Consider the following 57671-nt stretch of genomic DNA (forward strand, 5'->3'; position numbering starts at 1 on the left):
TGCAGGGTGTTGGATTAAATCCGGAACGGTAATAATGGATCCATAGGAGAAATACTTCACGCCGGAAGCGTTCGGAGTAACGCTGTTAAATGCAGCCAACCCGTCGGTCGTCAGAAGTTTCAACCCTGCGATCGCATTCTCGTTCGATTCGCCGTAAACCACTCCTACAATCGCGTTGAGCACGGTTGCCACATAAGGCAATGCCCAACTCGGAATCACTGCCGCTACTACGTTTGCCACCGGGCTACCATAGTGAGGAGTATTCAAAGTGGTAAGACTCGCAACTCTACCGGACATTCCAAGATTGGATACCATATAACGTGAATCCAACCCACCTTGGGAATGGCCGATGATATTGATCTTGCCGTTATAATTGTTTGCCGCCAATGCGGTTAAGATTGCGGTCTTCAAAAGGCCCGCTCTATTTGCGGAAGAATCCATCGCGGTAACGGTAGGAGTGATTACCGTAGCTCCTTGCGACTGGAGGTAAGCTGCGTTTCCGCCCCAATAGTCAATGATCCCGGAGTTGCTTCCCCATCCGAAAATTCCATGAGCCAATACAATGGGATACGAACCGGAAAGTGGTTTAGCCGAAGAACCGCCACCGGAAGCCATTAACGAACCTGACACTAGAAAAACTAGTAACGAAACGATCCAAATCCTCGCTACACGAAACATCTTAAACCTCTTCTCTTGCACTATTCTCTTGAGGAAGCTTTCCCTCCGGCCCTTTCTGTGTTATGGGTCCTTCTTCAGGAACGAGCGCCTCATTTGTTTCTCTTCGTTTTCCGCATTCATCCGTTTTTATTTATTCAAAACGTTTGATATAAATTATACCAAACTTTTTATTTCGAACAACCCGGATCACCACACCAAAGTGGCGAGAGAGATAGAAACAGCAATGTTAAGAGAAGTCAATCAATTAAAAAGTTTTGTCTCCAAAATTTAGGGTGTTTGAATTTATTTATATCAATCAATCGGTTTAAATTAAGGCAGCTCGGGAGGGTTTTGAGATCGATTCGGATGGAATTTCTTCTCCAGGAACCTTCCGATTCCGGTGCAGATGGAGTCCTAAAACTGAAAACGGGAACTCAGGACTTCCGGTTCAAGCTGGAATACGGGGTCGCACGGTTTCTACCGTTGGCTTTGGATTGATACAATGCTTCATCCGCCATACGAACCATATCTTCACGGTTCATTTCGTTTTTGTTTCCTTGGCCGGTAGCTACACCGATACTCACGGAAACGATTTCCAACGTTTCGGACATTTTGTGCGGGATCTGCAATTCCAGGATCTTCGTCCGAACCTTCTCCGCAACGACCATGGCCCGCTCTTCGTCTGTTTCGGGCAAAATGATCGCAAATTCTTCCCCGCCGTATCTTGCCGCAAAGTCGCCGGCTCTTTTCGCGGTTTCCTTTAAAACGGATGCGACTTTTCGGATGCAATCATCCCCTGCTTGGTGGCCGTACGTATCATTGAACCTCTTAAAGAAATCTATATCGATCAATAGGAGAGAGATCGGTTTTTCGGAGCGACTGGCCCTCTTCCATTCCACGTCCAGAATCTCGTCGAAAAATCTTCGGTTCCAAACTCCGGAAAGCCCGTCCGTTCTAGAGACTCGAAGAAGGGTCTGGTACGCTTCGGAGAGTTTGTCCGTGATTTCTTCCAGATCCTTTTCCCTTTGCCGCCTCTGCACCATCTCGTGCCTCAGTCTAAGAGCGGAACGCACTCTCGCCCTAAGTTCCGTGGCGTCGAAAGGCTTCGTAACATAATCCACCGCTCCCGCTTCGAAAGCGGATTCCAAAGTGTGGGTATCGTGTATGGCGGTGATGATGATCACGGGAAGATCTGCGAGTTCCTCCCGATCCCCGAATTGGCGGAGAAGGTCCAGCCCATTTTGGCCTCCCGGTAGGAGTATATCCAGCAGTAACAGGGATACGGGTCGCCTTTTCTTCGGATCCCCGCTCAAACCCAACCACTCCAAAGCGGTCTCCGGATTCTGCGTGGAAATCACTTCCCCATAGCCCGCCTTTTTTAGGATCCTTTCCACCAAAAGGCAGTTTTCGGGGGCATCGTCTAAAATCAAAATTCGGTCTTTCCGTAGGTCCGGAGAAGTCATCGTCTTTTTTCCGAGCTCTGGCAGCGAATTTTGCATCTACTCGGCTTATTTGACGACCAATTCTTTTGTTACACTCCAGTTTCTGGAGAAATTTGTGGAGCTTTTCGAAAAGTTCTAGAAAGTCGAAAAGGAGGCGTTTCGCCTCTTTCATTCCAGCGAAAATTCCAGAGCGAACCTGGTTCCCCAATCCCCCGTATTCAGATCCAAACCCGCTTTGAGTTGTTTAGCTAGGATTTTCACGAGTTGCAATCCGAGGGTTTCTTTTTGTTCCACCTCGCTTAAATTCCGAATCCCCTGTCCGTTATCCCCGATTTCCAGTTTTACGGTATTTCCCTCCCGGCCCGCGCTCACGAAAAAGGTTCCGGAATTTTTCCGTTGGTAAGCGTATTTCAGCGAATTCGTCGCGATCTCGTTCAGAATCATTCCGAGGGGAATCGCCTTTTCCACCTCTAAACTCAATTCTCCTACGTCTACCTTGCGTTGGATTTTTTCTCCTGTTCCGTAAACGTTCCACAGATTGTCCAAAAGCTTGTCCACGTACGAACGCAGATTGACTTCCGCTAGATTCTTGGAATTGTACAATTCGTTATGCACTAAGGACATGGAGTAGATCCTACTCTCGGTGTCCTTCAACTCCCGAATAACCACCTTGTTCTTCGCGTAATTCGTCTGCAAATTCAGAAGGCTGGCCATGATCTGCAAATTGTTCTTCACCCTATGGTGGATCTCCTGCAAAAGGATTTCCTTATCCCGAATGGATTCGCGCAAGGATTCTTCGGCCTGTTTCCATTTGGTGATATCCACCACGATGGCTAAAACGATTTCTCGATTCCGCAATCTGAATTTATAGGAAGTCACCTCTACTAGGATCAGCTCCCCGTTCTTTTTTCTGTGAACGGAGGCGATCGGATGATTCTTTCCGCTTTTGAGGTGCACATGATCTTCCATCGCCTTTTTGGCCTCGGAAGAGATGCGTATGTCCGAAATAGCAAGCCTTCGAACCTCCTCCCAGCTGTACTCGTACAATTTTTCCACTTCTTGGTTCGCATCTATGACTTCCAGTGTTTCGTAATCATAGACCCATACTGCGTGCGGATTATTCTCGAACAAAAGCCGATATCTTTCCTCGCTGTCTCGGATCGTCGCGGCTTGTTCGTTCAGACGGAAAAGGAATTCATTCCGTTCTATAGCGTATAGAATCGATCTATGCAAGAGATACGGATCGAACCTTCCTTTGATCAGATAATCCTGAGCGCCTGCCTTCAAAGCTTCCGTTGCAAGGCCGGAATCCTCGGACCCGGAACAAATCACGATCGGTATCCTCGGAAATTCCAAACGGATTGCATCGAACCCGTCTAACCCGAAGCTGTCCGGCAAGGAAAGATCCAATACGATACAATCCAACCCTCCGAAGGAAGTTCTAAGTTGCTCCAGTCCGGAACCGACGGTCTGCGCAAAAGAAGTCTCCAACTCGTTCCCTGCGGCATCCTGTAGATAAAGATCGATGAGTCTCGAATCGGCAGGATTATCTTCGATGATGAGAATCCGCTTTGCTTTTACCAACGGGGGGAACGTCTGCATAATCATTTGGGCGGCAAGCTGGAAGTTTCGAACCAATACACTCTAAGAGAGCGCATCGCATCCACGAAGTTTCCGAACTCTACCGGTTTTTGGATGTACGAATTCGCGTGCAGACTGAAGGTGGCAAGAATATCCCTTTCCGAATTGGAAGTGGTAAGCACGACCACAGGTATCCTGCGAAGAACCGGATCCGTCTTCAGTTCCCGAAGCACTTCGAATCCGTTCTTTTTCGGGAGATTCAAATCGAGTAAAATCAAATCGGGTTTGGAACTCCCCGAAAAAATCCCCGTTCCTTTGACGTATTCGATCGCTTCTTCCCCGTCCTTGGCTACGATCAGATTCTTTTCCCTAGGCATCTCCCCTAAGGCCTCCAACGTAAGTCGAACGTCGGCGGGGTTGTCCTCCACGAGAAGGATATCGAACGTTTTCTTTGCGATCGCGGTCATTCGCTTCTCCGTTTAGGAATCGTGAAGAAAAACTCGGAGCCCCGCCCCGTATCGGAGACCACCCAGATCCTTCCGGCATGGTTCTCTACGATCCTTTTGCAGACGGAAAGGCCGATTCCGGTTCCGGGATATTCCCCCAAAGAATGCAATTTTTGAAATATAATAAATATTTTATCGAAGTACTTCGGATCCATTCCGATACCGTTATCGGCCACCTTAAATTCCCATTCCTCTCCGCTTTCCCGAGCCGAAACTGAAATGACGGGCCTTCGTTCCTTGCTTCTGAATTTTACTGCATTGGTAATCAGATTCAGGAAGAGCTGGCGAATCTGTTCCGGTCCTCCTTGGATGATCGGCATTTCGCTTTCCAGACGAAAATCCACGTCCGCAGCGTTCAGACCCGTGAATAGATCGTCCACCACGCCTTTTAGGAGATTCTCTATTTGAATTTTTTCCCAGACTTCGATTTTCGCTCCGAACCGGGAATACTTTAGAAGAGACTCTATCAGATTTTGCTGGCGTTTTACCGCATCAACCGTGATCTGGATGAATTCCTTGCCCTCTTCCGGCAAATGGGAAGAACATCTCCGTTCCAAAAGTCGCAAATAACTAGCGATCGTGCGTAAGGGTTCCTGAAGATCGTGGGAAGCTACGTATGCGAATTGCTCCAATTCCTGGTTCGTGGTCTCCAGATCGTTGATCGCCTTTTCTAGGGATTCGCGAGCCCGCACTTTGTCCGTAATATCCCGGATCACCATGACGGATCCGATATCATTTCCGTTCTCATCCTTGGTTTTTTTAAGATTGCAGTCGATTCGGACCCTTTTTCCGGAACGAAGGATATGAATGACCTCTGCGCTTGCCTGTCCGTACCTTTCGTATTCCTCCATAACGGCTTTTTGATTCTCTTCCGACATCCAATCCCGCTGAAACAATTCGGAATAATGCTTTCCGATCGGATTTTCCCCCCACTCGATCTCGTACATCTCTTCCGCAGGCTTGTTGTAGTAGATGATCCTGCGCTCCGAATCCAACGCGATCACTGCGTCGCTGATTTGGGATAAGATGGCAAGGTTGAATCTTTTTTCCTTCTCCGTCCGAACTCTCTGCGTCACCTCGGCACCCGCGACCAAAACGCAATCCTTACCGTTAAATTCGAAACGAGTCGCCGTAATATCCATATAAAACGCTTCCCCGTTCTTTTTCAGGTGACGGACTTCGGGAATGAAATTCGGTCCCGATCCGGTTCCACGAATCCTGTCTCCGAGCTGTAGGGAGTGTTCCGGAGGCATCAGATCCAAGAGAGACTTCTCCAAAAACTCCTCTCCGTCGTACCCGTACGCGGATTTTGCGACTCCGTTCGCCTTTAGAATGGCGAAGGAATTGTACTCGAATAGGAACATGATCTGCGAATTATGTTCGAATAAATTACGATAATTTGATTCGCTTTCCGCGATCCTTTTTTCGAAAGCTTCTCGGATCGTGATTTCGTTCGATACACCCAAGACTTGTGTAATTCTCCCCTTTTCATCGAACCTGGGATAAAGCCTCGTCTCGAACGAACGGCCTTTGATCCGGAGAGTGTACCGAGATTCTTCTCCCTTTAAAGAGGCTCGAATCGCCTCCATACTCTCCGGGTCTCCCTCGCTTCTTTCGAAGATATTCTTTCCGACCAAATCCTCCGTTAGGAGTCCGAGACGCTTTAAACCTCCTCCTTCCGCAAATGTGACCACGGCAACCGGATTGAAGGAGAAAACGACGATGGGCAGGCCTTCGATAGCGGTTCGAAAATCCCGGGAGGATTGTGCAAAGGCCAGTTCGGATTTTTTTGCTTCCGTAATGTCCAGACTGAGTCCGATCATCCCTTGGATTTCTCCGTCCTCGTAACGAAGGGGAGAAAATCTGCTCCGAAAAATTCTACCGGAAAATTTTGCCTCCGCTTCTACTTCTTCTCCGAGCAGAACGGACTTTAAAATTTGAGTCGGACTGAAGATTCTCAAGCCCCCGTTTCCGGAACGAACGGTTGCGGTCCAATCCAATTCTTGGATAGAAATTCCGACCAGGTCCTCGCTTTGGAATCCGGTCTGGGCCAATCCCTCTCCTTCTAAAAAATCGATCCGACCATACCGATCTGTGGAAAAAAGAATCAAAGCCTCGGAATTTAAAATATATTCTAATCTGGATTTATAGCATTCCCCACCAGGAACCGGAATCACGGGAAGAGGTGAAAATGTTTCGTGTAAAATTCCCATAATTTGACCCTGTGCTTCTCGAAGTTCGGAAGTGTGGGTTCAAATTATGGCAAAAATGAGGATTTTACAAGTCTTTTTCGATCAATTTTATTGCAACTGAATCTTTTTGGAAAACTTCAGACGAATTTTCCCTCAAACGATTTCCAAAGAGGTAATCACCACTGGTTGCACAGGACGATCTCCCGGACCGGTTTCCGTTTCCGAAATTTGCAGCACCACATCTTCCCCTTCCGAAACTTGGCCAAAGACCGCATGCCGATTGTCCAGATACAGATTGTCTCGAACATTGATGAAAAACTGAGATCCTCCCGTGTTCGGTCCTGCATTTGCCATGGAAATTGTGAACTTTTTGTTTTTCAGGTCCGGATGGAATTCGTCTTTGATTTTATAACCTGGTCCACCGGTTCCCGTTCCATTTGGACAACCACCTTGGATCATAAAATTCTGGATCACCCGGTGAAAGACCAAGCCGTTATAAAATCCTTTTTGAGCAAGTTCTATAAAGTTTCCGGCCGTAACAGGTGCCTTTTCGGTATCTAACATAACGGAAAAAGTTCCGCGATTTGTGATAAACTTTGCAAGAGCCATTGGATTCCTCCCTTGGGCAGGATTTTGCTTCTTCTTTGAGAATCAACCGTTTCCCCTTTTCGCTTTCCGGAAGATTTGCTCACTTTTTTAATATCCGATCTCTTCAGACCGATAATTTAACAGAGGAGGCTCGGAAATTTCTTTCCGCTACAGGGCGCATGATTTTCCTTAATACCTGAGGCGTTCGGAAACGAATTTCTTGCATTTCCGGTACACAAATGATGGGATCTTCGATCAAATACATTCCATTTGGAGCCGGGGGTTCGGTGGCCTTTTGGGAACAATCCCCTTCCGAATCTTCCCTATCGGAAGAGACCCTTTTCTCTTGGGCGGAACGCGGCATCCGATCCGTGGTCTGTGTCTTTTCGGAAAACGGTTCTCCCCTGATCACTGCGCTGGAAGAAACCTTGCACAGGGAAGACTGGAAACTCTTTGCCTTAGAAATCCCCCCCGGACCGGAAACGAACGAATCCGTTTTCTTCTCGACCTGGAAACTCCTCCATTCCTCCGGAAGAGACAACCTTCTCTTTTTGGTTCCGGAAGAATGGAACGAAAGATGGGAAGTGCTTCTTTCGAAAATGGTTCTCTCCACCCACCCGAATCTGCAGGACGGGGAATTGGGTTCCTGGTTTCCGTCTCTGTCAGGAGATTCAGAATTCAGATTCCTGAACGATTATAGAAATTTTCTCTCCCGGAAAAAACCTCCCCGCGACATTCCCGAAATCCGCCGAGGAGAATTCTCCCTTTTTTTACGGGAACTTCCTCTGTCCGTAAAGGAGATCAATCTGGGAAAAGTGATTCAGGACCAAGTTCCGGAAAAGCGGATTCCGCAGATCCTATCCAACGGCAAACAGAACGAAAATCGCAAGGAGGAAAAAGGGGAAGTAGAAAAACCGAAACAAGAAACTCCGACGCCGTCCCTCCCGAAAACGGACTCCTCCGAACCGAAAGACGAAAAGAGCTCGGAAGAAACACTTCCCCCGCCGACTCAGACGGTTCCCGCAAAAACTCCGGAATCCGTCGCTCCGAAAGAACCTCCCGCTCCATCCACGGAACAGACTCGAGCAAGGTTCCCTCTGCAATTGAAATTGATGGGAGTGATTTCCCTACTATTAACGCTCACCGTTTCTACGGTCATCCTTTATGCATCGAGCGAATTCAAAAAGAATTATGAGATCCGGGTATTGGAGACGAATTTTTCCCTCGTAAATATTTTAGGCATCAAAGTGAAGTCCGATCTCAAGGACATACGGGACAAAGGAAAATCCCTGACGGAAAAATTGTTGGACCCTCGCGGCCCTGGCGCGTACGCGGACCTATTCTTCCGGAACGAACCCGACTTTTTACTCGTGGGAATCTATAAAGTCCAGGGCGCAAACCTGAAAAAGGAAATCGTTCTGTACAACGATTCCTATCTGGAGGGAATCTCCGCTACCCGGGAAGAGTTGGACTCCGCAATCCGTGAAAAAGAAAACACCCTCTTAAAGGCGCTCAACTCCGAGGGACGCATCGATAATCTTACGGCGGATTTTAAAGAACCGGCTTTCTCCATAGCGGTAGCGGACTCCTCCAAGAGCCGCATCCTGGTATACGTTCTGCGGTCGGAAAGATTATTAAGCGCATTCCAAAAACAAGATATTAATGTCCCCTTCTTGGTCAACGGGAACGGGGATCTGATAGCCCATTACGACCCGCAACTCCTGGCCTCCCAGACGAATCTGGCGGACCTTCCCATATTCGAAACCATGCTTTCCGCGGTTCGGGAAGACAGTCAGCAGACCAGATACCAGGACGGTCTCGGCACGAAATATTACGGGTCCTTCCAGAAAGTAGGTTTCGGAGGCGCTGGAGTGATCGTCACCGTTCCAGAGGAGAAAGTCTTCGAAATGGTGTATAGGATCCAGACCAAGAACCTTCTCATCATGGCGATCGCTCTCTGTGCGGCTCTGATCGTAGTCTTTTTTCTGGCCAGGAACATTACGATTCCTTTATTATCCCTTCTCAAAGCGACGGTGGAAATCGCCAAAGGGAACTTCAAGATCGATATCAAGTCCACTACCAGGGACGAAGTCGGACTTTTGACCGACTACTTCGTGAACATGGGTAAGGGTTTGGAGGAAAGGGAGAAGGTCAAGGACGCTCTAGGTCGTTTCGTCAACAAGGAGATCGCCGAAATGGTCCTGAACCAGGAGTTGACCCTGGGCGGGGAGCGGAAGATGTGCGCGATCTTTTTTTCCGATATCCGCTCCTTTACTGCGATTTCCGAAAAACTCCAACCGGAAGAGGTGGTGGAATTCCTGAACGAATACATGACCGAAATGGTTCGTTGCGTCAACGAAACCCACGGAATCGTGGATAAGTTCATCGGAGACGCCATCATGGCCACTTGGGGAGCTCTGAAATCCTCGGGAGAAAAGGACGCCGAAAACGGAGTGAACGGAGCCTTGTTGATGCGGAAGGCGCTGCAAAGGTTCAACCAGGGGAGAGGTGGGGACAAGAAGCCGGTGATTCGGATCGGTTGCGGCCTGAATTACGGTCCCGTCATCGCGGGACAGATCGGTTCGGAAGAAAGATTGGAATACACTGTCATCGGAGACGCAGTGAACCTGGCTTCCCGAGTGGAAGCGTTGAACAAACCCTTCGGAACAGACATACTCATTACGCAGGACCTTTATAATTTCGTAAAAGACGTATTCTCCGTCGAAAAGATGCAGTCCATCAAAGTGAAGGGAAAAACGGAGCCCCAGGTGATCTACGCCGTTCTGGGAAGAAAGGACGATCCGGAGGCCCCGGCTTCCGTGGCGGATTTGCGCAAACTCCTCGGGATAGAGTTCGACGCCAAAAAAGCGGGCAAGAGCGGGGATCCGGAAGAGGAAGTGAAGTATGAGATACTTGACTGACGGACGATACGTAGTCACCGGCTTACTCCTCCTGCTGCTGTTCTTTTCCTCCTTATTGTATCTTTATGCAAACGCGGGACAAAAACGGGGAAACAATAAGATCGTCGGCGAATTGAAATCCAAGGAGCTGAAGATCCTCCGAAAACTGGATTCCGAAGTGGTTTGGGAAGAGCTAGACCAAAACGACCCAGTAAGATACAGGGACACCATTCGTACGGAAGAAGGATCCCAGGCCATCCTATTGTTTAAGGATGGAAACAACTCTACGGAAATAAGAATGGACGAACGAAGCATGATCCTGATCGAGGATGTCGACAAAATCAGCTTCGTGGCAGGTTCCTTGTCGGCAACGAACAGCGGAGGCGGAAGTAACCTACAGATCAGCTCCGGAGACACCAAGATCTCCCTTGGGAACTCGAACGTAAGTCTTTCCAAAAACGAGGACCAGGCCCTGAACTTGGAAGTCAAAAACGGGGAGGCGAAAGTCGTCTCCTCGAACGGAGAAAACATCCTAAAAGGAAACCAAGCCGCGGAATTAAAGGGGAACAAGGTGGAAGTTCGAAACTTGACTTTAGAACAGTTAAGTCCGAGCGACGGAAAGAATCTTCCTCTGAAAGGAGAGTCCCTTTCCGTACTCTTTACTTGGAAGCAGGAAAAAGGAGTCAAGAACTACAGATTGGAATTGGCCAAGGATGCCTCCTTCCGATCCGGTTTACGGAAATATTCCTCCAATCTTCCGGAAGTAACCGCAAGTCTTCCGGCAGGACTCTATTTTTGGAGGGTCTCTGGCGTGAACCCGAGTACGGAGAAAGAGGAATCCAGCCCTGTCCGCTCCGTTCGAATTCTCCCCTGGGTCAGTCCCAAATTGATCTCTCCTTCTTCCAAAGAAGTGTTTTCCTATACCTCCGACATTCCCGGAATCCGGTTCCAATGGACCGTCTCCGATCCCACTTCCAAATTCACGTTAGAAGTCGCGGAAGATCCTAGATTCCAACAGATCGCTTTCAAATCAGAATCGAAATCAGGTTTTTTAAAGTGGGACCCTAAGTCGGACGGCAATTATTTCGCTAGGCTCCGGATGTTTTCCGATAAGGAAGGATTTTTGGAGGAAAGTTCCCCTATCGTTTCCTTTTCCATTCGCAAAGTCACAGAGACGGAACCGCCTAGACTTCATAGACCGCTTGCCGGAGAGGAAATCGGCCTTCGTATTTTTAAATCCGGGAATTCCTTTTTCAGCTGGTCTTCCGGCAGAGAATTCAAGTCTTACACGCTGGAAATCGCATCTGATTCACAATTTCATAAAACCCTTTTTTCTCAATCCACTTCCACGAATTTCCTAAAACCGAATTTCGACTGGCAGGAAGGCGTATATTATTGGAGGGTCAAAGGGAATCAGGAAGGGAGCAACGCTCGGGAGTCCATTTCCCAATCCTTCCTGCTGAAACAATTGGATTCCGTAAAACTTACTTATCCGAAAGACGGAACCCAATCCGGCCATCCATCGGACGGACGAATGACCTTACGCTGGGATCGACCGGATCCGAGTGGACTCTATCGGGTGGAAGTTTCCCGAGATTCCTCTTTCCAATCCAAAATATCCGAGTCCACCGTACGATCCGGCTCCGTTTCCGTACTGTTACCCGCTCCCGGCGATTTTTATTGGCGGGTCTCTCTCGTTTCTCCGAATGGAGAATCGCTCGTATCCAGTCCGGCAGCTTCTTTTAAAACCTCGGACTCCGCCCCTTTCGTATCTCCGACCTATCCGAGAGAGCGTGACAAAATCGATTTAGAGGAGAAAGAAAGCCTGGCGTTCTATTGGGAAACGCAAGGAAAAACGGACGGTTACGTATTGGAACTCCTGGAATCCAAAGGAAAAAACTGGAAATCGGTGTTTAAAAAGGAAATTCAGGGAGAAACCTATGAATTTCGGGAGTTGTACAGATTAAAGGAAGGAAAATACCAGTGGAGACTGAGTGCAAAATACAAGGATGAATCCGGGAATGTACGCGTCACCCTTCCGGTCTCCCGGGAATTCGCGGTAGTCGTTTCGGCCAGCTTTAAGGCTCCCGATATATTGACTCCGAAGGCAATTTATGTCGAATAAACCGTTTCAAAATACGATCCGCATTTCCCTTTTTTCCCTTGCGGCGGCCGTCTGGTTCTTTTTACCTACGTCCTCCTTTGCCAAAGACTCGGAAGAAGGAGCCAAGTTAGAATGGAGTTCCATTCCGGACGCGAACGGTTACCTGGTAGAAATCAAGGATGCAAACGGGAGAATCACCCGGCAAAAAACCAATGCCACTCAGATTTTCATGGACCTAAGACCGGGAACGTATGAGCACAGGATCGGCGTCCTGAACCGGTACGGCCGGGTTTCCATATTTTCCACCTGGATCCCCTTCGAAGTCATCTTGTCCAGACCTCCCGTCCTGACTTCCTCCACCCGGAACGCGTACTTAGCCAAGGATTTTCCGGAAGTATTGGAGATCAAGGGAAGATACCTGAATGAAGCCACAAAAATCACTTTAAAAAATTCGAATGGAGAAGAACTTCCCGTCAAGTCCGTGGAATTCAGGGAACCGGATTCCTTGGTCGTTTCACTGGATAAAAAAAAGATCCCGGAGGGAAGCGTTTCTCTGAGACTGGAAAATCCCAGAAACAAGGTGACGGAAACGGAAGCTTTCCTAGTGGTCGCGGAAACCCCGGAACGGTTGGCTGCGTTGCAGAGGCAATACCTTCCCCAGGAACCTTCCTCAAAAGAACCCTTTCGTTTCGATTACGGTGCGCTCGCCCGGTCTGCAGTGCTACCAGGATGGGGACAATTGTACCAGGGCAAATCCAAGGTTAGATCCTTTGCCTTTCCGATCCTCGTCGCGACAGCCGGTGCGTTCACGTATTTCAAAGGCCAAGAATATCTTCACGCGGTCAAAGATTATGACGCGGCCAGAAGAACGAACATAATGCTGAACTCCGCATTTGCCCAGACCGGAAATGTGGCGATTTATCCTTTGGCAACGATCAATTACTTTCAGATCCCGTCCAAACTCGGTGCGGCCTCTTCCGCGTACCACCAAGTGGAACTCTCTCTTGGAATCCTGGCCGCTCTTTATCTCGCGAATTTAGCGGACGCCGCGTTCTTTCCGGGTTCAAGACAGGTGAAAATAGAAGGGACCGATAAAACGGCGACCTGGTCTCCTCTACTCAGAAATGAAAGAGATTCCAACGGCTTTACCTATGCCTCCGCAAACCAACAATATTTACGGCAGCGGATGGAAGTCGGAGTGCAATTCTCCTGGTAAAAGACCTCGGCATACTTCGCCGGCCGTCCAAATCTCCAAACGACAGGCATCTGGTAACGTCGGCACACCGGAGGATCGGAGATCCGATCGGACCTTCCTAAAAATTAGGATTCCTTAGAGGCGAGGATCTCCCACTCCGAAACTTTCTCGAATAATTCTTCCTGGATCCGCTTCAGCCTTTCCGCGGAAAGTTTTGCCTCGCTCGGAGAAAGAAGGGTCTGAAGTCTTTCTACGATCTGCTTTTCCTCCGACTCCAATTCGGAAATGTCTTTTTCCAGTTGTTCCAGCTTTCGTTTTTCCTGATAGCCCAGTTTCTTTTTCGCCGCAACGGGAAATTTGTCGGTCGGGGGTGAGTCCGGTTCGGAGGAAAGATCCTTATCATCCGGATTCTTTTCCTTATAGGCCTTATATTCCAGGTATTCGGAATAATTCCCCGGAAACCTCTCCACGTTCCCATCGCCATTCATGATAAAAATATAATCTACTACCCGGTCCATGAAATAGCGGTCATGGGACACTGCCAATACTACTCCCGGAAAATCCTGTAAAAAATCCTCAAGAACGGATAATGTGGGGATATCCAGGTCGTTGGTAGGCTCGTCCAACACGAGAAAATTGGGATTGCGCATAAGTAGCATCACCAAAAATAATCTGCGTTTTTCCCCTCCGGAAAGCCTTTCGATCTTAGTGGACTGCAATTGAGGGGGAAACAGGAATCTCTCCAAAAATTGGGACGCAGACCAAAGAGAACCGTCCGCCATCCGAACCGTAGGCGCCACCTCCTCTTTCAGATAATCCAGGACTCTTTTTTCCGGAGGCAATCCGCGGTTCATCTGATCGAAATACCCGAACGTTGTATTTACTCCGATGGAAACGTCGCCTGAATCCGGCTTTTCCCTTCCTGTTACAAGATTCAAAAGAGTGGTCTTACCCGCCCCGTTAGGGCCGACAACTCCGATCCTCTCTTTGCTCTTGAATACGTAGGAAAACCCTCCTATAAGAGTAGAAGAATAGGATTTTTTAATATTCTTAAGTTCTAATACTTTTCCTCCTAACCTCCGCCCGGAAACCGAAATATCCAGAACGATATCCTTTCCGGTTTTTTTCCGGTCCACCACTTCCCAAAAACGGTCAGTCCGTGCCTTTTGCTTGGTTCCTCTCGCCTTCGGTTGCCTTTTTAGCCATTCCAATTCGCTCCGTAAAAAGGACTTGCGCTTTGCTTCCTCCTTTTCCTCCACCATCTGGATCTCCACCTTCTTTTCCAGATAAAGATCGTAGTTTCCGGGAAAAACCCGAAAAGCGGCCCTATCTATCTCCAGAATCCTACCGGCGACCTCCTCCAAAAAATAACGATCATGCGTGACCAGCAAAACCCCTTTGGCGGTCTGCTTCAAATAGTCCTGTAACCATAAGATCGCGTCTATGTCGAGATGGTTCGTAGGTTCGTCCAGAACGAGCAGATTGGATTCTTCGGTCAAGGCCTGGGCCAGTGCGACTTTTTTTATCATCCCTCCGGAAAGTTCCCCCATCTTCCTGGAGAAATCCGGAATATTCAATTCTCTTAATAGGTTTTTCAGATCGGATTCTAAACCCCATGCCTGTTTGCGATCCATTTCTGCCATCGCATCCTGGTATTCGTTTTCCGCGTCCGATCCGCCCTTTTCCAATAAGGTGCATGCGATTTCATATCTTTTGATCGTAGCCATCAGAGGTCCGACTCCGGAAAGGATATGTTCCAAAACCGTATTGTCCGGCAGAAAATCGGGAAACTGAGGTAGGAAAGAAATCTTGAGGCTTCGGTTTCGGATTACCTTTCCTTGGTCGGGTTCCTCAAAGCCCAAAAGAATGCGAAGCAAGGTGGACTTGCCCGAGCCGTTGATTCCGAGTAGGCCGGTTTTTTCTCCTTCGTCGACTCCGAAGCTGACGTCCTGAAACAGTTTTTTTTCCCCGATTGCTTTGGAGATTTTATCTACAGAGATTAAATTCACTAGCTTTACAGGCTTTTCTTTGCCGCAGGCCGGGCAACCTTTTTCCCTTTTAAGGAAGACCTGAAAGGAGGATTCTATAATGGGCGCCGGATTCCGACGGGAGAAGTTCCCAATCCGCCTTTAATTTTCCCAAAAGCATTCCGACCAACTGAAGACCCAGACTCTCGGATTGCCGTATATCGAAGCCTGGCGGCAGTCCGATTCCGTCGTCACTCATCTCTAAAATCAATCGTTCGTCCGCTCTATAAATGGCGATCCGAATGTTTCCGGTCCGATCCCCGGGGAACGCATATTTCAAACTATTCGATACCAATTCGTTTAATACTAAAGCTAGAGGAATCGCGTAGTCCAAATTCAATTTCAGTTCTTCGGACTGGACCAGATACTTTACTTTCCGACTAGCGCCGTAGGATTGCACCAAAGCGATCAGCAGATTGTTCAGGTATTCCCTGAAATCCGCGTCGGAAATGGATTCGTTTTGGTACAGTTCCTTGTGAATGAGGGCCATGGAACGGATCCTTCTCTCGCATTCCTGTATGATGGAAACCAATTTCGGATCGTCGACGAATTCCGCCTGAAGACCGAGCAGACTGGAAACCACCTGGAGATTGTTCTTTACCCTATGATGTATCTCTTTCAGCATCATTTCCTTTTCGTTTAAAGAAATTCTCAACGTTTCTTCGTATTGGTATCTTTCGGTCACGTCGCGAATGACCTGAGTCGCGCCCACCATATTGTGACTAAAATCGCGAATGGAACTGTAGTTGATTTCGAAAACGAGATTTTCGTCGATCAAACCGGAAACCCTTCTCTCCACACGGAAAACTTCGCCTCTTAGCGCCCGGCTCCAATTTTCTACGACGGTATTTCTTTCTTTCGCGTCCGTGATGAATACGTCCGTGATATAGTTTCCTTCCGTCACCCTCTTCCCGTAAAGCCTCCAAACCAAGAGCTCGAAAGAAGTGTTGCAAGCCATGATCCTCATGTCCATATCCACTGCGCATATGGAATCGTTGACTCCTTGTAGAATCGCTTTAAGGCGATCGTTCGTGAGCATGATTTTCTTCCTGAGGTCGGTCAGTTCCTGCTGGGACTTTTTTCTCTCCGAGATGTCTCGGAAGATCACCTGCATAAAGTCGCTATTTCTCTGCTGGAATGCGATTCCGGTGACTTCCACATAGACTTCCGTCCCGTCTTTTCTCAGAAATTTTTCCTCTATGGCGGCCGCTTGGACCTTGGATTCCAAGGACTTACGAATCCTTTCCGCCATCAACGCTCTGGAATCGGGATGCACGAAATCGGAAATCGATCTCCCCTCCACTTCCTGCGGAGACGTATACCCCAAGATCCTAAGTCCGGAATCGTTCAGGTAGATGAGTTTTCCGTTCGAGTGGAGCCCGATTCCGTCGGGACAAACCTCCACCAGCTTTCTATATTTTTCCTCGCTCGCAAGTAAGGCCGTCTCCCACACGGTTCGGAGCGTGACGTCTTTCAAAAAAACGACCGCTTCCTTGATCGTGCCTTCCCTTTTTAAGGGAGCGAAAGAAACTTCCAGTTCCGAATTTTTCTCCGTAGGGAAAAGACGGCTGAAATGCCATTTTACCTTTTCTCCCGCAAATGCCTTTGCCAATTGAGCTGTGAATATTTCCTTATGTTCCGGAGAAATCAAGGAAGACAATTCGATTCCTTTGAAAAGCGAAATCCCGAACTGGTTTTTGACCTCCTGCCTCCCGGAGGAATTTACGTATTGAACGTTGCCGGACCGATTCAATTGTACGACCCATTCGTCCGTACTATCCAAGAGAATTTGAATATACTCCAGTTGGTCTCTAAGAGCGATTTCGTTCTTTTTTCTAAGATGAATGTCCTGTATGGAACCGTACACCCTGACCGTATCGGAATCGTTCGGATCCTTATATATTTTTGTGACGTCCCGAATCCAAACCGTCTCTCCTGATTTGGTAATGACCCTATATTCCGCCTGGAATGGAAGCCCTCTTAAAGAAGCTTCCTTTTTCGTTTCCAAGATTTCCTGATCTTCGGGAGGGACTGTCGGCCAAGATTCCCATTCGATTCCTTCCGACGGTAAAGGCCCGTCGAATTGAAAGAATTTCAGAAGGCTTTCGTTTGCCCATGTTAAACGAAGTTCTTTTTTCTTGGATAGATCGAAACGGTAGATCAGATCCTGTGCGATCTCCGGAAGAACGGACTGCAATTCCGATTCGGAAGCGATCGCCTGATTTTTTTTGCGAGTCCAATTCCGAATCCAGGAAAACGCCATTCCACCTCTCCTAAGGGAGACGGAGGAGTTCTCCCTTAAGGACAATTACTTTAAATTCGACATTTTACTCGATTTATTTTTGCGAAAGAAATCCCCTTCCTGGAAATTCCAGAAAGGGTTGCAAACTCGGATCCTTCCTCGACGCGCGTGTACGGCGAGGAACGAGGTCGAAAAAATATGTTCTAATCGAAAAAGTAGGATCCGAATCTAAGGAAAAGTCTTTTCGGAAAGAAATTTCCGGTAGATTTGCGAAACATCCTGCGGTTTTTCCAGCATAGGAGCGTGGCCCACATCTTTGAGAATGACTTTTTTCGATCCAGGAATTCCTTTCTCTAAAACGTCCGCACCGGAAACGTTCAGGACCCGGTCCGTATCGCCCCAGAGAATCAAGGTTTTGGCCCGAATCTCCTTCATATGTTCCTGCAAAGGAAATCCTTTTCGAATATCGTTGAAGATGATCTTATTGAACGGAGCGTTTCGAATGGCCTTTTCCGCAAAATAACTTTTCATCGGAGAAGGAATCGGAGGCGGATGTACGAAAACGAACTTCATCAATTCCTCAAAATCCTGCTGGTTCGTTATGATAAGAGTGTTCTTTCCCTTTTCCATATTTTTCGAGAGTTCGCTCTTTACCGGACTATTGATTCCGCCTGGAGCGAATAATCCCAAGGACAATACCTTTTCCGGATGTTTGGCTGCATACACTCCGGCGATACATCCTCCCATGGAATTTCCTACGATATGAAATTTTTCCCATCCAAGTCCTTGGGCGAACCTGTCCAAACGTTCCACCTGTTGGTCGATGGTATAGCCTTCGTTCGGGAGTCTGAGATTCTCTCCGAAACCGGGAAGGTCCGCGGCGATCACTCTGTAATCTTTGGTCAGACCCGCCGAGAATCGGGTCCAATTGTCCTTATCCGCGCCGAAGCCGTGAACAAGTAGAATCTTCTCCCCCTTTTCGTTTCCACCTTCCAAATACGTCCAGTCCCAAGGATTTTCTTTCAGCTCTTTCCGCTCCAGGCCTGCCTTCCAACGTTCGAAGCCGAAAGCCAGGCTTGCTACGGTATTGGAACAGGAAACGAAAGTAAAAACGAATAGAGAAAGGAGGAGAGAGAAACGGACAGGCATTTTTTTCATTCGGAATCGTCTCGAATCAGGAATATCGTTTTTTCAATTCCCTCGCGTACGCAAGGTCTTGGGTCAATAAGCGCATTCTTTTGACCAGATACGTAGTGATACTTTTGTAAAATTTTAAGGCTAATTCCTTGTCTCCGTCCAGGGTCTTTTGCAAATGCTCGTATGGAATTTCCAGCAGTTCGCAGCGTTCCATAGCCTCCACCGTTCCGGCCCGTTTCCCATGGTCCAAAAACGGAAACTCTCCGAAATGATCCCCCGTAGCGATCGTGGTCACGTTCACATCGGTTCCCTTTTCGGTGGAAGTGACGATCTTCAATGTGCCGTACATCACTACGTAAAACGCTTTGGCCTCGTTTCCTTCCTGGTATACGGATTCTCCCTGCTCTAAGATGGTGTATTTGGTCTTTTCCGCCAACTTGGAGAGGTCGTCCTTGGAAAAGCTCGAAAAGAGATAAATGCTTTGCAGAATTTCTTCGATTGAATGTTGCATAGAATTTCCTTAAGAAAGACCGAGTCTAGTTTTCGGAAAAAAACCTTCAAGCCACTTTCCCGGTTTGCGCACAAAGCTTGGATTCCCGTTCGGAATGAAAACGTTTTTTTACGGGAATATTTCTTGTCCCGAAGTTTGTAGAAAAAGAACTTGCAGCCGATTGTAGGCGACGGGACTTTGCAAAAGAGCCCGCCATTATAGCGGTCGCTACAGGATTTGAAAATATGGATTTCTCCTTCTTTAGCCAAAACAAAGAACTGATCGGGATCATCATGATGCCCTTTACGTACGGATTCGTGGGCTGGTTCACGAACGTAGTCGCCCTGAAAATGACTTTTTATCCCTTGGAATTCGTCGGAATCCCTCCCTATCTAGGCTGGCAAGGAATCGTTCCGAAAAAAGCGCAAAAACTCGCGCTGAAATCCGTGAACATCATGACGGAGAGACTGATTAAAGTGGAAGATTTCTTCTCCAAAGTCGATCCGGAACAGTTGGAAAAAGAGTTCCAGCCTGTGCTGGACGGACTCGTTCCCTCCGCCACCAGGGAAATCATCCACCATATCAACCCAAGCTTACGCAAACATTTGGAGAACGGACACGAGTCGGAGATCGTGAACGCAGTTCAGGAAAAATGCGCTCATACCGTTCGGAACATCATGGTCCAAGTAAAGGAGAACGTATCCTCCGTCTTCAACTTCCGGTCCTTGGTTCTGCGAAAACTTACCGGCCCGAATGTGAAACGAATCGTGGACATTTTCGAGGAAGTCGGCTCCAAGGAGTTTACGTTCATCGAAAGATGCGGTTGGTATTTGGGAGGTGCCTTGGGAATCCTCCAAGCCTTACTTTGGGAAGTGCTTCCGATCTGGTGGACCTTACCGATCCAAGGAATCATCGTAGGATACGTCACAAATTGGGTGGCGCTTACCATGATCTTCCGTCCACTGTATGAAAAGAAATTCGGCCCCATCAAATACAGAGGCCTTTTTTTAGCGAGGCAGGAGGAAGTTTCCAAAAAGTATTCCAACGTTTTCGCGACGCAGGTATTGACCGCAAGGAACGTCTTAGAGGAGATCCTATACAAAAGAGCGGCACGGACCCTCGTGGAAACCATCCAATCCGAGACCGAAACCGCGGCTCATAAAATGAATCTGAACGAAAGTCTCGATGGGGAAAACGGAAAAGGAGAGGACTCCGATTTCGAAAACACCAAGAAGGAAGTCATACGCAACGTGAGCGAGACGTTGGCGAACAGTTCCACGAAACTGGAAAGTTATATGGGTCGGGCGATGAGCATAGAAAACAATATGTTCAAACGCATGAAGGATCTTCCTCCGGAGGAGTTCGAACCCATCCTTCGCTCCGCGTTTCAGGAAGACGAATACGTTCTGATCCTGATCGGTTCCGTCTTAGGTGCGATCGTCGGTCTGTTCCAAGGCTTGTACATGCTTTTCGTAGCGTAAACCCATGAAAGAAATCAAAGTCTCGGACGAAGATCCCGAAACCTTTCTGAGAAAATTAAAAAAAGCGGTGTCTGGGGGAGAACTCGGAGCCCTGACGAGCTTCGATTTACAAGGAGAGGATTTTTGCATTCGGTTTTCCGGATTGGGAGAATCCAGAATTTGGTACAAATTGGAGAGGCGCGAAACCGGTTTTTCCGCGGTCAGAAGAAAGGAAAAGATCGCTTTACTCCATCACCCCTTTCGTGGCGAGATGGAAAAGAATCTGGGAAACATCCTCCGCCGTTTAGGAGCGGAACTCTCGGAATGAAATCGAATGCTCGACAGATCTCAAGAACCGAAACTAGCCACCCTTCCGTCGGGCATCCGGATCGCGTACCGAAAATTCCAGGGTAAAAGCAGAATCCCCTTATTCTGCATCCATGGACTGACGGGAAATTTAAGAAATTTTGAACCGATTGCCAAAGGCCTTTCCAAGAAAGGAATCACGGTAATCACGTACGATCTGCGTGGCAGGGGAAATTCGGACAAACCGGAAGGACAATATTCGGCAAGAGTCCATGCGGAAGATCTAAAGCAGCTTTCCGTTGTTTTGGGTTACAAGCGCATCTCCGTTCTTTCCCACTCCTTGGGCTGCTGGATCACCCTTCGTTTGGCGGAATCCCATCCTGAAATTCTGGAAAAAGCTGTGTTAGTCGACGGAGGGGGAGCGCTTTCCCCCCGAAGGAAATTTTCCAATTTATTGATGATCCGTTCCTCTTTGGCGCGGTTAGGCAGAACGGTACCGAGCAAGGAAATCTACTTGGAGGAAGCCAAAAAATCTCCGATCCTTTCCGCTTGGAACGACGATATTCGGAATTTTTTGACCTACGAACTGGAACCGGTCGGAACTCTTTCCCCTTCCCTCAATCTTTCCAACGGGTCAGGCCCCTTAGGTCCCGTCCGATGCTCCCTCCCTCCCTTCGTTGCGGAGTCCGAACTGGAAAGCATGGGAGGATCCATGGACCCGGCCAAGATACTTCTCGGATTTTGCAAGGAACCGCTCCGAAGCTTCCGGATCCTAAAAGAGAATAACCGCCTTCCTTATTCCGCTCTGAACTGTCCGGTCCTAGCCGTTCGTGCGGGAAAACCGAACCTGAAACCCGGGGACGAGCTACTACCGGATTCCGCCATAAAAAAAATGGAGAGGGAAATCAAATTGTTCCGGGTCTTGGATATCCCGGACAAAAATCACTACGAAGTGGTGCTTCTGGAAGACGGAAGAAGAGATAAAGAAATTTATAATTTTCTAATTCGTTAAATCGGAAAGCCGGTGTCGGGATCCGCGGCGATTTTGCCTTCCGTCCGGAATAGGACGTATATCAGGAATAGAATCGCGAACAAGACCGCGCCGGCAAACCAGCGGTTATATTCCACCTTCGAAAAAATTTCCCCTTCCCCTCCTTTAGGAGTCGTTTTGGGTCGAAGCGGAAATCCGTATTTTTTCGCTAATTCCTCGATCTCAATCAAATGAATGACTGGAATGTCCTCTTGCAAGAAGCGGGTCATAACGGAATCGATCTTGGTCGCTCCGGGTGCCAAGGAAAGATTTAACCCGGGTTTAAAACTCAGCTTTCCCGCTCTCGTGCCTACGGAGATCGCTCCACCGCCTACGTTTATGTATGCTTGGATCCGTTCTCCCTTGGCTTCCTCCTTGAATTTGCGCATCCTCTCCCCCACGCTGGATGTGAAGGAATTTCCGCTCAGCAGAGGCAACGAATTACGTTTAACCGCTTCGTTTAAAAGAATTTTTCCTTCGGGAGAAAGGCCTAGAGCCCTATCCTCCAAACCCCCGTAGCTCAACGCCGCGGATCTGTACGGAAGTATCTTTTCCAGGAACAATACCCTTTCCATATCCGCCCAAAGAAATTCCGGATCGTTCGCTCCCCATTGGGAAGACGAAAGGCTCGAAATCGGAACCAACTTTAAATGCAGAGCTTTCCCCGCGGCATACACGCAGATATTCAAAGCGGGAAAGGATCCCGAAAGACCCACTGCAACGGTCCCGCCTTCGTTTACACCAGCCTGTTTTAGGAACTCCACTACGAGTCCCGCAAAATTCGGATTTACCGAGGTTTGCTTTGCGGTCAAGGTTCCCGTATTGCTTGTGACCGGCGTAAGGAAGGAACCGATGAGGCCGGAATGGGAAGGATCGAATTCGGAGTCGGAGATTTTGCCTTGTTCCGTCCGAAGTTCCCGGATTCTTTGGAAGGCTTCTCCAGCCAGCCTCGCAGCTTCTATCTTTTCCGAAAAATACGGCTGCTCTTTCCGGACTTTGAGGGTTTCGACCGCAAAAAGACCCGATAGAGAAACTGCGGCAATCAGTAGATACGCTCGGATGGTGATCGAGGTCGACCTCCAATAGATTTCCTTCAAGGTTGAAAATCCCCTCCTAAAATCACGATGAGGGCCAGACGCACGATTACGGAACCGGTCAGTAGCACGCATATCGTTTCCCAAATTCCCTGTCGATCCATCCATAGTGCGATCAGACCCGGTATGATGTGCCCCACTACCCTGGCTTCCTCCGAATCCGAAAACGTCGGGGAAAAAACGGAGAAGACAAGATGGTTTCTGCGTAGAAATTCCTGGACCAACGCTCCCAAGAGGAAGCCCGTCAAAAGCAGAAAAGCGGTCTTTCTTTTTCCATACAGGATCGTGACTCCGGAAACCAACCTCCCGAAACCGAAAGTCAGACCGCCTAAAGAAAGGGTCATCAGAATATTGAGCGGGCGGTGCAATTGCAAGGCGATATATCCGGGAACGACCAAGCCTCCGGCGGCGATCCCAAAGAACTCCGCAAACGCCAAACTCACGAACAACCCGATTCCGATCGCAAGAGTCAGTAGATCCATGAATCCGATCCGATCCTCTCGCTTCTGTTCTTGAAGGTCTTAAGCAATTCCAAACCCAATCCGCCGATGTTTCCGATTCCTACGATCAAAGCGGATCTCTCCGGAAAATCCACCGCCTTTTCAAAAACTTCGGATTGCGTGGCGCTTTCTGCGATATGCACCTTGGAAAGCGGAATCCCCGTTTCCCCTGCTCCCTTTAAAAAGATATGAGTCCCTTCTCCGACCACCAAAAAAGAATCCGGCGACTTTTCCGACCAACGCCCCACCTCGCGGCCCAATTGCAAGGACCTGTCCGGCCGATCCGCTCTGCAATGAACGATCGCTATCCTACGTTCCACGGCAGGAAAGGCGGCTAATGCTTTCTCCCAGATCTTTCTCGTCGCCGACGGATCGTTGGCTGCGAACCCGTTGACGAAATAGATCCGTTTTCCGAAAAAATCCATTTTATGAGCCGTGGTCGCGCCGGGATCGGGTTCCGCCTTTTTCATTCCCTTCAGTGCGGTAGCTCGATCCACTCCGATCGACTCGCAGACTTTCAGAGCAAGAATTATATTTTCATTATGCTCCAAATAGGAAAAACCCCTCAAATCCTCTTTCGATACCGAATCGATGTCTTTCTTTTCCAAAGAAATCAATTCCGTGGACCGATCCGAACAGATCTTTTTGATCAAATCGGACAGCTCCGTCTCCGCACTGAACAATTTACGACCCGGCGGAATGCTTCCCCCCAAAGCCAAAGCTACTCCTCTTTTTCCCGGTCCCATAACGTCCAGATGATCCTCGCCCACGTTCGTAAGAACTCCGTGGGTCGCTTGCACCAACCTACTCTCCGAGATCCATTGATTCACAGGATGCAAGGCCATACACTCCAGAACGACCGCGCGAACGTTTTTCCCGGCCGCCATTTTAAGTATTTTAGATTGTTCTAATATATTTGCTCTTCCCCTCCGGTAAACCGAAAATTCCCTACCGTCAGGTGCGATGATTCTGGGAGTCGTCCCCGTGGTTTTTGCCAATACGGAAATCCCTCCTTCCCTAAGACCGGAAGCGATCAATCTGGTTACGGAACTTTTTCCTCTAGTCCCGTTTACATGAATCCGGATCGGAATGCGATTCAGAAGGACCTTATGGTTTCTATATTCCAAAACGCCGTAAAGGCACAGGCATAAGAGTATGAGAGTTAAGACTATGATTCCGACCACGTACAGCCGACCTAACCTTGCAGAAGGAGGGGGCGAACGATCTTAGGATAAAGCCACGGATACAAGGGTGATATCATCCTGAGGCTCTCTTTTTCCTAGATGAGCTTTCATATCCTTTAACATCCGATCGTGCAATGCTTTGCCTTCCAGTCCGGAAGTTTTATAGATCGCTTCTATCCTTTCTTCTCCGAACGGATGCTGCTCGGAATCGAACTCCTCGAAAATACCGTCGGTCACCATTAACAGCGAATCACCGGACTTATAAGCCCGGATTTCTTCTCCGAATTTCATTTCGCTACTTAAACCTACTAGGGAACCGGTTCGTTCCAAAAGACGAGTCTCGTCCTCCGTTTTCCAAAAAACGGCGGGGTGACCCGCCGACGCGAATTTCAACTCTTTCCGATTCACGTCTATGTCCATGATAAAGCAGGAGAAATACATCTGAAGACTGCGGAAATTTCTGCAATAATCCATATTGATTCCCGCCAATAGTTCGGATGGAGAAACCGCCAAATATTTGATCGGTTCGCACACCCCTTTAATCGTCATAGTCACGAGTGCCGCTTGAACTCCATGCCCGGTCGCATCCGCGAGCAGGATGCGAAGGATTCCGGGACGAACTTCGAATACGTCGTACCAATCGCCGCCCACGTCCATAACGGGAAGATAAGTGATGAAAGTGGACGCCCCCCGAATGGACGTGTCGATCGGAGGCAAAAGGCTTTTTTGCACTCTCTGTGCCAGACTCAATTCCTCCTTCATCAGCTTGTAGAACCGGGAAAGTTCTTTCGACCTTTCCCTCACCTGGTCCTCCAAATGGTGCAGTAGATGGTTTCTTTCTCTGTCGACCTGCCTCAATTTTTCCACGGTGTTTTTCAACTTTCTTTCTGTTCGGATCCGTTCCGTGACGTCTCTTACAATCAACGTGAATCCGTTTCCGGAGGAAGTCCTCATTTTTGAAACGGAGACTTCGAGGATGGGTTCGGTTCCGTCTTTTCTTTTCCCGCGGAAGGGCCCGAAAATTCCCTTATCCGGAGTCTCTGAAAGTCTCTGTACGACTGTACTCCCCCATTTTTTATGTCTGTCCGGAACTAGGAATTTAATATGCCTACGAATCACTTCCCAACTGCTATACCCGAATAGAGCTTCTGCGGCAGGATTGATGAGTACGATCTCCATATCCGAATTCAAAGAAAGGATCGGTTCCAAAGAAGTTCGGACCAATTCGGAAAGCCTTTCTTCGGACTCCCGAAGTTTGACTTCTCCTAATTTTCTGGCAGTTACATCCCGAAAGTAAACGGCCAAATCGTCATGCGAGGGGAAAAGCCTGACTTCGTACCAGGTTCCATCCGTAGGATCCAGTAGTTCCAAATCTTTATGAATTCCAGTACGTCTGGCATCCACAATTGACGGAAACAAAGGTGTTCCCGAAAATTGGGGAAGAATTTCCGTAATCCTTTTTCCCACCAGATTTTCACGCAGGACGTCCAGCAAATGTTCCGCTTCGAAGTTTGCGTAAACGATCCTGAACTCTCCGTCCAAAGACAGGAAAGCGTCCGTGATTCTCTCCAAAATTCGAATTACGTCCCGACGGGACGCTGACTGGAATGCCGCCTGCGGTCCGGAAAAATTTTTATCTGGCTCGGACATAAACGACCCTTAAAATTCTTCGAATCCGGAAGATGGTCAAGAATTCTTTTCGGTTGCAGGTAGGATTATATCGAAGCGGGTAAATTCCCCTTCCGCCGTTTCGAAATCGATTTCGCCGGCAAAATCCCGTACGATATCATAACTGACGGAAAGCCCTAGCCCGGTTCCGCTAGACGTGGCCTTGGTAGTAAAGAAAGGGTCGAAGATTCTGGATCGGTTTTCCTTTTTGATTCCAGTTCCTGCGTCTTCCACGGAGACTTTTACGTAATGCGTCTCCCCGCGTTTCACTACCGATTGGTAAATACGTATTTTCTTATTCGGATGCGAGCCCGGGTACTTATCGTTCAGGGAATCCCGGGAGTTCGTAAGCAGATTCAGGAAAACTTGTTTGAGTTTATTCGGTTCCGCTTCGACGTAAGGAATCTCGGAATCCAGACCCGATTCCTGCAATCCTTCGATCGAAATTTCGTCCTTGATCATAAAAGGCAGAAGCAACTGTACGGCGGAGAATAGAATTTCCCCCATTTTACATTCGACTCTAATGAGTTCTTCTTTGTGAACGAAACCCAAAAGATTCCGAACGATGACGGAGATACGCTCGCTCTCACGGATAATGATATCCAAATTTTTTCGTAAGTGCTCGTTCGCGCCGATTTGACCCCTTACGATCTCCGCATAATTCAGAATACCGGTCAATGGATTGTTGATTTCATGTGCCACGCCGGCCGCTAAAGTTCCGAGCGCTTCCAATTTTTGTCTGCGTCTTTGAAGTTCGATCCGCTTCAACTGATCCGCATCGGATTCCTTCTGCTCGGTCGTGTCGGTTATCAAAACGATAATCGAATAAATTTCTCCCAGTCTGGTAACGGGGGAAACTCTTATAAAATAATGCCGTTTGACTCCGGCAAAGTCGCTCCATAGCTGCCAGGAAATCGGACTTTGCGTGTCGACGACCTGCCGAAGCAAGGAACGAAACTTTGCTCCTTCGGAGGAATTCAAAACCGAATACACGTTCTTTCCGAGATACCGATCGACGCTCGTCCCGCTCAGAGTCTTACTTACGAACAATATGTTTCCGTTTAGATCCAAAACCGCGACGGAGTCCATTCCTTCGATCAGAATCGATCTCCATCGATAGTCCGTATCGGAAAGCTCGTAATCCCGTAAAAGACCGTCTTCGTTCAACTCCTGAAGTTGTACAAGGATCCTATTTCGGTTTTGCCCCTTCATCAGGGTTTGGACTCGAACATAAACGTTCTTAAATCCACTTTTGGTTCTGATTCTGGTCCTGAACCGAGTCGCAACGGATTCTTTGTTTACCGATAGGCTCTGGAACAATTCCGCAAAACTGTCGCGGTCGTCGGGATGCGCAAACTCGGACCACTTCAGATGTTCTTCCACTTCCGCTTTTGGGAAACCGGAGAGAATTTCGAATTGTCGGTTGATTAACTGAAGGATTCCGGTAGGGCCTATTACAAGGGACGGAAGAGGCAATTGATCGAAGAGACCGTCCATGAATTCATGCGACTTCTCTAATAAATTTCCATCCTTCCTCACCGTGAAATCCCCTATAATATTTGAGGGGAGGGAAGAATAAAATATTACAATATCGTAAAAAAATTAAAATACCGAGACCGGCGGCTCGGTGACAAGAGCTCGCCGGTTTGACATAAAGATGTCAGTATACTTTCAGTAATTCCACTTCGAAAATCAGGGTGGAATTGGGTGGGATATCGGCTCCGGCCCCTCTGGATCCGTATCCGAGTTCCGGAGGAATGGTCAGTTTCCTGATTCCGCCTTCCTTCATTCCTTGGACTCCCTTATCCCAACCCCTGATCACTTGGCCTGATCCGAGATCGAAATTGAAAGGTTGGCCGCGGTCCTTGGAACTATCGAATTTTTTACCGTTCGTCAGCCATCCGGTATAATGAACGGTTACGTTAGAACCGTTAAAGGCTTCCTTGCCCGTACCTTTCTTGATATCCTTTACGACTAGCCCCTGAGCTTGGGAGAATAAAATCCCCGCACCCATCGACAGGACCAAGCCGATCAGAATAAAAACGGAAACTCTCACGTTGATTCCTTTTTTTGTCATTTTCCTCTACCACCTGTTCGTCGAATACCCGAGCCGGAAAACCCTCCTTTCGTTTGGCTGCCGAGCACCTTCGTGCCTCCACTGCCTCCCTTTAAGGACTGCTTTTTCTCGAACTCTTTCTTCCATTCTTCCGAATCTACGACTGCCAGGGTTTTTCCTGAAATTTCTTTTTTATTCAGAGCGTTTAAAGCCTTTTTGGCGGATTCGTCCTCCATTTCCAACGACCCGTATCCCAAAGAGCGTCCGGTCAGCTTATCCCTTTTGATCGAAATGTGCTGGGTTTGTCCGAACTCGGAAAACAATTTTTGTAAGTCCTCTTCGGACCAATCCTGGGGAAGGTTTCCCACGGAAATTTTCATATCGCCTCCTGATTCTTTCTTTCACGACGATTCCGTTCCGTCCCGCTCAAAGAAAGCGGGCCTTTGTGGATCCATTCTTTAGGATCGGTCGGAATCTGAAACTCGAATTCCTATGTTCCGCTTTGAAAATCGAACCCTCCCCCATCCTTCGGAACCGCGGCGGAAAAAGGGAAATCCCTCGAAGGAAGACCCCCAAAATTTAGGTTGTGGCGGCCTCTCGCCCGCAGAATATTCAAAAAACGACCCTTCGGGCGCCCTCCAACCCGACGAAGGTAGGTACTTACCAATATGGATATTTTTCTGATCATCGTAGGAGTCATGTGCATCCTCGGAGTGATGGACCTCGTTGTAGGGGTCTCCAACGACGCGGTGAATTTTACGAACTCTGCGGTGGGTGCGAGAGCCGCTTCCCGCCGGTCCATCCTGATCATCGCATCCATCGGAGTGCTGGTCGGAGCCATGAGTTCCAGCGGAATGATGGAGGTCGCTAGAAAAGGGATTTTTCGACCGGAATACTTCTCTCTGGCGGAGTTGATGTTTCTCTTTTTGGCGGTAATGGTCGCGGATATCATCCTTCTGGATCTTTATAATACCTTAGGACTCCCGACTTCCACGACGGTTTCCTTGGTCTTCGAATTACTCGGCGCCTCTCTGGCGATCGCATTTCTAAAGACCGAAACTCCGAACGACGCGTTCAGAATCATCAATGCGGAAAGTGCTCTCAAGATCATCTTCGGAATCGTACTCTCGGTCATCCTTGCCTTTTTTGCCGGAATGATTCTGATGTTCCTCTTCCGCCTAGTCTTTAGTTTCAAATTGGAAAAAACTCTCCGTCGCTTCGGCGGTGTGTTCGCAGGATTGTCTACGACAACCGTCTTATTCTTCGTAATTTTGACTGCGATGAAAGGCTCCACAATGATCAGTAAAGACGTGCTGAAATGGCTGAACCTTCACTTCGGTCAGATCATTCTTTTTTCCTTCATCGGATTTTCTGTGCTCTTCCAGATTCTGGTGCTTTCCGGTAGAAACGTTCTGAAATTCGTCGTGCTCCTCGGAACGGCGGCTCTCGCCATGGCTTTTGCCAGCAACGACTTAGTGAACTTCATCGGAGTTCCCATCGCAAGCCTCCAGACTCACGAACTGATCCGATCCTTAAATGGGGATTCCGGTGCCCTAGCGGCGGGTTTGGCGGGAGAAGTACCTACGCCGAATCTTCTTCTGTTTCTCGCGGCTCTCGTAATGATCATTTCCCTTTTCCGTTCTAAGAAAGCGGAGACGGTTACTCTGACGGAAGTCAACTTGGGTTCCCAAGGGCAAACGATCGAGACGTTTCAAACCAGTTTAGCGGCAAGGGTATTCGTTCAGATAGCGCTAGGAATCTACCGACCTCTTCGGGCGATTCTTCCGAAATCCCTACGTTCCTGGATCGCGGAAAGGATGAAAAACAACGCTTCCGAGGACATCGTGCGGATCCATGAATCGGACGCCTTCGACCTCTTGCGTGCCTCGGTCAATATTCTGATCGCATCCGGTTTAATTCTGATCGGAACCATGCAAAAGCTCCCTCTCTCCACCACCTTCGTTACCTTCATGGTGGCGATGGGAACATCTCTCGCCGACGGTGCATGGCAGAAGGAAAACGCGATCCACCGAGTCAGCGGAGTACTGACCGTTGTAGGCGGTTGGTTTATGACGGCGATCTTTGCGTCCGTGCTCGGCGGAATCATCGCGGTTTCCTTCTTTTACTTCGGATTTGCTGCGGTAATAGGAGTCCTCGCCTTGACTCTTTTCCTCGTCGTCCTATTCGCGAAAGTACACGGACAACGAAAAGCGACTTACGACGAGAGTGTGGAAAAGTTGGTCAATCTGACCAACCATCCGGAAAAGGCCTTAGCCAAAACCGTTTCCTCCATTTCAGGAAGTCTCATCCTCGCCAAGAAAGCGATGAACAACGTCTGCTCCGGATATATCAACGGGAAAAAGAAGGATTTCAAGCAGACGGGAAGACTTCTAAAAAACCTGAAAAAGACGTACGAGAGTTCGATCTCCGGTTTTCTGACTTTGGCCGAAAGACATTTCGACGAAAGCGAATTCCAGTCCATCCATCCGATGACCGGCGCTCTCGGTTACATCGACCGGATCTCCGAAAATATTTCGAATATACTCAGGAGCAGTTCGAACAGCATAGATTCCCATCGCACCGCATTGAATAAGGACGAACGTGAGGACCTGAAAGACCTGCGCAAACTCGCCGAGGAAGGGTTCGAACTTTTGGTGGATTCCGATAAAATTCCTAGCCTACTGGAAAAAGCCAGATCCAAAAAGAAACTCAAAGAGCTCTCAGATATCAAAATCCGGATTTATAAAAACCAGATGAAGCGGATCCGAAAAGGAGAAAGCAAACTGAAATCCAGCGTCGCCTATTTCGTAATCGTCGAGGAGTTGGTGGACATTAACGAAAATCTAATGGCCCTCGCCGAGGATTTGGCGCAAGTGATTCCCTGGGCGGAAAGCAAGAAAAGAGCCTTACAAAGATCGGCTCCTCATATCGGCAACGGCAAGATTTCCACATTTCCGGCGCCGTCGGCAGGAAAGCAGAAGAAAAAGAAGAAACAAAAAACCTGAAAAAGAAAACCCGCCTCCGAGCGGGTTTTCTTTTTTTACGGTGACGCTTTCAACCGAAAAGGATCGGTCCAAAAGCGGTTACGAGTAACGTGAGGAAAAGTACTACGATCGGGATAACGATATGTTCGTGCCTTCCGAGAAATCCTTTTCCCTCCAAAGTCGTATCCTTTACTAAAAGTTCCCGGACGACGTGTTTCGTAAGTAAGTGGTTTAAAGCCACGGGAGGAGTGAGGTATCCCAATTCGAAGGAAACGAGCGCCGTCATCCAGAAATTCAAAGGATGAATTCCGTTGGCCTTCGCGATCGGATAGAGAGTAACGGAAACCAGAATCACCGCTCCGTACGGATCCATCAGCATTCCGATAATCACCAAAGCGATCGTAAGCACCACCATCGCGGAAATCGGAGAACCTAATTGCGTGGGAAATAGATTGATGACCTCGGATCGTTCGAACACTCCCCCCATACAGGCGGAAAGACCCATGAGTAACAAAAGAGCGCCGAGGTGGGATCCCGCATCGTATGAAGTTCTGGAAAGTTTTACCGCCTCTCTCGCAGGCTCGGTGATAGGATGCGAAGATTTGGATAGCTTATAATCTATGGACAACAGCGCAAGCATCGCGAGAGGTAGAATGTAAGGCGCGGTATGTTCGTCGAAATGAGTACCCAATCCCAAAACGATGATGAGAACGATGGAAACGGAAACCAGCATATAGATGCTGAAAGGCTTAAACGCTTTCCAGGTTTGTTGCCACGCATCGGTCGCCGGACGTATTTTCCAGGACTCCTTTCTCGTAAACCAACTCACTAACAGGAATAGGGTGGAAGAAACTGCAAACACCCTCCAACCCCAATGGAACAGTTCGTCCGTAGTTACGTCTAGATTTAAAGACGCGACGATGACTACAAGTAGGCAAGGAGGTAAAACCACTCCGAGACTTCCGGACATGGCTGTCGCCGCAAGAGCCCTTTCCTGTGTGGCGCCCGCCCTTCTCAACTCCGTAAAAATCGTGGCGCCTAACGCTAGCACTACGATTCCGGACGCTCCACTGTAGGCCGTAGGAAGTGCCGCGACCACTACGATGATGACAGCCATTAATTCCGAAGGAAGTTTCCAAGGATTCAGAAGATCGAAAAATCTATGTCCTAGAGAAGTATCCCGGAGGAGAATTCCCGTCCATACGTACAATCCGATCTGGATGTAAAGAGTCGCATGAGCCGTTAACTTTTGCAGATAGATCGCCAAACCTGCCGGGTGGTGTTCCAAAACGAAAAAGTACAGACCGCAAACGAAAGCCATCCAACAGTAAAGAGGAATACAAAGAAGGATATGCGCAAGGTTTCCCTTCTTTTCTACTGCTTCCTTTCCAGGAGCGAACACCGGATGACGGAGATTGTACAGGTTCAAAAAGGATAAAAAGGCCAAACCGGAGATCCAAAGTACTTGGATCTGCGCCTCGACTCCTTTTTGGAGGGGAAGCATGTAAGCTGCGGAGACGAGAACGATCAGATTCGCCGCGATCTGGCTGAGTTCGGTTACGAATTCTTCCCTAAAATTCTCGGGGTTTCGCAGAGCGATATGATATCGTCTCGTAGTGGAAACGGTTCCTGCAACCAGAAGAAGCACGACCATCGTCATCGGAATATAATCCGTAGCAAAGATCGTAATCCAAGAAAGGCGTCTTTCAATACCGCAGTACGTCGCTTGGGTCCAGGTCAGATTCGCAGCCAGCTTGGCCAATTCTAACTGGGTTTCCGTAGGTCCGGCGGAGGAACTCGGCTTAACGGCCGATCCCATGTCCAGTTCTTCCAAAAGCTCGGAGTCCGATTCGCTTACCTCCGCTCTCTGGTCGCCCGCCGTAGCGAGACCCGCCATGCAGACATTCCGGATCATCGCATATTCCGGCCAAATACTTCCACCCAGACCTAGGAGCCTAGCTTGTACGAGCTGGGCCCCGCTTTGGATCAAAGGTACGAAAAGGAAAAACAATACGGACCAGGAAACGATCTTTCTCCACATATGAACTCTATCCTCGGGATTTGCGGTCGACTGATAGTCGCGGAAAAAGGATTTTCCGCGACCGAATTTTATTTTATTTTTATGGAATGGAAATCGGTTTATTCCAAATTATCGGAACATTCCGTCGCGCTCGGGTCCGTCTTGCAACGAACTCCCTTCATCAGCTTTAAGATTGCCGGGTGATATACTTTCTTATCGCGAAGCTTGATCCGGACTTCCCTGAATTTTTCGAAATAACTTTTGGCCAATTCCTTGGGAACTTCCAACCAGAATTTTGCCGGAATCTCTTGCTCTGCTCTCTTGGTCAAAGCGAGCATAGAATCGAATTGGGAGGACGCCCAGCTTCTGGAAGTGTTTCCGAAATTCTCCGGAAAATCCTTGTGCCGTGCCACGATCTGGAAGGTCAATTGACCGATGGGAAAACGGACGATACCTCCGTTCGGAGAAATTCCCTTCATAAGTTCCAAAGGCTTGATCCCGATCGCGGGAGAATAACAAGCATCCGCTCTTCCGTTATTGAAAATACCTGCAAAAGTAGCGATCTCCGCCGGGACCATGGAGGCGCCGACGATATCCACCATCGTAGTGGCGGCCTGGTCGTAGGTCAAAGTTGCGATCTTTTTGCCTGCCAAATCTTTGATGTCTTTTAGATTTTTATCTCTCAGCAAAAGATACACTGCCCCGCCCGGAAACATAGCCATGGTTTCGTAGTCTCCGTCCACGTTCAACTTGCGTGCTTTCGGATTGGCCAAAACTTCTATCGTTCTATGCAAAAGATCGTAACTAGGAAGGGCTCCGATCGCTTCGATGGATCCGGATTGAGGAACATATCCTCGAACCCTTAAGGAAGTTAGGAATGCCATATGGCATTTGCCCGCTTTAAAATCGCTATTAGCGACCACCTCGTCGGTATAAGCTTTGAGATCCAGACGGATCCCCCAAGTGAGAGCCTGTGCTTGGTATCTCTGCGCGGATTTGTACACATCCCCATGAGCGCCGGAAGGATCGAAGACGCACATCGTGCGATCCACTGCCTCCGCCGCGTCCGCATTTCGCAGTCCGATCGGACTTCCGAATGCGGACAAAATCGCCGCAAGTAATATCAGTTTTTTCATTTTCATTTTCTCCTACTCTTTCGGAATCCCGCTTCGAATCCCGAAAGTCTATAAGTCCTTTAATAAATCGTCGTCTTCTTTCGCGTTCTTACGTTTCCCGCCCGGGAATGGACCGAAATGAATCGGCCCCCTATGTCCGGTTTCTTTCACCCAAATTTTATCCGACTCGTGACGGGACAGACTCTCGGCGAACGTCTCCAGCAAACGGAATTCCTTTTTAGGCGGAGACTGCTCGAGAGATTTCGCGTGTTCTTGGATCAACTTTTTCATCAATTCCAGATTTCCTCTTCCGGCCACACCTTGGAGCTGGAAAGCGCGGGAAAGTCTGACTCCCGCTTGGTCGCCGATTCGAACCGCCTCTTCCAATTGCTTGAACGCGTCCTTTCCTTCCGGAGTAGCTCCGGGAACCGAAAGCCAAACCACCGCCTCGAAGGCCAAGGGTGTACCCCACCATTTCTTAGGTTCCAGGCATTTGGAAGCTTGCGAAACCACGGAAGGGATTTCCGTGGTAATGCCGGCGTATCCTTGCGCCGCACGGTCGTGCAGGATCGCGAGCAGTCCGGAAGCCAGGCCGACCATAAAATAGAATTCTTCCTCATCGTTCATAGAAGGGCATTTGCCCTTCCATTCCCCGAAATATTGCAAAAAGCGATTGTAGGAATCTCCATATCTTTTTGCCGCAAGTCCGTGTTGGCGGATCTGGATCGCTTGAAAATCGGAGGCTTCTTCCCCTTTTCCTTTTTTTACCGCAGCTAAATAAGAAAGTTCCGCCTCCTGGGCTTTACGTTCCGCGCAGATTCCTGCCCCCATTTGCGCGACCATAACGGGCAATTCCACGGAAGTACCCACTCTCTCAAAGGAGGCGATGAGAGGCCCTAAAGCGGTGCCTCCCGTACAAACGGAATCGATATCATCCGAGGCCAAAAGATACGGGACAAGGTTGTCGGCAGCATAAGAATTCAGAGTCCGCCCGGTAACGCGATACACGATGGAGCAGTTAAAAATGTTTATTGTAACAATCGTTACAAAAAAAAGAGTGAGTTTCTTCATGTCGAAATCGGATGTGCTTTCCAAATAGAGATAGGGGAACTCTGGAAAACCTATGGAAAGGAGGAAGTTCCGTCCAACTATTTTTTTTCTAATGATTGTTTTATTCTAAATTCGCGACCAGGTGCGAGAAGAATCCAAATTGTTCGCTTTTTAAGCAACCGAGTTTGCGGTTCGAATCTTTTCGACCAACGCAACCGTATCCTGCTCCGGTTCCACCCCTAGCTCCTTTTTTAGGATCTTTTTCAGATCCTCGAATTTTCTGAGGGCTTCGTTCTTCCGGTCCAATAATTGCAGAGCCTCGAAGTGGAATCTCCAGGCCCTTTCATCCAAATCATCTAGCCGAATCCAACTTTCGGAATCCAGAAACAGTTCTTCCGCATTCCCACTCTTTTGGGACGATTCGCAAAGGATTCGGTATGTTTCAATCAGGCTTTTTCTTAAGTAATCCCTCTTCACATCGGATTCGGGAAAATACAGATCGAATTCGAAAAAGTCCCCTCTGTAGTGCTCCTGGGCATTTCTGAATCCGACAAGAGCCTCTCCTTCTTTCTTATTTCTCAGCAGACGATTGGCCTGCTCCAATTCCCGTTCGAATTCCGAAAAATCCACGATCACCAGGTCTGGATGGAAATACAGTCTATCCTCCGCAAAAACTAAGGCTTCCGGATTTCCTAGAATCTTACGCAATCGGAACAATAACGCGTGTAGACTATTCAGGGCATTTTTTTCCGACATTCCGGGCCACAGGTTCTCCAGCAATTCCTCCTTATGGATTCCTTTTCCGTAACGAACCACGAGGAGCTTAATGAGTTTCAGAAGTTTCTTTTTGCTGGAATATTCGGAGGGAGGGATTTTCTTCCCGTCCAATTCCAGTTCCAAAGGCCCCATGGCCTTGATTTTCAGGATTTGGGAATTGGATTCTTTCTTTCGGGTCGGTACCTTATCCGCCGGAAAATCCGATCGGGCAACCTCCCCGCTCCTATCCTGCGGGGATTTCGGACCGGATGTCGGAGACTCGGTGGACGGGTATTTTAACCATCTCGAGATCGATTCCTTGAATTCCAAACGCACTTCCCGCTCGGATTTATTCACCGTCAAGAAGCTGTCCACGGAAAACATCAGGATGAGAAAACTGAAATGAGAGGTGTACGGTAGCGGAAGGACGTCCGTAGAAACCAGAATGTCCATAATGACGGAAGAGCAGAATAGAAAAAGACCGAAGAGAAGAAACGGATTCTTAAAATGGTTTTTCCGGAATTGGTTCATGACTTTGAACAGGGTCCAGAAAATCATTAACATTCCCGAAAGATACAGATATTGGACCAGGATCGGTTGCTTGGTTTCGTAAATGACGATGCCTAGAGAAGGAAAACTTCTAGGATGAGACAGCTCCATCGTATATGCATTCGGATCCGTAACCAATATCCCGGAAAGTAGAAGATTCAAAAAGATATAGAGATAGGTGAAATCCCGGCTGAAAATCCTCCGGTAGCTATTCACAAAAAGCACGAGAGCGGTGCCGAAAAAAGGGACCGCGGTATTTTCCAATCTCTCCCAGACCAACGCTTTTTGAGCGCTTTCCGCATTGATGGTCTGTATAAAAAAGAAAAGGTATGCTCCGTAGGAAATCTGCAAAAATGCGAAGTGGAGCAAATAAACCTGCTTTCGGTTCCGAAGAAAAAGAACCAAATGGTGAAAGGTTCTATAAACTAGAACCGTAACGACCAAATAGCAGGAGAGTTGGTAATATGTCATGATCGACTTTCCTTTTCTATCTCACAAGGATTCCTGCAACCCATTTCTTAGAAGGAGATAAATTTTGTGAATAAATGCTCACAATTTACAATTCCTATCGCTATTCGCTATAGCAATAATACATTCATCCGAATCTAAAACACAAAAGGAACAGGAATAGAAGGAATAGTTTTCGATTCCGAACAAACAATTCTAAAACGACCGAACCAATAAAAAAACCGGAAGAAAAAGTTCCGGTTTTTTTATAATTAACGTTCACAATAAGCGCGAGAGATGGCCCGCCACTCTACTCTAGGGACATACGATCAAAGAAGCAGGGTCCGAAACCGCTTGTCCCACGAATCTCATCCCTCCTAACAAGTACGGATCGCCCGTCTGAGGAGTGCTCAACGTAAAGAACTGAACCTTATCGCTAGTCGCGCTGATTGCACATGCGGTGGAAAGGTTCAGAGGAGACGAGGTCGACGCAGGGTTTCTCAATTTCGGGAAGGTAATCGTAGAAGGCATGGGGATTTCCTTCATGATACTGTTCACCATGGGGACGATCAAGGTGGTTACCAACGGGGAAATGACCGCTTTGATTCCTTCCGGATCCAGCCCGAAAGGATCGTACGTCGCTCCCTCCAGAACTTCTACCGCATAATTCAAGTTGTTCACGGGATCCAATATAACCTGGAGCGCATTCAAATTCGCTAAATTAGGATTTCCGGTAGGATTCGAGAATGTTTTGAAACGGAAATCTGCGTCCGCGGCAAAACTGATTCTCACGGTTCCGAGAGCCTGCTGCGTCCCGTTGGGTCGCGTATCCGCGGAACAGTCCGTCAAATCGTCTCCGGAAAGTCCGGTGCAGGACGCCGGTTTCTTGGCAATGATCTGCAACTGCATTTCCGTAAAGAAAAGTCTCATCTTAGGGACTCCCGACGAAGTCATTGGCTTGAAACTTACGTTCGGCGCATGGATGGGAGAAAGCACCATATCTATATCGTCGTAAGATTTGACCGGAGGCGCCAATTGGTTCGAGGAATTCAAGCCTTGCAGTTTATTCCTACCCGGAACCAAAATCGTTACTAAAGGAGAAGCCTTAAGAAAGGAAGTGGTCAAAGCAAAGAGAGGATCCGATCCCGCGAAGGAATTCATCCCGTTGATGAATTGCTGATTCAATGTGATGTCCAGACCTCTTCTCTTCCAAAGGTGATATGCCGCCTGAGAGATGGTATCCGTATGCATGGAAATCAGGAATCCGGGATTGCCCGAAGACTGGGTGAATTGATACCCGGAAGGAGGAGGATTTCCCGCGTTCCAATTCCGAGTGGATACCATTCCCGTCTTGCCCGACTGCATACGTAGACCAGCGGCAGGGGTATAACCGCTCGTAAAAGCGAAGTCCAGAGAGGAAACCAACCCTTTGTTCGTGCCGTCGTCCTTGATGATCGCGTCCGTATTTAACTTAAACCTGACCGTTAAAGGAAATCCACCCAGAGGAGCGGGAAGATAATCCGGCAAGGAGATGGTGACTCCCGTGTCCCGGAGATCCGCGATCACCGAATTGAGTACGTTCGGCGCGATCCGGGTCACGATGTCCTTCAACATATATTGGGTGATGATCTGTTTTACCAAAGGCACAGTCGTTCCCGCCATGTCTTGGATGGATTGGCTACCTACGATGGCGGCGATCACCGTGCCGAACTGTTCGCTTCCTCCTAAATACGTCATGGGAGAAGTCCACATGAAATCGGAAGTATCCTCTCCGGGATATAGACCGGCCAGAGAAAGATGGTTCGGGTTCGACCAAGGTAGAATAAAGAAATTATTCAGATTGGAAACGATGTCGGACGCGCTTGGATTGTCGGGAAAATAAGAATCGTTGATCGTAAACGGAGTGCGCACGTTCATCGTGATCAATCCGTCCGTTCCCACACTGATTACGTTTCTTGCGCGAGCCGTAGCCAACCTAGGCTTGGAAAGTTGGACGTTCTGCCAATCGTATCCGGTTCCGTTCAACACCCCTTCCACGGCAGGATCCCAATTCAATTTGGCTGTGGTCGTAAATATCAATTGTGCTCCCGGACCCATGAAAGTTCCGAACCAATCTTCGAAACGGGAAACGACCAGAAGGTCCACTTCCACATATCTGGATTTTAAATCCAAACCGAGGCCGGGAGCCACGGAACCCGCTCCCGGATTCACTTTCAAATCGGCGGCTACGTTTCCAAGTTGGGTCCCTACTCCCGCGGAACAGCCGTATGTGGAATTATTGGAACCGCAACGAACGAATTGAGGAAGTCTCATATCCGTAACATAAACGTCCATATTCACTGCGGCGTTTCCGTTAGAGATTCCTTGGTTCGTGATGTTCAGCGTAGCGCTATATTTGGAAAAAGGCCCCGGAGCGATCGCGCTTACGTCGCCGAACGTCTTGAGACATGCGATCCAACTGACTGCGTTATTGATGTCCACAGTATCGTTGCACATAGTACCGATATTTCCTTTCGGTCTACCGTAAGGAGAGAATACTGTGGAAGTATATCCGTCGTACTGTTTCACGTCGGTAGGATAATGACAATAGCTCCAAGCGGGATCGTTCCAATGAGTGATTGCCTGGCACTTGGCGGTGTCTCCCGCCTTACAAGCGTTATAGTCGTTCCAATTCCAGCTGGAGTTCGGATGATAAGGAGCCCCATAATCGTTCGGCCCTCCGTTATCGGTAGGACCGCACTCCGCAGGACGGACCCAGCAATATCCTCTTCCTTCCCCTCCCGGTTTCGAACCGAATACGGAGATATAAGAATAATTCTGAAAAGCGGAGAGGTTCGCGTTTCCGGACATTTGTCCGTCGGGTTTCATACAAGCTTCTCCGATCGTCCACTGCCCGTTTTCGTAGAATTTCCTTTTGGGATAATCCGGAAGACCCAATAGGAATTCCTGGAAAGTTCTAGGAACTCCGCCGGAATCCAGAACCTTAAACGCTCCGGTCGTGAACTTCTGGATCGCTTTCCCCAAAAAAGGCAGCATCTGTGCCTCGTCCATAACGCCGTTCGCGACGTAAGGAAGAATATTATCCGCGTTCTCCAAACGACCGAAATTGAAGCTGAAATATTTTTGGAATCGTTTCCCGTTCGTAGTCGTGATCTCGTAATAATACGTATTTCCTCCGATCGTGGGAGGAAGGGGAGAATTACTCAAGTTCAGAGTGATCGGACTGCTCATGGAACACGGCGGTGCGGAACAGACGGATTGGGAATTCGAAGAGCCTACTTTTTTCAGGTTGATGGTCTGGATATAATTGTTCGCCACCACCGGGCTTTGAAAATTGGAAGCCAATTGCAGAGGAGCCGACTGGTCAAAGGACATATCGTTATTTCCGTTCAGGACATATTGGCTTCCTTGGGTGATCGTATTCGTCATGCTATAATCCACGGCCGTGCGGAATTGCACCGAATATTGTTGCAAAGCCGTTCCGGATATGGTCAAAGCCGATGAAGTGATGGTGAGAGTGTAGACTTCCGCGGGACGGAATTCCCGATACGAATTGAAACGTAGCTTTTGACTACTCATCCAATAAAATTCCCCGCCGGGATTCGGCCCCAGCATAGGCCCCTTGCTTCCGACGATGGAAAAATTCGCCTGCGTCAGCGTCTTATTCATCGGATGGGAAAAACGGATTTCCAATTCCTTATAACGATCCACATTGTCTAGGGAATTGATGAACAGTACGGCTTGGGGATTCGCCGCACCGAAATCCACAGGCAACTGAGCTACATCGTTATCTACGCTGTTATAGGCCGGTTGCAGATTCGGGTTTGCTCCGGAGCCGCGGCCGAAGGAAAAAAAGCCCAAATCGAAAATATCGGAGAGATCTAATCCGCTTCCGTTCTTGGATTTACAGGCTCCCGAAAAGGAACCCAAAAGCAGGATCAGGACGATCCAAACTGCCTTCCCCGGAATACCCGCCGATCTCAAAGTGTTTTTTTCCCCGGTTTCCATCTCTTTGTCTGATCCTTTTTCCGTTTTTTTGAAAAGATTGCGTTTGATTCCGTTGGTCTTCATACTTCCTTCCTCACCGTGAAAAGATCAAAGTCAGTCGGTTCCAATACGTGTCCGAATTTTCGTCTTGGTTGAATCTATCGTAGAACGTAAAGCCTCCAGGCATCTCCTTCCTTCCGCCCGCAGCCATATCCGCGAAGATTCCGGTCAAAACCCCTACCGTATAAAGCAAGGAACTGGAATCCTGGTTGGGGGTCTGAATCATATCCGAAACGATCAACCGCTTCAGATCGGTAAAGACTGCTTTCAGAGGATACGGGGTGCTCATATCCGATTCCAGATAGGAATAGAATTCTCCGGTTTTTACGATTCCGAGTAGTACTCCTACGACGCTCCTTCCGTTGGGGGAAGAAATGTCCAGCAGGTCCGCGGAATCTCCGCTGATCAAATTTGTGATTAGATAATCCTGGTTTCCGTCGGAGTTTCTGAACAAGGAACCCAGGAGGTTCAGAATTCCCGCGATTTGAGCATTGCTAGGCACGTTGTCGATCACCATATCCAAGGAAAAATCGATCATCGGAACGAGACTATATACGGATTCCGTGGAGAAATAATCCCGGAGGCGCACCGCCCAAGCTCCTACATGGTCCCAGCTCGTGTCATACACGTTCGTGGATCGAGTCGTAGGATAACCTGCCAACAGATCTCGCACAGATTCCAAGTAGGTCTGTAGGTTGTACTGAATTGCAGTGGGGGAATCGCTAGTGACCTTGATTTCTCCTAGGAAATCGGCCAAAGAGGAAAAGGTCAAAGCGGCGCCCGTCGCCCTTGCGGGGGTTCCCATTTCGGCCAACATAGTCACGAAGGTGGAGAGAAGCTCGGTCCGGGACATCAGATTCAAGAGTCCGTCCTGGTACCTCCTTTCGTTTTCCGCTAGGAGAGAAAGAGGGGACCGGATCGGCTTTTGGGTGACCGGATCCAGATACCGGAACACGTATTCGCTCGGACCGGCGGAATTGCTCCGGATGCTGGAGTCCGAATTCATAATTTTTACTACGTCGATCTGACGACTACCGGAACCGGTTTCCGGGTCCGTAATTCTTCCCAAAAGAGGACGGGTCAAACTTCCGCTCAATCCGGTCAGGATTTGAAACGGATTGTGAGTCGCATCCGCTTGGTCGTCCAGAGTTTGAGCCAAAGCGACGATGAGAGGAAGCAACCGATTTCTGCTATCCCAAGCGCTGTCCACGGAAACTCCGTAGGTGGAATCGGCAGGAGATGCCAATACCCGATTCGAAGTCAAAAAGGAAAGCCTTTCCATCACTCCGAAATTGGCTGCAATCGATTCCGGAATGACTCCGTACGAGGAAGTCGGAGGATAAAAGATACTATAAACGCTCGTATCACCCAGACTGTTAAACGTCAGTGGACCGGATCCTGTGGTACCGTAGTCCCAAGCTTCCAGATAAAACATGCTGTCTCCGGGAACGTCCGAGTAGTTCGCTTGGAGAACGGGAATCCCAGGCTGGCGAAAATTCGGTTGGGTGGAACTGGCACATCCGGGTTTCAGATACGTCTGCTTTACTCTCCAGATCGCATTGATTTTGTCCGTGCAATTCGGACCGTCCTGTAGGATAGGAACGGCTCCCATGAGTCCGGTCAGACCATTCCCGATCAAAGTCACGAATGCCGCCATCTTGTAAGGAACTCCGACTCCTAGAGAAGCGCGCAAAGGAATGACGGCCACCATCCTCTTTTCGTGTAAGAGCCACTGGAAATTCTTATAAATCGCTTCTTCGTCCGAATTCACGGCTCTCTGCGTTTGATCGTCCTTATTGATTTCCCAAACGGGGATGCTCCACCCTTTGGCTCCGGACGCGTTCGCTCCCGAAGAAACAGGAGCGAAGGAATTGTCGGAAGAACTAGCGGAAGTCTCCCTTCCCCCCGGACCCACCCAACGACAGAGTCCCGTCCCACTGCAAGTACCGCTAGCAGTGTCAGAAACCTTGATTCTGTATTCGGAAGTGTTCCAGCTGGATTTGTAGATGAGATCCACTCCGTTGGAGTCCTTGTACATGTTTCCGTCTATCGTATAAATCGCACCGGAAGAATCCGTCCTGTTCTTGTTGTAATACGGCCCGCCGCCCGACAATAAGACTTTGCGCACCAGTTTCATGATAAAAGGGATCGTCTTGGTATAAACGGGATCGGTCGCAGAAGGAACGATACTTGGATCGGGAGCTTCCAATAGCGTCAATGTGGGAGTATTGATGGAGATGGAAAAGGCGGTCGGATGAGAAGCGTCTCCGTTTCTGAAAACCGCACCGTCCACGGAGCTCTGGTTCATAAAGGACTTGATTCCTATATTACCCGTCATGGTGGAACCTAGAGAATAAATGCTGTCCCCGACCGTTAGAACCCCTCCCGTCATCGGTCCACCGTTAGCGGAACCGTTCGGCTCCAGTCTCATCATCGTAGTGTCCGCGGGATTCTCCCAACGATAACCGAATTTATCCGAGAGAGTCAGTAGGAACATCAAGGATTCCAGAGCTGTTACTGGACTACTGCTCGTATCGTTTACTCTGTCCTTCCCTTGAGCGTCCATACGGATCAGTTCTTTCAGGGAGAAATCCACTCCGCTGATGTTCCTGGAAAAGTCGAAGTTGGCCAAATTTTGCGCCAACTTCAAAGAGAGGACGGCATTCGGATCGGAAGTGAAGGTTCCTCCCCTGGACAGCATCGGTTTTAGGAAACGAAACGCCTCCGTCAGAACGATCGAAAATTCGGAAGGATATACCGGATCGGTATAATCCGTAAGAGTGGGATCGGAGTACACGGAACCTTGAGCAGTATAAAATTTCTGTAAATTTATGATCAGCTCCTTCAGAACCGTGTCCGAGGATTTAAAATCGCTGAACCCTGCCCTCTGTTGAAAGGATTCGCCTACGGAAGAGATGATCTGAATGAGCTTCTGTTTCATCACCCGATCGGCGATGAGAGACGGATCCACCATTCCCTCGAGTAAACCCTGTAAGGCGCCCTTAGCGGTAGGATTTTGGTTCAAAGCCTTGTCCAGCACATCCTCCAACTCTACGAACAGGATCCTGATTTCCGGATCCCGTAATACTGCGGCGAGTTCCTGGAATTTGGTCTGCATGTCGCTTTTCGAGTAGGTGGCGTACATGAAAGATAACGCATTCTGGCTAAGCGGAGCCAGGCTTCTGAGCACCGGCTTGGGATACGTTCTCAGGTTCTCCAACCAAGGTTGCAAAGTGTCGAATGCCTGGTTCGGAGCGTTCTGGATCCGGTCCAGAAGATCATGGACTTTCAAGAGGGATTGCCTCACATGCGCTTCCGGTTTGAGAAGCATGTCGCTGGAGGAACGGAGAAATCCTACGATATCGTCCCGGTAGGGAATCGTCATGGAACCTTCCAGACGATCGTTGAAGGGAATCGGTTGGAGACTTTGGAAGCCTGCCTTCAAAGAAGGATAATTGTCCAAAAGATTGAACAGCTTCAGCCCTCCGTTGTTTTGGAGGTTGTCGAAAAAACTGGAGGGATTGTCTATTGTCCCCTCTTTGGACTTACAGGCCAAGGAGAGGAAAAGTGTAGTATAAATCCAAAACCGCTTTCCAATCATCTTCCGCTTCCCTTTCGCTTTTTGGAGCTTCCGGGACAGCATAACGAACGCTACATAGCATCCTCTTATATCACTCTTATATTTCCACTGGCGGAGAAAAAAAAGAGAAGGTTTCCAAGGAAAATTTCCCGGGCAGAAAAACCCGATTTATTACATACCGATTGTTATAAAAAAATGAGATTTCTTGGCTCAGGTCCCAAAATATCTTTTGAGACTCGCCGTTTTTGGAAAACCAAAAATCAGCAGACCGGACCCTTCAATTACGCGACCAAAAACGTATGTTATCTAAGAAAAACCAGACAAATTGGCCCCTTAACCAAGGAGGCAAACAGCTCCTGCGCTTCTCCTGGAGGGGGGGGGATTTTCTTGACAGAGCAAAGACCAAGACTCAGATTCCTCGAATGCCTTTTTCCGGTGAAAACATGACTCATCTTGTATTTTTCACCTCCCTCCTTTGGGGAATCCTCCAATTCGGCGCCTATTTGGGTGCATTGATGTGCGTCGGCCAAATCGTTCTCGAGAGAAAAACCGCGCTCAACCGACTTTTGGCCGTATTATTCGCCCTACTCTGTGTATTCCAATCCTGTTCCCTTCTCTTTCTTTCCGGGGGATTTCAGGCCTATCCTCATCTCAGTGCAATGTACCTTCCCGCCCTAGGATCCGTGGGTCCGGTATTGTACGGAATCCAAAGATTTGCGACAGAAAAGGAAACGGATGCCTTCGGAAGTTTCGGCCTAGACAAAAAGCACCTGGCTGTTCCCCTGCTTTTTTGGCTCCTCTACCTTGGCAGCTTCTTCTTACCGGAAAAGACGGTTTCGGAATCGATCGGAAATTTCCTCTCCTCTCCCGGGATCCGAAAAGAAGAAATAATTCTATTCTTTCCGTTATTCCTACTCTCCGGCTATGTCTTTGCAATCCTGTCCGAAAGTTTGGACCTCTTCCGAGCGGAAGTCCTAAGCCAGGAATGGACGGCGAGAATCCTACTTTTTCTCGTATCGGCCACCTTGATCAACCTTGCCTTAGGAGCCGTCTATCTTTGGACCAGAGAACCCGTGTTCCTTTTGTCCAACGCTTCGATGATGGGAGCCAGCCTTTGCCTTGCCTATTTGATCGGACACAAGCGTCCCGAATTTTTCCGAACTCTACAGGAAGTAGCGCAGGCAACCCGGCAAAAATACGCCCGTTCCTTGCTCCTGGAACTGGACCGGGAAGCGCTGAAAGAGAGTCTGAAAAACCTGATGGAAAAAGAAAAACTCTACCGGGACGAAGAGCTGAGCCTAGCGGATCTCGCGGACGAACTTGCACTTTCGACTCACCAGATTTCGGAACTTCTAAACCAGGAGCTAGGCAGGAACTTCGCCGCTTTTGTGAACGATTACCGGATCCGGGAGGCTTGCGAATTATTAAAATCCCAACCGGAACGGTCGGTCCTGGACATCGCCTTCGAAGTGGGTTTCCGCACGAAATCCTCCTTCCACAGAGCCTTTCAGAAACATACGAATAAAACCCCATCCGAATTCCGGAACGAGAAGGGTGCGAATTTATAGTTTGAGACCGAAACCCCCGGCTCATTCGATCATTTCGGACGACTGGGATTCTAAAACGGAGTATCCTCTACCCGACGAAAAAACAGGAGAACACCGATGACAACGATTGCAATCCGTCCGGTTTCGACCAAGCCCGCTTCGGCACTTTCCGACCGGGAAAAAAGCAAAAAAATCATGAAATGGATCCGCTTCCGGGATAGGCAGCTCCGGAAAAAATTCGGATTCTTAAAACACCAGAATGAAATCGGAGCCGCCATCACTTTAGGCTCCGCGTTCGGTATGATTCTCTTCGCGGGTTTGTATCTCGCCGGAATCGTTCCTGCCTGGGCCTGCGTGATCGCCAACGCGATCTTCGCCTCCTTACTTCACGAGATAGAACACGACCTCATCCACAACCTCTACTATAAGGACGATCTCTCCAAACAGAATTTCCTATTCTGGGTGGTATGGATCTTCCGAGGAAACACGGTTAGTCCTTGGTACAGAAGAATGATCCATACCTTACACCATAAGGTCTCCGGTCACAAGGAAGACATAGAAGAAAGACTGATCGGAAACGGAATGAGATTCGGAGGGAAACGCTTTTTAACGATGATGGACGGAAATCTGTCTTTCCTATTCCAAGCACGTCGGTTGAGAAAAGAAGCTCCCAAGTTCAAAAGAAGCGAAATCGTGCGTTCTAGTTGGCCGTACCTCGTCGTCTTTTATCATCTCTGGTACGGATTTCTCTTCCTGAACGGATTTTACTTTCTCAACGATTTTCTCGGAAAACCGATTTCCGTGCCAGATTGGTTGGATACGGTACGTTCCTTTTTGAACGCCTCCGCGGTCGTCTATACGATCCCGAATTGGATCCGCCAGACGAGCATCCAGATCGTTTCTTCCAACATGCATTATTACGGAGACGTAAAGGGTTTGTACGACCAAACCCAGGTTCTGAACTCCTGGCTGCTTCTTCCACTTCACCTTTTCTGCTTCAATTTCGGAAGCACACACGGCATCCATCATTTCGTGGTGAACCAACCCTTTTATTTGCGGCAGGCGGTGGCGCCTTTCGTCCATCCGGCCATGAAAAGGTACGGAATCCGATTCAACGATTTCGGAAGCATCTTTCGGGCAAATCGTCTGGAAAAAACGGAAGGAGTCGGAGTCGCCCGATTGGCATCCTAAAACCCCGTTTTCCGGCGGATTGTTACATCAATTTGAAAAAGGAAATTCGAATCGGGGATTTCCTTTTCTTTTTCCCTCCCTGAGATAAGTTGGGCGAACTTCCATGGAAGAGAGCCGGCTCCGGACCTACTTAGAATTCCAATTCTCGCAGATCATCATCAGCGGCAACGTCCTGTTCGCACACATTCTTCCCTATTCCCCCTCTATGATCACTTGGGGAAGGACCTTGTTTTCCAGCCTGCTTCTCGGAAGCCTATTGTATCTCAGAAAAAGGCCTCTTTTCTTTTCCTCCCCGAAGGAGAATTCGATTTCTTTCGCTCTGGGAATCCTTCTCGCCGTACATTGGGTCACGTTCTTTGCATCGGCTCAGATTTCCACAGTCGCCGTGGCGGTGCTGACCCTATTTACCCATCCGATCTGGACCGTTTTTCTGGAGCCGATCTATTTTCCGGTGAAAATCAAAATCGCCGATTTGGCCATGGCGGGCTTAGTCTGTTTCGGAATGTGGATCCTGGTGCCGAAATTCGAACTAGGAAACGAATATCTACTCGGAGTCGGAATCGGACTCTTATCCGCCTTAACTCTGGCGCTCCGAAATCTTTTGACAAAGAAATATCTTTCCAGCCACGGCTCTTCCCAAGTGATGTTCCACCAAAGTCTCGCTACTTGTATTCTTCTTTCCCCCGTCTTAACGCAAGAATCCGTCTTCCGTACCGGAAAAGAATGGGCATCCGTGTTTCTACTCGGAACCTTTTTTACCGCCCTAGGCCATACCATGTACGTAAAGGCGGTATTCAAAATGAAAGTCAAAACTGCGGGCCTTCTTTCCACGGTACAACCGGTTTACTCCGCGTTACTCGCTTGGTTGATCCTCGGAGAATTTCCGAGAAGGGAGGAATTCTTAGGCGGAGCCTTGATTCTGACCGCTGCACTCGTCGAGTCCCTTAGATACAGGCAACGATCCGAATAAAAGTCATGTCCAAGCAATTCTTTCTCACGATCGCAGACACTTCGGCTCCTTTCTTTCTGGAGCATGCGGAAGGCTCCGTCAATTGGTCCAAAGCCCCTCTCTCCGCGCTGGAAAAAAAGAAGAACGCGATTCCTTCCAAGAAGAAACACCGAAGGGTCCGCGAATCCTTCGGCAAATATACGAAAAGAATCGCGGAGATAGGATTCAATTCCGTCACCGTGGATGAATTGTGTTATCTCGTCCCTCACCCTTTCTTTCCCGAAGAATTGAACGCTAAGATCAGATCGTATCGAAAAAAATATAAGAAATTATTCAAGATAGCTCGCGCGCAAAAGTTGAGAATTTTTCTTACTGCGGATTTCCTTTCCTTTCATCCTACGATGACCGAGAGAACCAAGGGGGATTTGGATGCTTGCATCGATCTCTTTCTGATCGGACTGGACGGTTTCTTTAACGATTTTCCCGAAGTGGACGGAATCGTTCTGAGAATAGGAGAATCCGACGGAGTCGACGTTCGGGCGGATTTTAAAAGCAAATTACTTCTCAAAACTCCGGAACAAACGAACTATTTCCTAAGAAGATCCGTTCCAATATTCGAAAAACATAATAAATTAATGATTTTCCGGACCTGGACCTTAGGAGCCTACGAAGTGGGAGACCTGATCTGGAATCCGGAAACGTATCGGAAGGTTTTCCGAAATATCCGCAGCGATTCCTTGGTGATTTCCATGAAATACGGAGAAGGCGATTTTTTCCGTTACCTTAGGTTGAACCCTCTTTTCCTGCAGGACGATCGCCCCAAATTACTGGAGTTGCAGGCCAGAAGAGAGTACGAAGGATTCGGAGAATATCCGTCCTTTGTCGGATGGCTGTACGAACGCTATCGCACCCAACTACGACACGCCAAGAACCTCGTGGGCCTAAGCGTTTGGACCCAAACGGGCGGCTGGTCCTCCTTCCGCAATTTCACCTTCCTGAAAAATTCCTCCTTTTGGAACGAGCTGAATGCCTTCGTCTCCCTGAAGCTTTTTACGAAAGATTGGTCCGTAGAAAAATGCGTCTCCAAATTCTACCAAGGAGCAAGACAGGAAGAATTTTACAGATTCTTGAAATTAAGCGATCGAGTGATAGAGGACCTACTCTACGACCCCGAATTCGCGGGTAAAACCTATTATCTTCATAGGGTCCGTCTCCCTCCTTTATTGCACGTCACTTGGGACAGGGTGACCGTCTCCGATCCGTTCCGATTCCTATATTCCGCACTTTCCGGAAATCCGAATCTATCCATCCGCTCGGGAGAATCCGCCTTTCCATTACTGGACGAAATGAATCGTTTGGCGGAAAAATTGGACCTTCCTTACAATCACGAATTCCAAAAGGAGACGTTTTATCTGCTACTGCTCTGCAGAAAACTTCTCTACAACCGCGACCTCTCCCGGGAAGAGACTTTACTCGAAGAAGCGTTGGAAAAGGCGAAAGATTATCATGAAAGATATCCTGATACGTACCGATTCCATATTCTTCCCCGCAAAAATCTCCCAGGCACGTTTCAAAAATTCCTGCTGCGTTTGTTCGTAAGGGGCCGAAGTCGATACAGGATTCTGGACAGAATCCTGTATCATCCTGCCTTGCGATTCCTATATTATTTGGTCTACCTCAGGATCCGGCGCAGATTGCCCAGTTTTTTGAACCAACAAGCGATGCCGGTTCGGGAACTATTAAGGTGAAATCGGATTGACGGACTCGCGAAAACCGGCCAGTCTTTCCCCATGCTCTCTTTCCGGCTCCGCCTTCTCCCTCTCATTTTCGGAATTTCTTTTTGTTCGATTCTCATCGATTGTTCGAGCACGCAGAGCAAAGAAGACGGACCGAAAAACAACTCCGAACAGAGTTCCGCCGGAACATCCACGGAAACAACCTCTTCCCGGTCCGCGGATCTGGATCTCTCCGCGCAAACGATAGAAGACGGAAAATGCGAGCAAGGAGATTGTGAAAACGGCTCCGGAACGTACGTATATTCCAACGGGGACAAGTATATCGGAACGTTTCGAAACAGCCTCCGTGACGGTCACGGAAAATTCGCTTATAAAAACGGAGACCATTACGAAGGAGAATTCGCGGAAGACAAAAAGGACGGATTCGGGACGTATGTGTTCGCAAACGGAACCGTACTGGAAGGGAATTTTTCCGGCGGAGCGCTGAAAGGAAAATCCAAACTCACTTTTTCCGATGGAAGCGTACTCGATGTGGATTTCACCGACGACAATAACTCCGGGCCTGGAAAATTCACTCGCTCGGACGGAACGGAATCGGAGGAATGCTCCATCCAATCCAAAACATTATTCTGCCCGAAAGAATAGCTCTCTAGTCCTCCGAAGTAGATCTCGATTTCTGCGTTTCCCATTCCTTCGCCTGGGTCGGATCCACTCTTACCAAGGTATGAGATACCTCGAACTCTCCGCTGGCCCAATTCGGCATGGTCCGGAATTCTACGATCCTGTACCAGACTTTTCCGGCTTCCACTTTGAACAGGTGATTTACGCAAAGGCATTTGAACTTGAAACCGAATCCGAACTCTGGAGGAGTCACGGAATGCGGAGCGGCAAAGAAGAAAAGATCTTCTCCGGTTTCGTTCTTGTACACCAGTGCGAAACGTCTTAGTTCTCCGGCGCTGAGCAAAAGAGTCGAACCCTCGATTTCTCCGGAGACCGGGGCTTTTTCCAAAGAGGAAACCGTTTCGGTTTCCCAGAGAGATACGGGGCGCCCTGCGGCAAGCTCATGCAACCGAATCTTTCCCGGGAAACCGCGGGAGTTCCAGAGGATATGAACGGGAACCACTCCTTTTTTCCCTGCGAGATTCAAGGAGAAGGATTCTTTCTTTTCCTCCTTACCGCAATCCATAAGAATCGCGGCGGATACCAAAAGCGCTAGAAGCTGACCGAATTTGTCCAAGGAATTTATTCCTGTCCCAATTCCAGAAGTTTAAAATGGAATACTTTGTCCGGATTTTCGTTTTGGACGTAGATCTTATCACCGAATTTCCGGATGCGAATCGTTTCCTGGAAAATTTTTTCGGTGTCATCCGGATCCGAATTTCCCATATTGCAATCCCGACCGCAACCGTTGCAATCTCCTCCGAAATATTCCTCCTGCTCCTGTTCTCTGGAGGTTTTTTGGCGGACCAGGCCGAAAATCCTGAGTTTCAAACCTTCCGGAGTCGCTTCCTTAATTTCATAATTTCCCAATGCGAAGAAACTTTTGGCCATTCTGTTTCCCCATCCGGTGTCGGTAGTGTTTCCTTCCAAAAACATACTCCCGTCGGATCTCAGGCGGAGGGTCCAGTTGGAGGATTCCAAATACAGTTGGGAAACCTCCTCGCCCGCATTCTCGTTCTCAGCCGGAGGAGGATTGGAATTCGTAGCCTTCGTCTCTTCCGCTACGGAAGCGCCCACCGGAATTTCTCCCGAATACTCGCCTCCTACATAACTCCAATTCAATACGTTCGTAATATTCGCCGCGGCGAATTGGATGGCGTTTTCCTTCGCGATCTTACGCACCTGTTCTATCGGATTCGGAAGGATCCATTCCTCTCCGTCGGAAAATCTCAATTCGCTGATGATCAATCCCTTATAGGTTTTTCCCCCGTAAATGGAATCGACGGTGAGCCTAAGTTTCTTTCCTTCGAAGGGTTTGGATAGGGAAATGGTCTGAGGCCCCATCACATCCTGCACTTCTATCTTGTTCGTGCTTCCGTCGTCTCCGGTTAAGGTAGCCGTTTTCAGTCTACCGTTGGTTTGGCAATGGCTATCGGATCGTTGGTAACCGTTCCAGATCTTCAAGGATTTGATTTTTTGCTTTTCCTTGAATTCGAAATCCAAAACGACCCCGGCGCCTTTCTTATCCGACGCCCAGGCATACTCGTACCTGGAATCGAACAAATTCATAACGTCGTAGGACAAAACGGGCTTAGCCGTTTCGGAGGCCTTGACGGAAGCCTCCACTATTTTCGGTCCCTTCCATTTCATCTTATTCCCTTTTTCGTCGTAGAAAGAGACTTTATCCACGCAGAGGTTCGCGTTCTTGTGGAAGTTGAAAGTGACGGATCTCGCGTTTTTTGGGGAAGGAAATTCCACGATCGCAGAAGATCCCTTAGGCGCCAAATCCTGATTATATTCGTCAAAGTTAATATAGGCGGTGATAGGATCCGTAAACGATTCGCCGCAGGATTCGATTTCGATTTTCGACAAAAGAAAGGCCTCGTCGGGATAAACGTGGAGTTTGACGAAATTCGCCCCTTTTTCCGGTCGCCATTTCTTTCCCTCCAAAATATCGAACGGAAGGCCGCTTTCCATGGAAGTGGCCGTGATCATGGACACAGGCAATTTCTTCCCGCAGAAGACACAAATTAGCAAAAAGGGCAACAAGGCCGGAAACTTCCATCTCATCCGGAACCACCTCCGTCTTTCATTGCGAAATCATATTTTTCCCGAACGAATTTGCAAATCCAAAACGAAAGACCGAAATTGAAAACGTTTCTCAGATTTCTCGAACGGAAAAAGAGCACTAGTTTGGACGTAAAATTGTCCTTGCATTCTAGAACGGCAAAACCAGGATTTCATGTAGGACTCCTTCCCATGTCCATCCCAAGCAGATATTCCATTGCAATTCACGTTCTTTCCTTGATACGAACCGAGGGAGGAGAAGACGTTACGTCCCAATTGATGGCCAACAGCATCGGGACCAACGCTGTCGTGATCCGAGGGATTTTAGGAAAATTAAAAAAGGCAGGTCTTGTACAGACTCGTCAGGGAGTTCCCGGCGCTAAATTGGCAAGGTGTCCCGAAGAGATCCGCTTACTGGAAGTCTACAAAGCTGTGGAATCTTCCGAAGAACTTTTTTCCATTCACGCGAAAGCGAATCCGAAATGCGAAGTCGGCAAGAGAATCCAAGGAGCGCTCGTGAGGATCTTCCAAGATGCCCAAAAGGCTCTAGAGGAAAAATTGAACGACTTTACCCTGGCTCACGTACTCCTCAACATCGAAGAAGAAAAGAAAAAAGGCGCCTAAAAAAGGCGTTCTCTCCCTTTCCCGTAACAAACGATTTTTCTCTTTGACTTCTTTTAAAATTACTTGTAATAATACATATTACAAGTAATTTCGGATCTTAGAATCCCGGAAGTCGGAGGAAAGAATGAAAATCACCGTTTATGGAGCTACTGGAATGATCGGACAAAGGATCGTAAACGAAGCTCTTACGAGAGGACACGAGGTGATCGCGGTGGCGAGGCATCCCGAAAACTTGAAAAAGGAACACAAGAACTTGAAAAAACAACCTGGAGATATAGGGAACCCCGATTCTGTCGCTTCTCTTGCAAAAGACTCCGATGCGGTCGTATGCTCGGTCAATACGCCCCAAGGAGTCGATCCCTCCTGGTTTCGTACCGTTGCCAAGTCTCTATTAGAAGGTACTTCCAAAGCGGGAAAAACCCCAATGTACGTAGTAGGAGGCGCCGGAAGTCTGTACATCGCACCGAATGTACAATTGGTCGATACTCCCAATTTTCCCGAGGCCTACAAATCGGCCGCACTAGAACATAGGAAATTTTTAGAAATCCTAAAGAACTCAGGGGCAACTCACTGGACCTACCTGAGCCCGGCCGCCTTCATCTCACCCGGGGAACGTACGGGAAAGTTCAGATTGGGCCTGGAGGAACTGGTAACGGATTCGGAAGGAAACAGCAAAATTTCCGTAGAGGATTTCGCGGTGGCTCTGCTGGACGAAATCGAATCCCCGAAACACCAGGGCAAAAGATTCACTCTCGCCTATTAGAAACTCAGTTCCCAATCCGAATTTTCCGCAGAGCCGTCGGAATTCCGAAATTTTTTCCCGAATAGAAATTCGGGAAAAAATTCTTTTCTATATCCTCTTCCCGGAAATTCTTCTCTTATGATTTTGCCTTATCTGTACGTCGCGTTTGGCGGAGCCATCGGTAGCGTACTTAGATATTCCATCCAGTTGAACGTAGCAAGACAGGATCAACCCCCCTTTCCATTTGCAACCTTTCTCGTCAATGCACTCGGAAGTTTTCTCATCGGTTGGGTCTATGCCGTTTCGGAAAAAACCGGGCTCCTTTCTCCTGAGTTTCGTATTTTTCTCGCCACCGGATTTTGCGGGGGTTTTACCACTTTTTCCGCCTTTAGTTACGAATCGTTGGCTTTCCTAAGGGCTGGGGAATATCATTCCTTTCTATTTTATTCTTTCGCGACCTTTGCACTTTGCCTCTTCGGAACCGCGTTCGGAATTTGGTTAGGTTCCTTTCTCAAATCTTTCTGATTTTTGCAGGCGAGCAATAAGCGAAAACGCTTGCCATCCGATTCGAAAAAAGGAAACTTCGAAAACTTAAAATCGGTTTAGGAAGAGAACTTGAAACGTTGGCTTAAAATTACGATCGCGATCCTTGTCGTTACTGGAATTTCCTATACCGGCGCCTATTACACCAGCATTCCCAGTTACGAATACCCCCAACATTCTCTTCCCGCCGACTTCGATTCCTTTTACCGAGGCAAACTGGCGGAAACGAAGAGCAAAGGCGGAAAACCCGGAAACGAAGAAAGGTTGGTCCGGCACTCTCCGGGAAAAACGAAAGTTGCCATTTTGTACGTTCACGGATTCGGAGCCTCTAGAGCGGAAGGGGAAGAATCCATGGATAGAGTCGCGGCAAAATTGAAAGCCAATCTCTATTATTTAAGGCTCCCGGGACACGGCACCAACAACGAGGATCACCGCGACACGGATTTTCGAGAATATTTGAAAACCGCGGAAGAAAGCCTACTCATGATGGACAAACTCGGAGACAAAATCGTCCTCGTCGGAACCAGCATGGGAGGATTGATCTCCACCTACTTAGCCGCTAAGTATCCCGACAAAATCCATGCCCTAGTTTTATTTTCCCCTTTTTACGACTTCGCCGCTCCTCTTGCCAAAATCTTCTATTACCCTGGCGGACCTTTTTTAGGCAGAGCGATCAACGGAAAAATCCGGAAATCTCCCACCAGAGTCTCTGGAGACGGAATCGGGGATAAATATTACGATTTTTGGTACAAGGACCAGTATCTGGACTCCTTAACGCATATCGCGAACGCCAAAAAAATGATCGTTTCGAGCGGCACATTCGAAAAGATAACGGAACCAAGTTTATTAGTATATTATTATAAGGACGAAAATAAACAGGATAAGGTCGCGAGCGTTCCGGCCATGCTGGAGAGCTTTTCCAAATTCGGAGGGTCCGGTAAGAATCCCTTGAATCGCTCCATCGCGATCGGGGAAGGACATCACGTTCTGACTTCTAAACACGTTTCCTCCGACAAGGAGGCAGTCGAAGCCGCAGTACTGGATTTTCTGAAAAAGGCGGATGTAAAATAGGAAATTCCGTTTCATTTTCAGGAACCTCGAACCTCTACGGACGAACAACGGAAGCCGCAGACCGGATTTTGTCCACAAGTAGGGACAATCCGGAACGGACGAATTTTCTGTGACAGAGATAAAACTTCCTTTCCGCAAAGAGTTCGGGAAGTTCCAACCTCTTCAGTTCTTTGCCGACGGAATATTCCGATAAGAAACCGATTCCCAACCCAGTCTCCAAAGCCTTGACGACCGATTCCACGCTCCTCAATTCCATAACGATCCTAGGGCGGAACTTTTTTCCCAATTTTCTGGTCTTCTTTTCCACAGCTCGCCTAACAGCGGAAGCCGGATGAAAATAAACGAACGGCTGATCCTCCAGATCGGAAAGCCGGATCCTCTTCTTACGAAAGATTTCATGCCCTCTCGAAGCCACCGGCACGATCCTGTCGGAAAGGAATTCCATCTCCACCAAACCCGGTTCGTTTACCGGACCCGTCAAAATCCCGAGATCGGCGTCCCCGCCCAACAAGCTATCCTTGGTTTCCTGCGCGTCCCCTTCTCTCACGGAAAGGGACAAACCAGGATATTCAGTTAAAATTCTCTTGATAATCTGCGGAAGAATCCATGCGGAAACGGTTCCGCCGGCGGAAATCGAAAACGTTCCGCTCAGCTCTCTTCCGGGTTCCTTCATACCTTCCTTTAGTTCCGCCCACAAATCCTTCATCCGTTCCGCATAGGACAAAAACAATTCCCCTTTGGCGGTCATCCTCACTGCCCTAGAACCTCGATGCAAAAGAACACAACCCAGTTCCCTTTCCAAGAGAGCCATTTGTCTGGACATGGCGGGTTGGGTGAGCCCGAGACGGTCCGCTGCCTTTTGAAACGTTCCGCTCTTTACGATTTCGAGAAAGTAACCGATTTGTCTGAATTCCATTCCTCACCCCCTATAAATATATAACTTTTACTTATAGTTTATATTAGTCTAATCTATTTGTGTTATATTAAGTATTTTGTTATCATTCGGGATATCGGGAGGAACGTATCGTGCCTAAAACTCTTTACGACAAAATTTGGGAGGAACATTCCGTCCTCCGCGAGGAAAATGGAGAAAATCTTCTCTTCGTGGACAGGCATCTGGTCCACGAAGTCACATCCGCACAGGCTTTCGAAGGATTAAGACAGCGGAACAGAAAGGTCAAGCACCCTGAGTTGACTCTTGCGGTAGTGGATCATAATGTTTCCACTCGGAATCGGACGGATAAAAACGCGGCAGGGCCCGTGTCCAGACGCCAAATCGAAGCAATCGAACGGAATTGCGAGGAATTCGGGATCCGACTTTTCGGATGGGACCACGTAGATAGAGGAATCGGACACATATTGGCTCCGGAGTTAGGATTTACCCTTCCCGGAAATCTGATCGTATGCGGAGATTCCCATACGGCGACTCACGGTGCATTCGGGGCCTTGGCGTTCGGTATCGGAACAAGTGAAGTGGAGCACGTGTTCGCAACTCAAACCCTGAAACAAAGAAAATCCAAATCCATGCTGGTTTCTCTGGTCGGAAAACTGAAGAACGGAATCACCGCTAAAGACGTAGCCTTGTCTCTGATCGGAAAAATCGGAACCGACGGAGGACAGGGATATGTGATGGA

43 protein-coding genes (2 of these 43 only partly in view) are annotated in these 57671 nt (G+C 48.4%); 17 read left to right on the top strand and 26 right to left on the bottom strand.

The genetic code is table 11. The annotated features are described in order from the left end of the window. From EHO60_RS01075 to EHO60_RS01100, 6 genes are all read right to left on the bottom strand, one after another. Nucleotides 1-678, bottom strand: the 5' portion of a protein-coding gene (locus EHO60_RS01075; RefSeq protein ID WP_135766307.1) for a lipase family alpha/beta hydrolase. 246 nt of this gene lie to the left of the window's left edge; only the first 678 of its 924 coding nucleotides appear in the window; its start codon is at nt 676-678; its stop codon lies beyond the left edge, outside the window. Between the two features lie 413 nt (nt 679-1091). Continuing rightward, nucleotides 1092-2120: a GGDEF domain-containing response regulator gene (locus EHO60_RS01080; protein ID WP_167880132.1), complete on the bottom strand. Its 1029-nt coding sequence runs from the start codon at nt 2118-2120 to the stop codon at nt 1092-1094. A 147-nt stretch (nt 2121-2267) separates the two neighbouring features. After that, nucleotides 2268-3701 carry a sensor histidine kinase gene (locus EHO60_RS01085; protein ID WP_135766309.1) on the bottom strand — a complete coding sequence of 478 codons (1434 nt, stop codon included), beginning with the start codon at nt 3699-3701 and terminating at the stop codon, nt 2268-2270. Between the two features lie 2 nt (nt 3702-3703). Further along, the gene (locus EHO60_RS01090; RefSeq protein ID WP_135766310.1) at nt 3704-4147 is read right to left on the bottom strand and encodes a response regulator; all 444 of its coding nucleotides are present in this window, start codon (nt 4145-4147) and stop codon (nt 3704-3706) included. Then, nucleotides 4144-6399 carry a PAS domain S-box protein gene (locus tag EHO60_RS01095; protein ID WP_135766311.1) on the bottom strand — a complete coding sequence of 752 codons (2256 nt, stop codon included), beginning with the start codon at nt 6397-6399 and terminating at the stop codon, nt 4144-4146. Before EHO60_RS01095 ends, EHO60_RS01090 begins: the two co-directional genes overlap by 4 nt. A gap of 132 nt (nt 6400-6531) precedes the next feature. Continuing rightward, nucleotides 6532-6987 (bottom strand): peptidylprolyl isomerase, encoded by a 456-nt coding sequence (locus EHO60_RS01100; protein WP_135766312.1) that lies wholly within the window; start codon nt 6985-6987, stop codon nt 6532-6534. A 221-nt stretch (nt 6988-7208) separates the two neighbouring features. Between EHO60_RS01100 and EHO60_RS01105 the strand changes: the two genes are divergently transcribed. Genes EHO60_RS01105 through EHO60_RS01115 form a run of 3 tightly spaced genes read left to right on the top strand, consistent with a single transcriptional unit; the run spans nt 7209 to nt 13186 of the window. Next, nucleotides 7209-9887, top strand: coding sequence for an adenylate/guanylate cyclase domain-containing protein (locus EHO60_RS01105; protein WP_135766512.1), 2679 nt, complete (start codon nt 7209-7211; stop codon nt 9885-9887). Next, nucleotides 9871-11991: a FecR domain-containing protein gene (locus EHO60_RS01110; protein ID WP_135766313.1), complete on the top strand. Its 2121-nt coding sequence runs from the start codon at nt 9871-9873 to the stop codon at nt 11989-11991. Before EHO60_RS01105 ends, EHO60_RS01110 begins: the two co-directional genes overlap by 17 nt. Then, nucleotides 11981-13186, top strand: a complete 1206-nt coding sequence (locus EHO60_RS01115) for an LIC11435 family protein (protein ID WP_135766314.1) — start codon at nt 11981-11983, stop codon at nt 13184-13186. The genes EHO60_RS01110 and EHO60_RS01115 overlap by 11 nt, the downstream gene beginning before the upstream one ends. A gap of 104 nt (nt 13187-13290) precedes the next feature. Here the strand turns inward: EHO60_RS01115 and EHO60_RS01120 are convergent, their stop codons facing one another. The 4 genes from EHO60_RS01120 to EHO60_RS01135 form a co-directional block, all read right to left on the bottom strand. After that, complete coding sequence (locus EHO60_RS01120; RefSeq protein ID WP_135766315.1) at nt 13291-15174, bottom strand: ABC-F family ATP-binding cassette domain-containing protein; 1884 nt, start codon at nt 15172-15174, stop codon at nt 13291-13293. Between the two features lie 49 nt (nt 15175-15223). Next, nucleotides 15224-17455: a PAS domain-containing sensor histidine kinase gene (locus EHO60_RS01125; protein WP_135766316.1), complete on the bottom strand. Its 2232-nt coding sequence runs from the start codon at nt 17453-17455 to the stop codon at nt 15224-15226. Between the two features lie 207 nt (nt 17456-17662). Next, entirely contained in the window at nt 17663-18592 is a 930-nt protein-coding gene (locus EHO60_RS01130) for an alpha/beta fold hydrolase (protein WP_135766317.1), read from the bottom strand. A 16-nt stretch (nt 18593-18608) separates the two neighbouring features. Further along, entirely contained in the window at nt 18609-19082 is a 474-nt protein-coding gene (locus EHO60_RS01135; protein ID WP_135766318.1) for a cyclic nucleotide-binding domain-containing protein, read from the bottom strand. Between the two features lie 224 nt (nt 19083-19306). Here EHO60_RS01135 and EHO60_RS01140 point away from each other — a divergent pair, with 224 nt between their 5' ends. Genes EHO60_RS01140 through EHO60_RS01150 form a run of 3 tightly spaced genes read left to right on the top strand, consistent with a single transcriptional unit; the run spans nt 19307 to nt 21839 of the window. Then, nucleotides 19307-20542 carry a DUF445 domain-containing protein gene (locus EHO60_RS01140; protein WP_135766319.1) on the top strand — a complete coding sequence of 412 codons (1236 nt, stop codon included), beginning with the start codon at nt 19307-19309 and terminating at the stop codon, nt 20540-20542. Between the two features lie 4 nt (nt 20543-20546). Then, nucleotides 20547-20849 carry a hypothetical protein gene (locus EHO60_RS01145; RefSeq protein WP_135766320.1) on the top strand — a complete coding sequence of 101 codons (303 nt, stop codon included), beginning with the start codon at nt 20547-20549 and terminating at the stop codon, nt 20847-20849. 6 nt (nt 20850-20855) lie between these two features. After that, the gene (locus tag EHO60_RS01150; RefSeq protein WP_135766321.1) at nt 20856-21839 is read left to right on the top strand and encodes an alpha/beta fold hydrolase; all 984 of its coding nucleotides are present in this window, start codon (nt 20856-20858) and stop codon (nt 21837-21839) included. On the opposite strand, the gene pgsW is transcribed toward EHO60_RS01150, so the two are convergent. The 7 genes from pgsW to EHO60_RS01185 form a co-directional block, all read right to left on the bottom strand. Continuing rightward, nucleotides 21836-22954: a poly-gamma-glutamate system protein gene (gene pgsW, locus EHO60_RS01155; protein WP_135766322.1), complete on the bottom strand. Its 1119-nt coding sequence runs from the start codon at nt 22952-22954 to the stop codon at nt 21836-21838. The two genes, EHO60_RS01150 and pgsW, sit on opposite strands and share 4 nt — an antisense overlap. Next, the gene (pgsC, locus tag EHO60_RS01160; RefSeq protein ID WP_135766323.1) at nt 22951-23433 is read right to left on the bottom strand and encodes a poly-gamma-glutamate biosynthesis protein PgsC; all 483 of its coding nucleotides are present in this window, start codon (nt 23431-23433) and stop codon (nt 22951-22953) included. The genes pgsW and pgsC overlap by 4 nt, the downstream gene beginning before the upstream one ends. After that, nucleotides 23421-24635, bottom strand: a complete 1215-nt coding sequence (gene pgsB, locus EHO60_RS01165; RefSeq protein ID WP_135766324.1) for a poly-gamma-glutamate synthase PgsB — start codon at nt 24633-24635, stop codon at nt 23421-23423. Before pgsB ends, pgsC begins: the two co-directional genes overlap by 13 nt. A gap of 42 nt (nt 24636-24677) precedes the next feature. Continuing rightward, complete coding sequence (locus EHO60_RS01170) at nt 24678-26285, bottom strand: SpoIIE family protein phosphatase (RefSeq protein WP_135766325.1); 1608 nt, start codon at nt 26283-26285, stop codon at nt 24678-24680. A gap of 36 nt (nt 26286-26321) precedes the next feature. After that, complete coding sequence (locus EHO60_RS01175; protein WP_135766326.1) at nt 26322-27842, bottom strand: ATP-binding protein; 1521 nt, start codon at nt 27840-27842, stop codon at nt 26322-26324. A gap of 121 nt (nt 27843-27963) precedes the next feature. Continuing rightward, entirely contained in the window at nt 27964-28317 is a 354-nt protein-coding gene (locus tag EHO60_RS01180; protein WP_425460262.1) for an FKBP-type peptidyl-prolyl cis-trans isomerase, read from the bottom strand. 59 nt (nt 28318-28376) lie between these two features. Next, nucleotides 28377-28739, bottom strand: a complete 363-nt coding sequence (locus EHO60_RS01185) for an RNA recognition motif domain-containing protein (protein WP_135766328.1) — start codon at nt 28737-28739, stop codon at nt 28377-28379. A gap of 288 nt (nt 28740-29027) precedes the next feature. Between EHO60_RS01185 and EHO60_RS01190 the strand changes: the two genes are divergently transcribed. Further along, the gene (locus EHO60_RS01190) at nt 29028-31364 is read left to right on the top strand and encodes an inorganic phosphate transporter (protein ID WP_135766329.1); all 2337 of its coding nucleotides are present in this window, start codon (nt 29028-29030) and stop codon (nt 31362-31364) included. A gap of 49 nt (nt 31365-31413) precedes the next feature. Here EHO60_RS01190 and EHO60_RS01195 read toward each other — a convergent pair whose 3' ends face one another. The 6 genes from EHO60_RS01195 to EHO60_RS01220 form a co-directional block, all read right to left on the bottom strand. Next, entirely contained in the window at nt 31414-33384 is a 1971-nt protein-coding gene (locus EHO60_RS01195) for a TRAP transporter large permease subunit (RefSeq protein ID WP_135766330.1), read from the bottom strand. Between the two features lie 98 nt (nt 33385-33482). Further along, on the bottom strand, nt 33483-34505 hold the full coding sequence (locus EHO60_RS01200; RefSeq protein WP_425460256.1) for a putative solute-binding protein: 1023 nt from the start codon (nt 34503-34505) through the stop codon (nt 33483-33485). A gap of 42 nt (nt 34506-34547) precedes the next feature. After that, complete coding sequence (locus EHO60_RS01205) at nt 34548-35549, bottom strand: hypothetical protein (RefSeq protein ID WP_135766332.1); 1002 nt, start codon at nt 35547-35549, stop codon at nt 34548-34550. A 150-nt stretch (nt 35550-35699) separates the two neighbouring features. Continuing rightward, nucleotides 35700-37304 carry an AfsR/SARP family transcriptional regulator gene (locus EHO60_RS01210; protein ID WP_135766333.1) on the bottom strand — a complete coding sequence of 535 codons (1605 nt, stop codon included), beginning with the start codon at nt 37302-37304 and terminating at the stop codon, nt 35700-35702. Between the two features lie 291 nt (nt 37305-37595). Continuing rightward, a complete protein-coding gene (locus EHO60_RS01215; RefSeq protein ID WP_135766334.1) occupies nt 37596-41351 on the bottom strand; it encodes an Ig-like domain-containing domain in 3756 nt (1251 codons plus the stop codon). Between the two features lie 10 nt (nt 41352-41361). After that, on the bottom strand, nt 41362-44928 hold the full coding sequence (locus tag EHO60_RS01220) for a hypothetical protein (RefSeq protein WP_135766335.1): 3567 nt from the start codon (nt 44926-44928) through the stop codon (nt 41362-41364). A gap of 422 nt (nt 44929-45350) precedes the next feature. Between EHO60_RS01220 and EHO60_RS01225 the strand changes: the two genes are divergently transcribed. From EHO60_RS01225 to EHO60_RS01245, 5 genes are all read left to right on the top strand, one after another. Then, complete coding sequence (locus EHO60_RS01225) at nt 45351-46475, top strand: helix-turn-helix domain-containing protein (RefSeq protein ID WP_246028084.1); 1125 nt, start codon at nt 45351-45353, stop codon at nt 46473-46475. Between the two features lie 96 nt (nt 46476-46571). Beyond that, a complete protein-coding gene (locus EHO60_RS01230; RefSeq protein WP_135766337.1) occupies nt 46572-47645 on the top strand; it encodes a fatty acid desaturase in 1074 nt (357 codons plus the stop codon). Nucleotides 47646-47748: 103 nt separating this feature from the next. Beyond that, nucleotides 47749-48615, top strand: a complete 867-nt coding sequence (locus EHO60_RS01235; RefSeq protein WP_135766338.1) for a DMT family transporter — start codon at nt 47749-47751, stop codon at nt 48613-48615. 5 nt (nt 48616-48620) lie between these two features. Then, complete coding sequence (locus tag EHO60_RS01240; protein WP_135766339.1) at nt 48621-50342, top strand: glycosyl hydrolase family 67; 1722 nt, start codon at nt 48621-48623, stop codon at nt 50340-50342. Nucleotides 50343-50384: 42 nt separating this feature from the next. After that, nucleotides 50385-50975, top strand: coding sequence for an MORN repeat-containing protein (locus EHO60_RS01245; RefSeq protein WP_135766340.1), 591 nt, complete (start codon nt 50385-50387; stop codon nt 50973-50975). A 4-nt stretch (nt 50976-50979) separates the two neighbouring features. On the opposite strand, the gene lsa20 is transcribed toward EHO60_RS01245, so the two are convergent. Further along, complete coding sequence (gene lsa20, locus EHO60_RS01250; RefSeq protein WP_425460257.1) at nt 50980-51567, bottom strand: LIC11469 family lipoprotein adhesin Lsa20; 588 nt, start codon at nt 51565-51567, stop codon at nt 50980-50982. A gap of 5 nt (nt 51568-51572) precedes the next feature. Next, nucleotides 51573-53060, bottom strand: a complete 1488-nt coding sequence (locus EHO60_RS01255) for a discoidin domain-containing protein (RefSeq protein WP_135766341.1) — start codon at nt 53058-53060, stop codon at nt 51573-51575. A 123-nt stretch (nt 53061-53183) separates the two neighbouring features. Here EHO60_RS01255 and EHO60_RS01260 point away from each other — a divergent pair, with 123 nt between their 5' ends. From EHO60_RS01260 to EHO60_RS01275, 4 genes are all read left to right on the top strand, one after another. Beyond that, nucleotides 53184-53681, top strand: a complete 498-nt coding sequence (locus EHO60_RS01260) for an Rrf2 family transcriptional regulator (RefSeq protein ID WP_246028085.1) — start codon at nt 53184-53186, stop codon at nt 53679-53681. Nucleotides 53682-53805: 124 nt separating this feature from the next. Further along, on the top strand, nt 53806-54444 hold the full coding sequence (locus tag EHO60_RS01265; protein WP_135766342.1) for an NAD(P)-dependent oxidoreductase: 639 nt from the start codon (nt 53806-53808) through the stop codon (nt 54442-54444). Nucleotides 54445-54561: 117 nt separating this feature from the next. Beyond that, nucleotides 54562-54948 carry a fluoride efflux transporter CrcB gene (crcB, locus tag EHO60_RS01270; RefSeq protein WP_135766343.1) on the top strand — a complete coding sequence of 129 codons (387 nt, stop codon included), beginning with the start codon at nt 54562-54564 and terminating at the stop codon, nt 54946-54948. Nucleotides 54949-55038: 90 nt separating this feature from the next. After that, entirely contained in the window at nt 55039-56037 is a 999-nt protein-coding gene (locus EHO60_RS01275) for an alpha/beta hydrolase (RefSeq protein WP_135766344.1), read from the top strand. A gap of 34 nt (nt 56038-56071) precedes the next feature. Here EHO60_RS01275 and EHO60_RS01280 read toward each other — a convergent pair whose 3' ends face one another. Beyond that, on the bottom strand, nt 56072-56953 hold the full coding sequence (locus EHO60_RS01280; protein WP_135766345.1) for a LysR family transcriptional regulator: 882 nt from the start codon (nt 56951-56953) through the stop codon (nt 56072-56074). A gap of 110 nt (nt 56954-57063) precedes the next feature. On the opposite strand from EHO60_RS01280, the gene leuC reads away from it, so the two are divergent. Further along, on the top strand, nt 57064-57671 hold the 5' end (the start) of the coding sequence (leuC, locus tag EHO60_RS01285) for a 3-isopropylmalate dehydratase large subunit (protein ID WP_135766346.1). Its footprint extends 802 nt past the window's final position; only the first 608 of its 1410 coding nucleotides appear in the window; the start codon lies at nt 57064-57066; the stop codon falls past the right edge of the window.

This window comes from Leptospira fletcheri (assembly GCF_004769195.1).
Lineage (GTDB): Bacteria > Spirochaetota > Leptospiria > Leptospirales > Leptospiraceae > Leptospira_B > Leptospira_B fletcheri.

Coding starts and splice junctions, on each gene's coding strand:
- pgsC (WP_135766323.1), bottom strand. CDS start 23,433: ATGGATCTACTGACTCTTGCGATCGGAATCGGGTTGTTCGTGAGTTTG.
- EHO60_RS01215 (WP_135766334.1), bottom strand. CDS start 41,351: ATGAAGACCAACGGAATCAAACGCAATCTTTTCAAAAAAACGGAAAAA.
- EHO60_RS01115 (WP_135766314.1), top strand. CDS start 11,981: ATGTCGAATAAACCGTTTCAAAATACGATCCGCATTTCCCTTTTTTCC.
- EHO60_RS01100 (WP_135766312.1), bottom strand. CDS start 6,987: ATGGCTCTTGCAAAGTTTATCACAAATCGCGGAACTTTTTCCGTTATG.
- EHO60_RS01280 (WP_135766345.1), bottom strand. CDS start 56,953: ATGGAATTCAGACAAATCGGTTACTTTCTCGAAATCGTAAAGAGCGGA.
- EHO60_RS01105 (WP_135766512.1), top strand. CDS start 7,209: ATGGGATCTTCGATCAAATACATTCCATTTGGAGCCGGGGGTTCGGTG.
- EHO60_RS01265 (WP_135766342.1), top strand. CDS start 53,806: ATGAAAATCACCGTTTATGGAGCTACTGGAATGATCGGACAAAGGATC.
- EHO60_RS01205 (WP_135766332.1), bottom strand. CDS start 35,549: ATGAAGAAACTCACTCTTTTTTTTGTAACGATTGTTACAATAAACATT.
- EHO60_RS01220 (WP_135766335.1), bottom strand. CDS start 44,928: ATGATTGGAAAGCGGTTTTGGATTTATACTACACTTTTCCTCTCCTTG.
- EHO60_RS01235 (WP_135766338.1), top strand. CDS start 47,749: ATGGAAGAGAGCCGGCTCCGGACCTACTTAGAATTCCAATTCTCGCAG.
- EHO60_RS01150 (WP_135766321.1), top strand. CDS start 20,856: ATGCTCGACAGATCTCAAGAACCGAAACTAGCCACCCTTCCGTCGGGC.
- EHO60_RS01210 (WP_135766333.1), bottom strand. CDS start 37,304: ATGACATATTACCAACTCTCCTGCTATTTGGTCGTTACGGTTCTAGTT.
- EHO60_RS01230 (WP_135766337.1), top strand. CDS start 46,572: ATGACAACGATTGCAATCCGTCCGGTTTCGACCAAGCCCGCTTCGGCA.
- crcB (WP_135766343.1), top strand. CDS start 54,562: ATGATTTTGCCTTATCTGTACGTCGCGTTTGGCGGAGCCATCGGTAGC.
- EHO60_RS01170 (WP_135766325.1), bottom strand. CDS start 26,285: ATGTCCGAGCCAGATAAAAATTTTTCCGGACCGCAGGCGGCATTCCAG.
- EHO60_RS01080 (WP_167880132.1), bottom strand. CDS start 2,120: ATGACTTCTCCGGACCTACGGAAAGACCGAATTTTGATTTTAGACGAT.
- EHO60_RS01200 (WP_425460256.1), bottom strand. CDS start 34,505: ATGAAAATGAAAAAACTGATATTACTTGCGGCGATTTTGTCCGCATTC.
- EHO60_RS01145 (WP_135766320.1), top strand. CDS start 20,547: ATGAAAGAAATCAAAGTCTCGGACGAAGATCCCGAAACCTTTCTGAGA.
- EHO60_RS01090 (WP_135766310.1), bottom strand. CDS start 4,147: ATGACCGCGATCGCAAAGAAAACGTTCGATATCCTTCTCGTGGAGGAC.
- EHO60_RS01130 (WP_135766317.1), bottom strand. CDS start 18,592: ATGAAAAAAATGCCTGTCCGTTTCTCTCTCCTCCTTTCTCTATTCGTT.
- EHO60_RS01085 (WP_135766309.1), bottom strand. CDS start 3,701: ATGCAGACGTTCCCCCCGTTGGTAAAAGCAAAGCGGATTCTCATCATC.
- EHO60_RS01095 (WP_135766311.1), bottom strand. CDS start 6,399: ATGGGAATTTTACACGAAACATTTTCACCTCTTCCCGTGATTCCGGTT.
- EHO60_RS01190 (WP_135766329.1), top strand. CDS start 29,028: ATGGATATTTTTCTGATCATCGTAGGAGTCATGTGCATCCTCGGAGTG.
- EHO60_RS01245 (WP_135766340.1), top strand. CDS start 50,385: ATGCTCTCTTTCCGGCTCCGCCTTCTCCCTCTCATTTTCGGAATTTCT.
- EHO60_RS01180 (WP_425460262.1), bottom strand. CDS start 28,317: ATGGGTGCGGGGATTTTATTCTCCCAAGCTCAGGGGCTAGTCGTAAAG.
- EHO60_RS01255 (WP_135766341.1), bottom strand. CDS start 53,060: ATGAGATGGAAGTTTCCGGCCTTGTTGCCCTTTTTGCTAATTTGTGTC.
- EHO60_RS01110 (WP_135766313.1), top strand. CDS start 9,871: ATGAGATACTTGACTGACGGACGATACGTAGTCACCGGCTTACTCCTC.
- EHO60_RS01140 (WP_135766319.1), top strand. CDS start 19,307: ATGGATTTCTCCTTCTTTAGCCAAAACAAAGAACTGATCGGGATCATC.
- EHO60_RS01135 (WP_135766318.1), bottom strand. CDS start 19,082: ATGCAACATTCAATCGAAGAAATTCTGCAAAGCATTTATCTCTTTTCG.
- EHO60_RS01185 (WP_135766328.1), bottom strand. CDS start 28,739: ATGAAAATTTCCGTGGGAAACCTTCCCCAGGATTGGTCCGAAGAGGAC.
- EHO60_RS01240 (WP_135766339.1), top strand. CDS start 48,621: ATGTCCAAGCAATTCTTTCTCACGATCGCAGACACTTCGGCTCCTTTC.
- EHO60_RS01125 (WP_135766316.1), bottom strand. CDS start 17,455: ATGGCGTTTTCCTGGATTCGGAATTGGACTCGCAAAAAAAATCAGGCG.
- EHO60_RS01195 (WP_135766330.1), bottom strand. CDS start 33,384: ATGTGGAGAAAGATCGTTTCCTGGTCCGTATTGTTTTTCCTTTTCGTA.
- EHO60_RS01225 (WP_246028084.1), top strand. CDS start 45,351: ATGACTCATCTTGTATTTTTCACCTCCCTCCTTTGGGGAATCCTCCAA.